Origin of the sequence: Collinsella sp. AF14-35 (assembly GCF_003464565.1) — a bacterium.
Classification (GTDB): domain Bacteria; phylum Actinomycetota; class Coriobacteriia; order Coriobacteriales; family Coriobacteriaceae; genus Collinsella.
Genome location: NZ_QRZD01000017.1, coordinates 1 through 52,082, shown reverse-complemented (window position 1 = coordinate 52,082; position 52,082 = coordinate 1). Strand labels below are relative to the sequence as shown.

General features: G+C 57.9%; 42 protein-coding genes and 5 tRNA genes. 19 read left to right on the top strand and 28 right to left on the bottom strand.

What is annotated here, in order from left to right; translation table 11 throughout:
• Positions 1 to 528: 528 nt before the first annotated feature.
• The 13 genes from DWW12_RS06775 to DWW12_RS06715 all read right to left on the bottom strand — a co-directional run bounded on the left by DWW12_RS06775 (position 529) and on the right by DWW12_RS06715 (position 13,489).
• Complete coding sequence (locus DWW12_RS06775; RefSeq protein ID WP_117803424.1) at positions 529 to 1,326, bottom strand: TraX family protein; 798 nt, start codon at positions 1,324 to 1,326, stop codon at positions 529 to 531.
• Positions 1,327 to 1,520: 194 nt separating this feature from the next.
• Positions 1,521 to 1,596: transfer RNA gene (locus DWW12_RS06770), tRNA-Lys, on the bottom strand.
• 28 nt (positions 1,597 to 1,624) lie between these two features.
• A complete protein-coding gene (locus DWW12_RS06765; protein ID WP_117855539.1) occupies positions 1,625 to 2,905 on the bottom strand; it encodes an aminopeptidase in 1,281 nt (426 codons plus the stop codon).
• A gap of 89 nt (positions 2,906 to 2,994) precedes the next feature.
• The gene (locus DWW12_RS06760) at positions 2,995 to 3,570 is read right to left on the bottom strand and encodes a hypothetical protein (protein ID WP_117855538.1); all 576 of its coding nucleotides are present in this window, start codon (positions 3,568 to 3,570) and stop codon (positions 2,995 to 2,997) included.
• On the bottom strand, positions 3,571 to 4,449 hold the full coding sequence (locus DWW12_RS06755) for a phosphoribosylaminoimidazolesuccinocarboxamide synthase (RefSeq protein ID WP_117855537.1): 879 nt from the start codon (positions 4,447 to 4,449) through the stop codon (positions 3,571 to 3,573).
• 118 nt (positions 4,450 to 4,567) lie between these two features.
• The gene (locus DWW12_RS06750) at positions 4,568 to 6,013 is read right to left on the bottom strand and encodes a sensor histidine kinase (RefSeq protein ID WP_369832428.1); all 1,446 of its coding nucleotides are present in this window, start codon (positions 6,011 to 6,013) and stop codon (positions 4,568 to 4,570) included.
• Between the two features lie 131 nt (positions 6,014 to 6,144).
• On the bottom strand, positions 6,145 to 6,867 hold the full coding sequence (locus DWW12_RS06745) for a response regulator transcription factor (protein WP_006236208.1): 723 nt from the start codon (positions 6,865 to 6,867) through the stop codon (positions 6,145 to 6,147).
• 153 nt (positions 6,868 to 7,020) lie between these two features.
• Positions 7,021 to 8,232, bottom strand: coding sequence for a twin-arginine translocation signal domain-containing protein (locus tag DWW12_RS06740; RefSeq protein WP_117855536.1), 1,212 nt, complete (start codon positions 8,230 to 8,232; stop codon positions 7,021 to 7,023).
• Entirely contained in the window at positions 8,232 to 8,495 is a 264-nt protein-coding gene (locus DWW12_RS06735; RefSeq protein ID WP_089572560.1) for a TIGR03905 family TSCPD domain-containing protein, read from the bottom strand. The genes DWW12_RS06740 and DWW12_RS06735 overlap by 1 nt, the downstream gene beginning before the upstream one ends.
• Before the next feature lie 113 nt (positions 8,496 to 8,608).
• Positions 8,609 to 10,408, bottom strand: coding sequence for a GGDEF domain-containing protein (locus DWW12_RS06730; protein WP_117855535.1), 1,800 nt, complete (start codon positions 10,406 to 10,408; stop codon positions 8,609 to 8,611).
• Positions 10,405 to 11,241, bottom strand: coding sequence for an ABC transporter substrate-binding protein (locus DWW12_RS06725; protein ID WP_158551316.1), 837 nt, complete (start codon positions 11,239 to 11,241; stop codon positions 10,405 to 10,407). The genes DWW12_RS06730 and DWW12_RS06725 overlap by 4 nt, the downstream gene beginning before the upstream one ends.
• Positions 11,242 to 11,382: 141 nt before the next feature.
• Positions 11,383 to 12,729 carry an adenylosuccinate lyase gene (gene purB / locus DWW12_RS06720; RefSeq protein WP_117640633.1) on the bottom strand — a complete coding sequence of 449 codons (1,347 nt, stop codon included), beginning with the start codon at positions 12,727 to 12,729 and terminating at the stop codon, positions 11,383 to 11,385.
• A 685-nt stretch (positions 12,730 to 13,414) separates the two neighbouring features.
• Positions 13,415 to 13,489, bottom strand: a tRNA-Gly gene (locus DWW12_RS06715).
• A 297-nt stretch (positions 13,490 to 13,786) separates the two neighbouring features.
• Between DWW12_RS06715 and DWW12_RS06710 the strand changes: the two genes are divergently transcribed.
• Positions 13,787 to 17,218 carry a SpaA isopeptide-forming pilin-related protein gene (locus DWW12_RS06710; protein WP_117855534.1) on the top strand — a complete coding sequence of 1,144 codons (3,432 nt, stop codon included), beginning with the start codon at positions 13,787 to 13,789 and terminating at the stop codon, positions 17,216 to 17,218.
• Positions 17,219 to 17,284: 66 nt separating this feature from the next.
• Here DWW12_RS06710 and DWW12_RS06705 read toward each other — a convergent pair whose 3' ends face one another.
• Together DWW12_RS06705 and DWW12_RS06700 are read right to left on the bottom strand one after the other, a co-directional pair.
• On the bottom strand, positions 17,285 to 17,503 hold the full coding sequence (locus DWW12_RS06705; protein ID WP_117776722.1) for a hypothetical protein: 219 nt from the start codon (positions 17,501 to 17,503) through the stop codon (positions 17,285 to 17,287).
• A gap of 21 nt (positions 17,504 to 17,524) precedes the next feature.
• A complete protein-coding gene (locus tag DWW12_RS06700; protein WP_117855533.1) occupies positions 17,525 to 20,722 on the bottom strand; it encodes a hypothetical protein in 3,198 nt (1,065 codons plus the stop codon).
• 198 nt (positions 20,723 to 20,920) lie between these two features.
• Here DWW12_RS06700 and DWW12_RS06695 point away from each other — a divergent pair, with 198 nt between their 5' ends.
• A complete protein-coding gene (locus DWW12_RS06695; protein ID WP_117855532.1) occupies positions 20,921 to 21,943 on the top strand; it encodes a YafY family protein in 1,023 nt (340 codons plus the stop codon).
• A complete protein-coding gene (locus DWW12_RS06690; protein WP_117855531.1) occupies positions 21,930 to 22,847 on the top strand; it encodes a YafY family protein in 918 nt (305 codons plus the stop codon). Before DWW12_RS06695 ends, DWW12_RS06690 begins: the two co-directional genes overlap by 14 nt.
• On the opposite strand, the gene DWW12_RS06685 is transcribed toward DWW12_RS06690, so the two are convergent.
• Together DWW12_RS06685 and DWW12_RS06680 are read right to left on the bottom strand one after the other, a co-directional pair.
• Positions 22,844 to 25,738 (bottom strand): helicase C-terminal domain-containing protein, encoded by a 2,895-nt coding sequence (locus DWW12_RS06685; RefSeq protein WP_117855530.1) that lies wholly within the window; start codon positions 25,736 to 25,738, stop codon positions 22,844 to 22,846. The two genes, DWW12_RS06690 and DWW12_RS06685, sit on opposite strands and share 4 nt — an antisense overlap.
• On the bottom strand, positions 25,732 to 26,697 hold the full coding sequence (locus DWW12_RS06680) for a D-alanine--D-alanine ligase (RefSeq protein WP_117637917.1): 966 nt from the start codon (positions 26,695 to 26,697) through the stop codon (positions 25,732 to 25,734). Before DWW12_RS06680 ends, DWW12_RS06685 begins: the two co-directional genes overlap by 7 nt.
• An 85-nt stretch (positions 26,698 to 26,782) precedes the next feature.
• Here DWW12_RS06680 and rlmN point away from each other — a divergent pair, with 85 nt between their 5' ends.
• Complete coding sequence (gene rlmN / locus DWW12_RS06675) at positions 26,783 to 27,835, top strand: 23S rRNA (adenine(2503)-C(2))-methyltransferase RlmN (protein ID WP_117855529.1); 1,053 nt, start codon at positions 26,783 to 26,785, stop codon at positions 27,833 to 27,835.
• Between the two features lie 198 nt (positions 27,836 to 28,033).
• Here the strand turns inward: rlmN and DWW12_RS06670 are convergent, their stop codons facing one another.
• The 9 genes from DWW12_RS06670 to rpmH form a co-directional block, all read right to left on the bottom strand.
• Positions 28,034 to 28,288 carry a hypothetical protein gene (locus tag DWW12_RS06670; RefSeq protein ID WP_117855528.1) on the bottom strand — a complete coding sequence of 85 codons (255 nt, stop codon included), beginning with the start codon at positions 28,286 to 28,288 and terminating at the stop codon, positions 28,034 to 28,036.
• The gene (locus DWW12_RS06665) at positions 28,278 to 29,183 is read right to left on the bottom strand and encodes a ParB/RepB/Spo0J family partition protein (RefSeq protein ID WP_199570729.1); all 906 of its coding nucleotides are present in this window, start codon (positions 29,181 to 29,183) and stop codon (positions 28,278 to 28,280) included. Before DWW12_RS06665 ends, DWW12_RS06670 begins: the two co-directional genes overlap by 11 nt.
• On the bottom strand, positions 29,176 to 29,976 hold the full coding sequence (locus DWW12_RS06660; protein ID WP_117584022.1) for a ParA family protein: 801 nt from the start codon (positions 29,974 to 29,976) through the stop codon (positions 29,176 to 29,178). Before DWW12_RS06660 ends, DWW12_RS06665 begins: the two co-directional genes overlap by 8 nt.
• Positions 29,977 to 30,110: 134 nt before the next feature.
• Positions 30,111 to 30,776 carry a 16S rRNA (guanine(527)-N(7))-methyltransferase RsmG gene (rsmG, locus tag DWW12_RS06655; protein WP_233544250.1) on the bottom strand — a complete coding sequence of 222 codons (666 nt, stop codon included), beginning with the start codon at positions 30,774 to 30,776 and terminating at the stop codon, positions 30,111 to 30,113.
• 167 nt (positions 30,777 to 30,943) lie between these two features.
• Positions 30,944 to 31,513 carry a R3H domain-containing nucleic acid-binding protein gene (locus DWW12_RS06650; RefSeq protein ID WP_117855527.1) on the bottom strand — a complete coding sequence of 190 codons (570 nt, stop codon included), beginning with the start codon at positions 31,511 to 31,513 and terminating at the stop codon, positions 30,944 to 30,946.
• Between the two features lie 44 nt (positions 31,514 to 31,557).
• Complete coding sequence (locus tag DWW12_RS06645; protein ID WP_117855526.1) at positions 31,558 to 32,328, bottom strand: YidC/Oxa1 family membrane protein insertase; 771 nt, start codon at positions 32,326 to 32,328, stop codon at positions 31,558 to 31,560.
• A 29-nt stretch (positions 32,329 to 32,357) separates the two neighbouring features.
• The gene (gene yidD / locus DWW12_RS06640) at positions 32,358 to 32,582 is read right to left on the bottom strand and encodes a membrane protein insertion efficiency factor YidD (RefSeq protein ID WP_022093804.1); all 225 of its coding nucleotides are present in this window, start codon (positions 32,580 to 32,582) and stop codon (positions 32,358 to 32,360) included.
• Positions 32,579 to 32,917 carry a ribonuclease P protein component gene (gene rnpA / locus DWW12_RS06635; protein ID WP_082435526.1) on the bottom strand — a complete coding sequence of 113 codons (339 nt, stop codon included), beginning with the start codon at positions 32,915 to 32,917 and terminating at the stop codon, positions 32,579 to 32,581. Before rnpA ends, yidD begins: the two co-directional genes overlap by 4 nt.
• Before the next feature lie 20 nt (positions 32,918 to 32,937).
• Positions 32,938 to 33,072 (bottom strand): 50S ribosomal protein L34, encoded by a 135-nt coding sequence (gene rpmH / locus DWW12_RS06630; protein WP_019127408.1) that lies wholly within the window; start codon positions 33,070 to 33,072, stop codon positions 32,938 to 32,940.
• A 345-nt stretch (positions 33,073 to 33,417) separates the two neighbouring features.
• Here rpmH and DWW12_RS06625 point away from each other — a divergent pair, with 345 nt between their 5' ends.
• The 14 genes from DWW12_RS06625 to typA all read left to right on the top strand — a co-directional run bounded on the left by DWW12_RS06625 (position 33,418) and on the right by typA (position 48,514).
• Positions 33,418 to 34,770 (top strand): ATP-binding protein, encoded by a 1,353-nt coding sequence (locus tag DWW12_RS06625; RefSeq protein ID WP_117774222.1) that lies wholly within the window; start codon positions 33,418 to 33,420, stop codon positions 34,768 to 34,770.
• A gap of 15 nt (positions 34,771 to 34,785) precedes the next feature.
• Entirely contained in the window at positions 34,786 to 36,510 is a 1,725-nt protein-coding gene (locus tag DWW12_RS06620) for a DnaA ATPase domain-containing protein (protein ID WP_117855525.1), read from the top strand.
• A gap of 238 nt (positions 36,511 to 36,748) precedes the next feature.
• Complete coding sequence (gene dnaN, locus DWW12_RS06615) at positions 36,749 to 37,852, top strand: DNA polymerase III subunit beta (RefSeq protein ID WP_099432409.1); 1,104 nt, start codon at positions 36,749 to 36,751, stop codon at positions 37,850 to 37,852.
• An 8-nt stretch (positions 37,853 to 37,860) separates the two neighbouring features.
• Positions 37,861 to 38,967, top strand: a complete 1,107-nt coding sequence (locus tag DWW12_RS06610) for a DNA replication/repair protein RecF (protein ID WP_117855524.1) — start codon at positions 37,861 to 37,863, stop codon at positions 38,965 to 38,967.
• Positions 38,954 to 39,517 carry a DciA family protein gene (locus DWW12_RS06605; RefSeq protein WP_117855523.1) on the top strand — a complete coding sequence of 188 codons (564 nt, stop codon included), beginning with the start codon at positions 38,954 to 38,956 and terminating at the stop codon, positions 39,515 to 39,517. The genes DWW12_RS06610 and DWW12_RS06605 overlap by 14 nt, the downstream gene beginning before the upstream one ends.
• Before the next feature lie 105 nt (positions 39,518 to 39,622).
• Positions 39,623 to 41,653 (top strand): DNA topoisomerase (ATP-hydrolyzing) subunit B, encoded by a 2,031-nt coding sequence (gene gyrB / locus DWW12_RS06600; RefSeq protein WP_117855522.1) that lies wholly within the window; start codon positions 39,623 to 39,625, stop codon positions 41,651 to 41,653.
• A 41-nt stretch (positions 41,654 to 41,694) separates the two neighbouring features.
• Positions 41,695 to 44,403 (top strand): DNA gyrase subunit A, encoded by a 2,709-nt coding sequence (gene gyrA / locus DWW12_RS06595; protein ID WP_199570731.1) that lies wholly within the window; start codon positions 41,695 to 41,697, stop codon positions 44,401 to 44,403.
• 299 nt (positions 44,404 to 44,702) lie between these two features.
• A tRNA-Ile gene (locus DWW12_RS06590) sits at positions 44,703 to 44,779 on the top strand.
• Between the two features lie 67 nt (positions 44,780 to 44,846).
• Positions 44,847 to 44,922 (top strand) — tRNA-Ala (locus tag DWW12_RS06585).
• A 4-nt stretch (positions 44,923 to 44,926) separates the two neighbouring features.
• Positions 44,927 to 45,003 (top strand) — tRNA-Ile (locus tag DWW12_RS06580).
• A 184-nt stretch (positions 45,004 to 45,187) separates the two neighbouring features.
• Positions 45,188 to 45,688, top strand: coding sequence for a bifunctional nuclease family protein (locus DWW12_RS06575; RefSeq protein WP_117855521.1), 501 nt, complete (start codon positions 45,188 to 45,190; stop codon positions 45,686 to 45,688).
• On the top strand, positions 45,689 to 46,078 hold the full coding sequence (locus DWW12_RS06570) for a hypothetical protein (RefSeq protein WP_117855520.1): 390 nt from the start codon (positions 45,689 to 45,691) through the stop codon (positions 46,076 to 46,078). It abuts the gene before it with no gap.
• A gap of 30 nt (positions 46,079 to 46,108) precedes the next feature.
• Positions 46,109 to 46,558, top strand: a complete 450-nt coding sequence (locus DWW12_RS06565; protein WP_089572580.1) for a hypothetical protein — start codon at positions 46,109 to 46,111, stop codon at positions 46,556 to 46,558.
• Between the two features lie 117 nt (positions 46,559 to 46,675).
• Positions 46,676 to 48,514 (top strand): translational GTPase TypA, encoded by a 1,839-nt coding sequence (typA, locus tag DWW12_RS06560; RefSeq protein ID WP_117584035.1) that lies wholly within the window; start codon positions 46,676 to 46,678, stop codon positions 48,512 to 48,514.
• 129 nt (positions 48,515 to 48,643) lie between these two features.
• On the opposite strand, the gene DWW12_RS06555 is transcribed toward typA, so the two are convergent.
• Positions 48,644 to 49,789 (bottom strand): polymer-forming cytoskeletal protein, encoded by a 1,146-nt coding sequence (locus DWW12_RS06555; protein ID WP_117646145.1) that lies wholly within the window; start codon positions 49,787 to 49,789, stop codon positions 48,644 to 48,646.
• Between the two features lie 106 nt (positions 49,790 to 49,895).
• Positions 49,896 to 50,585, bottom strand: coding sequence for a trimeric intracellular cation channel family protein (locus tag DWW12_RS06550; RefSeq protein WP_233502313.1), 690 nt, complete (start codon positions 50,583 to 50,585; stop codon positions 49,896 to 49,898).
• A gap of 304 nt (positions 50,586 to 50,889) precedes the next feature.
• On the opposite strand from DWW12_RS06550, the gene DWW12_RS06545 reads away from it, so the two are divergent.
• Positions 50,890 to 51,897, top strand: coding sequence for a hypothetical protein (locus DWW12_RS06545; protein ID WP_117855518.1), 1,008 nt, complete (start codon positions 50,890 to 50,892; stop codon positions 51,895 to 51,897).
• The last annotated feature ends 185 nt before the right edge of the window (positions 51,898 to 52,082 follow it).

Genomic DNA, 52,082 nt, shown 5'->3' with positions numbered 1-52,082 from the left:
GTCCGACCGGGCCGCGCGGCAAGGAGATATATTGCCAGACCGGAGGGCCCCCGTGGGCGGGAATCGCGCACTCCATATTTTGTTCACAAATGAATAGAACCCTCAGTTGCTTCACTGAGGCCGTATTCGAAGCAGCAGCTTCTGATATTGGCGATGACCAGCTGGTTTATAGGTGTTAAGGCGTCGGTTATCTCTGGTGCGCCACTTTACTCCAAAAGCATCAGCTATTTGTTTCCCGTCGGTAAAAGGCAGGTTTTGTTCGCCAAGCGTTCTTATATATAGAGAAGTTCGGGTTCGAACCCGTGCACCGTCAACTAAAAAGCGACCAGCCGGAGCCGATCGCTTTCTATTCTATGCTGGAGCATCCAGAGGGTGCTTCCGAACTCATTTTCTCGCTGCCATTCATGCTTTCGAAGCATCTTTCTGCAGCCCTCGTTGTCTATCCTCGCATCTCTCAGGTCTTCCTGAAATTCACAAGCAGTCTTAGGGTCAATTTGTTTCTGCTTTCAGAGACTTGTTTGAGAGTTTTTAAAGACAGTTCAAAACAATAAGTGAGACACCATAAAGCAGAGCAAGATGTGCCGGATAGAAAATGTAGAAGAAGTATTTCAGCCTCAGCCCTCGCTTGCCATTATAAAAATTGATAAGCAGCAACGAAACAACCGCGGCAGCAACATCAGGATTAAGTACATTAGCTGCAGCAAGCTCAAATCCGCCGCCAACTATATGGCATGACGAAAGGAGCACTGCGCATACTGCAGCAAAGAACATCTTGCCCTTGCTGTCGTGGAATAAATAGAATGCAGCCACAAGCAGAATGCCATACACACCGCCATCTAGTTTAGTGTATTCAGCTGCCAGTGCTGTCAAAACAATCAGAGCAATTTCTGCGATGCATCTCTTCCATTTTGAAAGGCTTCGTATCTTTTCCAGAATAATCAAAAAGACCAAGGAAAGCAGGAGCTCACACATAACATTTTGTTGCCGAAGGTCGAATAGTTGCCCGGTTTGAACGAAATCGTATATGGGCTCCGCAATGATTGCGAAGACAAGCATATTTCGCAGGTACTTCTTTATGTCATGAGTATGCAAAAATCCCTCAACTATCAAAAAGCAAAATAAGGGAAATGCAATTCTGCCAAGAACATGAAGCACATCCGAAGCCTCGCTTAGAATCGCCCACTGTTCGTCTGATATCTGACTGTACGATGCGTGAGTCATGATTCCATTGGTCAGGACGATCCTGCTTACATGATCGAGAACCATCGAAATGGCTGCTATTATCTTTAATGTGCTGCCGCTAATTCCGTATCTATTTGTTTTCATTTCGTATTCCTTACTTTGGGTGGGCCGTCAGGGGTTCAGCCTGCTCCGCAGGCGGCCGCTGCGGCGCTTTTGCGCCTTGCGCGCTGCGCTGGCAAACGCTCACGCGTTTACTCAGCTCCGCGCCCCGACGGGTTCGAACCCATGTCGTGGCAACAAAAAAGCGGCCGGCATCCGCCAGTCGCTTTTCTATTCTATGGTGGGCCGTCAGGGGTTCGAACCCTGGACCTTGGGATTAAAAGTCCCCTGCTCTGCCAGCTGAGCTAACGGCCCGCGGGTGGCATTGTACCACGGTCTGGGACTATTCCCAACTCCATTGGCCGTTCTGGAAAATCACAACTTCACGTCCATCAGGCGTAATGCCCGTAATATCGATATCGTCCGTGCCGATCATAAAATCGACGTGCGTGCTCGAGACGTTAACGCCATGCTCCAGGAGCTCCTCCTTGGACATGTCATACCCACCCTCGATGCATTCGGGGAAACCGACACCCAGCGCGAGATGGCAGCTGGCGTTCTCATCATAGAGCGTGTCATAGAACAGAACGCCACTTTCACGGATCGGCGTGTTCTTGGAGATGAGCGCGACCTCGCCCAGACGAGCGGCGCCTTCGTCGGTGTCAATGATGCTCGCAAGCGTCGCCTTGCCCACGCGGGCATCGTAGTCCACTACGCGGCCGGCCTCGAACTTAATCCAAAAATCATCAACCTTGTTACCGTGGTGAATGAGCGGCATGGCCGAGTACACGATACCGTCGGCGCGCATACGATCAGGCGAGGTGAAGACTTCCTCGGTGGGAATGTTGGGGAAGAATGGGTGCCCATCGGGCGTCTCGCCCTTGCCGCCGGCCCACTCGTGACCTTTCGTCATGCCAATCGTCAGATCGGTTCCATTTGCCGAGGTGTAATGCAGATAGTCGAAACGATTGTCGTTCAGGAAACGCAGATTCTTTTCGAATGCGGCGTCATGGAGTTCCCAGTCGCTCTCCGGGTCCTGGCCATCGGCACGAGCGGTGTGCAGAATCGCATTCCATAGTTTATAGATCGCAACCTCATCCGCATCGCCCGAGAACACCTCGCGAGCCCAGGCAACGACCGGCGCGCCGGCGATGCACCACGGGTTGATGTTGTAGTCCAGCCCACGGCGGAAGACCTTGCACTGCGTATTCCTTGCCTTGGAAGCCGCGGCGGGCTTGGCGGGGTCAATGCCCTTCAGAGCCGCTGGGTCCGCACCCTCGATAAAGATAAAGCAGGCACCGTCCTGGGCCAGGGAATCCAACTGCAGGCGCTTCCACTCGGGCGTCTGCTCAAAATAGCTTTTAGCGACATGCTCGTACGTAAGCCTTGTCACGGCGTCATCGGCCCAAATGACTGTCACGTGACCGGCACCGGCGGCATAAGCCTCCGCGACCACCACGCGGGCAAATGGCGCGCACTCGACCGGAGACTGAACGACAACCTCCTGGCCGGGCTTGACGTTTACGCCCTTGCGGACAACCAGACGCGCATAGTTTTTAATCTTGGGCTCCAGGGCCTTCATGCCCTCCAGAGCTTCTTCGACCGTCAGGGCAGCTCGAATCATGTGCCACTCCATCTATCTATAGAACAGTAAAAAGGCGCGCCGCAAAAACGACGCGCCTTATATCTTAGCGATAAGTATGCATGCAAACGCTACTTCTTCTTGGAGTCCTTTTTGTCCTCCTCGGCAGCTGCGCGCTCGATAAGAGCGTTGAGCTTATTCTCGGACATGCCTTCGGCCTGCGCGCGGTACATGTTGCGCAAGGGACGAATACGAGCGAAGTCATAGATAAAGTCACCCAGGATGATGACATAGGACACAACGATGCCAACCATCTGAACAGGACTGGACACCGTGCCGCCGGGAACGAAGTAGAACGAAACCCAAATTGCCACGATGAACACCATGCCGATAGCGAGCACAGCCCACCAAATACGGCGGCGCTTGGTGTAGTCCTCATCCTGCTTGAGAAGGATATTCGACACCGTGTAGATGCGATCCTCGCGGGCGCGCTGCTTGGCCTTGCGGGCGCGCTTTTCCTCCTTGGAAAGGCCTTCCAGGTTTTCGCCCTTCTCGAGCTCTTTACGGCGTGCCTTGGATGATGCCGGCACGACGTGAACAGAGCTCGCTGCCTGACGGGCGGGCTTAGCGGATGCGGCGGACTTGCGCGCAACCCCGGTAACCTCGCGGGATTGCGTGCGCTTGTTCGTGGCGCTGCGGGTACTCACTTACGCGTTCTCCTTCATGCTTGTGAACTGGGAGCCCGTGATGATTTGGAAGGCCTCGCGATAGCGCTCGGACGTGCCATCGATGACCTCGGCGGGCAGATGCGGGGTCTCCCCCGTCATATCCCAGTTGGCCTTGAGCCAATTGCGGACGAATTGTTTGTCGTAGCTGGGCTGAATCTTGCCCTCCTCGTAGCTGGCGGCAGGCCAGAAACGGCTGGAGTCGGGCGTGAGGCACTCGTCGATCAGCGTAACCTTACCATCGATGACACCAAACTCGAACTTGGTGTCGGCGATGATGATGCCTCGAGTCGCGGCATACTCGGCAGCGGCCTTGTAAATCTTGAGGGACAGGTCGCGAATCTGCGCGGCGATGTCCTCGCCCACGATCTCGCGGCAACGCTCGAACGAAATGTTCTCGTCGTGGTCGCCGATCTCGGCCTTCGTGGACGGCGTGAACAGCGGCTCGGGAAGCTTGGAGGCCTCGGTCAGACCCTCGGGCAGCTGAATGCCGCAGACGGTACCGTTCTCGTCATAGGTCTTCTTGCCCGAACCGGTCAGATAGCCGCGGACGATGCACTCGATAGGAATCGTCTGGGCCTTCTTGACCAGCATGGCGCGGCCTGCGAGGTAGTCACGATACTCGGCAAACTCCTCGGGGAAATCCGCCGGGTCGATGGAAACGAGGTGGTTGGGAACGATGTCGGCAAACTTATCGAACCAGAATGCCGAGATGCGGTTGAGCACCTCTCCCTTAAACGGAATCTCGTCGGGAAGAATGAAGTCGAACGCAGAAATGCGGTCGGTGGCGACCATCAGCAGGTTTTCACCGGCATCGTAGATATCACGAACCTTGCCACGGGAATCCGGACGACGCTCCATCGTTGTCACGTGAGTCACTCCTTACCAAAATACGACAGTAATGCGGGTTCTTTCCCGCACGTTTTCGCAAACTCGGAGCGGCAGGGACGAAACCCCTCCTTCACCGAATAGCGAAAAGCTAGTGCTCCATTGTAGTAGATGCCGCGTCCGCCGTGTGCTCGCGAGGCAGATGAATCGTAAAAGTCGTACCCTTTCCAAGCTCCGACTCCACGGAAATGTAGCCATGATGTCGCTCGACGATCTGTTTAGTCACGGCGAGGCCCACGCCCAGACCGCCCGCCTCACGGGCACGGCTGGCATCGGCGCGCCAAAAACGGCCGAAGATGCGCGACAAGTCATCCTTGGCAATACCGATGCCGGTATCAGAAACGGCGACGCTGACGTGTTTGCGGTCACTGAGCACCGACACCACGACCCAACCGCCCTCGGGGGTGTAGCGCATGGCGTTGCTCATGAGATTGATGACGCATTGTGTGATCATGTCGGGATCGGCTTCGACGACATCGTCGTGACCTTGGGTCTCGTCAGCAAAGCGCAAGCGCAGATCGCGGTCGACAAACAGGCGCTCCTGGGCATTGACGATGGAACGCACGAAGGGAACCATGTCCACCGGCTCAAGGTTGAGCGGAGCCGTGCTGTTTTCCATGCGCGACAGGTCGAGCATCTGCTGCACCAGACGAGCCAGGCGACGCGTCTCGGAAGCAACAGTCTCCAAGTGCTCATCGTCGGTAGGATATACGCCATCCTGCATGGCCTCGACCGTTGCGAGCATGGCCATAAGCGGAGTACGAAGTTCGTGAGCCACGTCCGAGGTCAAACGTTTCTCGTGTTTCATATCCTTCTCGAGCGAAGTGGCCATCTCATCGAAGGTCTCACCCAGCTGATCAATCTCGTCATCGCCGCGCAAGCCCGTACGAGCAGACAGATCGCCATCGCGAATTTGCTTGGCCGTGCTGGTAATACGGTGAATCGGCTTGGTGAGCATGCGCGACACGAGTGATCCGATAACGACCGAAATGCAAACTGCAACAACCGCAGCAAGGGCCATGGCGTTAAAGGTCTTCTCCCTAAACGCAGAATCTGCCTTGGTGAGCAAGGCATCGGAGCCGATGGCCCACAGCTTTACTTGTCCGACATGCTCGCCGGAAGACGTTATGATTTCGACGTTTGCAACGCTATCGGAGCCGGTGGGAGCCGACGAGACCGGACTATGCGATGCTTTTTTACCGCTCGAGCTGCTCGACGGCGATTCGTTCTCGCGCACATCGGCGGTCGCGCTTGCCGAAGGCCATGAGTCGTCATAAACGACAACGCCTTTCTTGTTGACGACCTGCATACCCAAATCGTCGGACACCAAACTCGATGTCGCGACCGTACGTAGCTCGCCCGCAGTCCAATTGCCGTTTTCCTCATACGACGTCGCAAGCTTTTCGGCAGCGGAATTTGCGATTTCGACGATATTAGAGCGCGTGTAATCCGAAAAGACCGTGCCCCACACAACAGAGACCACGCCCACCAGCACCAATACCGTCATGAGCGATGTCAGAGCAAAAGCAAGTGCCATGCGCGAGGGATAGCTCATCGTTGGCCGTGAATCGGAACGAGGCGTGTTCCAACTAGCCTTGGAACCCGCCTCGCTCTCCTGCTTGTGCTTTTGTCCGATTTCAAAGCGCGCAGGTGTCATATGTGATTTCCCTATTTCTCGTCCGACTTATCGGTCTTGGCCGGAGCCTCGAAGCGATAGCCGACACCGTGGACGGTGTAGAGCCACTTGGGCTTCTTGGGATCATCGCCCAGCTTGGCGCGAAGGTTCTTCACGTGGCTATCGATGGTGCGCTCATAGCCCTCAAAGTCGTAGCCGAGCACCTTCTCGACCAGCTCCATGCGGTTGTAGACGCGACCGGGGTGACGGGCAAGCGTGGTGAGCAGCTTAAACTCGGAAGCCGTCAGGTCGACTTCCTTGCCCTCGACCAAAATCTTGTGGCCCGAGATATCGATGACCAGATCGCCGAAGTCGAGTACCTCGACGGCTGGCTCGTCGGCCTGATGGGCACGGCGGAACAAAGCGCGTACGCGCGCGACAAGCTCGCGCGGCGAGAACGGCTTAATCAGATAGTCGTCGGCGCCGAGCTCAAGACCGATAATACGGTCCTCGATCTCGCCCTTGGCAGTCAGCATGATGATGGGGACATCCGAGGTATCGCGAATGGTGCGGCAAACGCGCTCGCCGGGGATCTTGGGGAGCATAAGGTCGAGCACGACCAGGTCAAACTGATGCTTCTCGAACTCCTCGATCGCGGACTGGCCGTCGCCGACACCCACAACCCAGTAGCCTTCGCGCTCGAGATAGGCAGCGACGGCGTCACGGATTGCCTTCTCATCCTCGACCAGCAGAATCTTTTTTGCATCTGAAGCCATAACACGGCCCCCCTGTCTCAATCAGCTAAGAACAAGCCCATTTTAACGCACCTGAGCCCGCCGGATGCCACTATGACGCGGCAGCTCGGCGGGCGGTACTCACAATTACAACGCGTTTATTCCCCTGTTGGCGCCTTTTTAACCCCTCTAAGCTTAAAGAGAGAATAGGCGTGCGGTGACCGTCTCGGGTATACCCTGGCTGTTGCGCACCGTGGCGTACGTAAGGAATGAGTCCGATTTTCCCGCCGTAGCTGGATAATCGCCATATTCCAGGGCTCGGTCGGGCGACAGAAGCGAGCCGTAGGTCTTAGCCGAAGTGTCAATCAAAAAATGCGACGCCTGGACTTTAACCAGGTATTTATTTTTCCTTCCCGCAACGCACGCGAGCGGCTCACGCGAAAGGAAGAGGTACGGCCCGCCCTCGTTACCGATATAGGTGCCCATATTGCCCAGGCTACCCACACCGTTATACGTCGCCTCAATGGAGAACACGAAGGTGTCGCCCATATACACGGCCTCGAAAGGCGAAACCGACGAAGGAAGCACCAGCTGAGCTCGCTTCGTATTGTTGCCGTCAGTCAGGTCGATCGCCGTCATACCGTAATAGACGCCCTCATCATTGTGCACGCGGGGCGAGATGGTCAGGATGCCGTCGCTCACACGCGGGGCGGATGCGAAGCGGCCCGTCGACTTCCAAATAGTCTCAGGCTTGGACTCGCTAGGCGACTGACGGTAGCAGTACGAATCGTTACTCGTCTTGCTGCCGCCGGACGAGGGCATCTTATACCAGATGACCGACGACCCATACGCTGTGAAGAGCGGCGGATCGTAATTTTCGCCACCGCGATCGAGCTCGACAGCGTTGCCGGTAAGGGAGGAGCCTGCAAGGTTTTGCGCATAGAGTTTCCAAGACGCATTGGCAAAGTTCATCTCGACCCACGCGAACACGCCATCACCCGCGCGAACGTCGTAAAACGCATAACCGGTTCCCTCAACGGGATCCTCGATAAGTGTGGTAAGCGAGCCATCGCCCAGGTTGAGCACACCAAGCGTATTGGCATGCAGGGCAGAAGCAGGCGCCGTCATCGCGGCAGCGTAGTCGCCATCGCAGTAGTACAGCAGCGTGCCCAGCGGCAGCGTCCACGACGCCGCCGGCTCAAGATCGATATCAACAGCTTCGTACTCATCAGTGATCGAGACAATCTTCGAATCGTCCTTGATAACTTGCGGCTCGCCGGCGGCATCGTCGCTGGTGCCCGTTTTTTTCGAGCAACCGGCAAGCACCGTGGCAGCGCCCGCGGCAGCACCGCCGAGCACAAAGCCACGGCGCGATATTCCATTCTTGATGTGGTCGGCGATACCCATTAGGCGATCTCGGCGCGAGCGGCCTCGATAGCGCGCGTAAGCTGATCGGCGCAAGAGGTCTTTTTCATACCGCAGGTATTACCGGCGAGAACCTCGATTACGCGATCGGCAGGAGCACCCTCGACTAACTTGGAGATTGCCTTGAGATTGCCGTCACAGCCGCCGGTAAACTCAACGCCCAGCACCTTGCTGCCATCGTCAGAGAGATTGAGGTGAATATTGCGAGAGCATACACCCTGCGGCTTGTAGTCAAAACTAATCATTGAGATCCCCTCTCAGAAAGAAATTTCAGACGTCTATTATCCCCGCCTGGGCCGACTTATTATCGCAAGCACCGATTCAACATCCTACGATGCATGGACTCGCGGGGGCAAGATTAGCAGTCCGCACCCTGTGCGTGGACCGTGCGCTTCTCCCGATACATATTGTGGTCGGCGACACGATATACATCGGCCAGCGTATTTCCAGCCGTCTCGACGGTCGCCACGCCAATCGATGCGCTGACCGTCAGGGCCTCATCGCTTACCGCGGCAAGACCGAGACGAAGATCCTGTTCCAGCCCGAGCGCAGACTCGTTGTCAGTATGGGGGCAAACCAGCAAAAACTCGTCGCCGCCAAGGCGCATCGGCAGATAATCCGCACCAGCCACCCGCCGCAGCACGGACGCCGTCCGTCGCAGCAGTTCATCCCCCATCTCGTGACCATAGATGTCGTTGGTCCGCTTGAGATAATTGCAGTCCAACATAATCACGCTCACGGGCAAGTCCTCGTTTACCAGGCTATCTCCGCGCGATTCAAGATAGTTGCGGTTGCGAAGCCCCGTCAGTTTGTCTTGATATGACAGCTCCTCGGCATGCTTGACCATCGATATGTTGTGCGTCGCCACGACGACCGACTCCAGCCGGCCTTGCTCATCGCGATGCTGGGGGACAACCTGTAGCGAGTACCAAGCGCCTCGACAATCTCGCACCTCGGCAGCCAAGTACGGTACGCCCTCCATACGTTCACGAAGCGAACTTACATCTACGAGGCCCACAACCGCTTCGCGGCTTTCGGGGCTCACGATATCCCGGCAGACCGTGTCCATAAAGTCATATGCCTCGCTGTGCTCGGCAAATATTTTCGCTATCGCCGGCGACATATTGATCCCCTCGATCTCGAGGGTGTCGAGATGCAAAAGGAAGGTCGAATCGTAGATGGCGCTTATGGCATTGATAATGCCGAGCTGTTTATCCTTTTCGACCAAATTGCGGTGGTCAACGATATTTCGAGCCAACAGCACCACGACCCAAAACGCAAGACACACCAAGACGCCGACGGCGACAAATGAAATCCTGTCAGACATGACCTCAGATTTGGGATATAGCGCAAACAGGCGGTAGTCCTTATATGCCGCACGCACGGCATACCATTCGTCTCCTCGATATTCGATGCGCGTCAGGCCGTCGTCTTTCCACTCAACTCCTACGCTGGTGAGGAGTCGGGCGAGCGACACGTCAGCATCGGCACTGTTGGATGAGACAATCTCCGCATCCTCCATAACAAGCACCGTGGGACCCTGGTGGAAGGTACTGTTCGAAAGCACGTCGGCTATGGCATATGAATAGTCGTCCGCCGTATCGGAAACAAGTGAGCGGTATGCCAGGGCAACGCCGTCGCCATACGGAACAGCACAGACGGCAAAAACGACACCACGGCGCTCATCGACAGTTGAGTAGGTCACTTTGGAACCTTGATACATCGATGCGACCGGCGAACAGGCCAACTCATCTCGCCACAACATGAGCGGATCGCGACCATCGATGTCGTAGTGGGCAGCCATATGGCCATCGGAGTCCATGACCATCAGCCCCGAAAGGTTCTCGGCATGGACAAATTGCTCGATAAGATCGTCGTTAACCTCAACGCGATCAGAGGACAGGAACGTCGCAAACGATTCGACCGCGGCGAGCAAATCGTGCGTCGCCTCGGTTTTTCTCCCCTGTTCGTAGCGGTCATATTTTTCGCAAGCGTTCTCCAAAAACACCATGGTTTCTTGGCCAAACCCAAGCGTTTTTTCGAGGCAGCGATGGGTTCCAACCGTATACAACAGGCCTAACAAGACGGCGCTGACAATAACGCTGGCAGCTATGACGTTCAGAGTCTTTCGACTCAAGCGGTGCTCATCAGTTGTCATGAATTTCCTCCTTGCCCGCCCGTCGTCGCTCCTGTCTTGTAATTGCCCACAATACGGTCAATCGTGCCATCTCGATCCATGTCGAACAGCGCGGTATTGAGATCCTTTACGACCGATCCTTCATAGCTGTCATCAAACGCGACGCCCAGGTCAACCGTCATAACATTGTCGGCAAACACACGGTAAACGCCGGGATACTGAGCAACGAGTCGGTCAAGCGACTGGACATCCGCCATCCAGCAGTCAACGTACCCTTTGACTAGAGCGGCTTTGCAGAGTTCGGCAGAGCCATATGATTTGATTTGAACGTCCGACGAGACCCCCAGATCCCCCGCAAGCAATCGGCGTTCACTCACCGAACCCGCAATCACCGCAATGGTCTTACTTCCATCGAGATGTGCCAAGGACTTGATGCCACTCGTTTTCTTGGCGGCAACCGAGACCGTCACGGTTAGATACGGCTCGGTCCAGTAATACTTATCCTCGCGATAACAGGGAGAATAGTCACACCACAGGCAATCGATATCACCGTTTTTGAGCAGCCGGTCGCGATCGTTCCAGTCAATATCGACAAACTGTGGCTTGAGCCCCGCACGCTTGCAGGCCTCGCGGGCGATGTCGATATCGATACCGGCGTAATCGCCCGTGGTATCGACATACACATAGGGGTCGTTATCCGTAACGCCGATTTTGAGCACCGGGAGATCTCTATCGGCTTCATTCGAGGAGGAAGAACTGCTTCGAACGGTATACGTCAGGGCGCCCGCACAGACGGCAACAAGGAGTATGAGCGTAAACGAGACGATGGTGGCCCGCTTGATGCGTCTGGGCACGTGCCCCCTTTCATCGAAACAGCAGTCGGAGTTCATTTTATTACCCGGGCGCATATGCGACAGTAAAAAAAGCGCCTCGCCCAAGACGGGCAAGGCGCCAAAGGTTGAAATGCATCCGCAAGCGGTCGAATTAGGTTAACCCTACTCGAAGCTCAGCTGCTCCAGGCGATCGAAGACCGTATCGATGCGGGTGAGGAAGTCCCACGGATCAAAAATCTCGTCGAGCTTCTCCTGGCTGACGGTGCAGCGCGGATCGGCCTCGAGACGCTCCTTAAAGGTGGGGCCAGAGACACAATCCTGCACCTCGTGCCAGGTGGCCATGGCGTTCTCCTGCACAATGGCGTACGCATCCTCGCGGGTGATACCCGTATCGACGAGGGCAAGCAGGACCTTGGAGGAGAAGATGAGGCCGCGGGTCTTGTTGAGATTGGCCATCATGCGGGCCGGATACAGCTGCAGGCCGTCGATAACGCGAATGAGGCACTGGAACATATGGTCAAGCGCGATAAAGCTATCGGCCTGGGCGACACGCTCGGCGGAAGAGTGCGAAATGTCGCGCTCGTGCCACAGGGCGACGTTGTCGAAGGCGACCTGGGCGTTGGACTTCACGACGCGCGACAGACCGCAGACCTTCTCCATGGTGATGGGGTTACGCTTGTGCGGCATGGCGGAGCTGCCCTTTTGGCCCTTGCGGAAGGGCTCCTCGGCCTCGAGTGTATCGGTCTTCTGCAGGTTGCGGACCTCGGTCGCGATGCGCTCGCAGGTAGCCGCTGTAGTGGCAAGCACGCCGGCAAGATAGGCGTGGTGATCGCGGCTGATGACCTGCGTGGACAGCGGGTCGTGAACCAGACCCAGGTGCTCACAGACGTACTCCTCGACGAACGGCTCGATGGAGCTGTAGGTGCCGACGGCACCGGAGATGGCACCGAAGGCAACGTTCTTGCGAGCATCCTCAAGACGATCAAGGTCGCGCTTGAGTTCCCATGCCCAAGAGCCAAACTTCATGCCGAAGGTCATCGGCTCAGCATGGATGCCATGGGTGCGTCCGGCGCAGAGCGTATTGCGCTCCTCGAAGGCGCGGCGCTTGCAGATCACGCCGAGCTTCTTGACGTCCTCGATAATCAGGTCACACGCCTGAGTAAGCTGATAGCACAGAGCAGTATCACCCAGGTCGGAGCTGGTCATACCGTAGTGAACCCAGCGACTAGGCTTGGGCTCGCCCTCGGGAACATCGGCGTCGATATATTCCTTCATGTTGGTCAGGAAGGCGATGACATCGTGGCGCGTGACCTCCTCGATCTCATCGACCTTCGCCTTCTCAAAGTTGGCATGGTCGCGGATCCACTGGGCTTCGTCTTTAGAAATGCCGATCTTGCCGAGCTCCGCCTGGGCCTCGCAGGCCAGAACCTCGATCTCCTGCCAAATGGCATACTTGTTCTCGAGGGAGAAGATATGTCCCATCTCCGGGCGGGTATAGCGATCGATCATAGCGGCTCCTTTTTGGTTATTGGCACGTTGGTCGTAACTCAACCATTGTACCGTGCGCGGGTGCGAGTATGGGCAGCAGGCATTAACCTAACATTTTGGAATTGGAGCGGGCATGGGGACATCCGCGTATTTGCTTCGCAAATCCGCACCGGCTGCGGTCGATCTCCTCGGATTCACGGAGACGATGGGGAAGACTTTGTTGAATTGGCCGTCCCAAGGTCTCCCGCGCTCGATGGAGCGGGCAACGGGACGTCCGCGTATTTGCTTCGCAAATCCGCACCGGCTGCGGTCGATCTCCTCGGATTCACGGAGACGATGGGGGAGACTTTGTTGAATTGGCCGTCCCAAGGTCTCCCGCGCTCGATGGAGCGGGCAACGGGACGTCCGCGTATTTGCTTCGCAAATCCGCACCGGCTGCGGTCGATCTCCTCGGATTCACGGAGACGATGGGGAAGACTTTGTTGAATTGGCCGTCCCAAGGTCTCCCGCGCTCGATGGAGCGGGCAACGGGACGTCCGCGTATTTGCTTCGCAAATCCGCACCGGCTGCGGTCGCCTATCGGCGCCCTTGCCTGCTCGCTATAAACGCTTCGCGTTTATTTAACGCTCGCACCCTGTCGGGTTCGAGTCCCGGCGCTTTGTTGAAAAAAGCACGGCACCGAAACGGTGTCGTGCTTTTACTTTTTTGGAGCGGGCAACGGGACTCGAACCCGCGAGTGTCAGCTTGGGAAGCTGATGCCTTACCACTTGGCGATGCCCGCATATGTGGGGGATAGTATAACGCGGTTGTCTTGTTCGATACAAGGGTGGCGATGCTTGTTTTAGCCGTGGAGATTCGTTTGGAAATCGCATCAATTGTGGAGATGAGGACCTTTGGCCTCCTGTTCTCCTTATCTTCTACCTGCGCTTTTGCCTGATTGTTGTATTTGAGCTCAATTTGTCAGGAATTGGGCAAGCTTTTGGTCAGGCTCCGGTACTTACCCGCATGAACCTCGGGGGTAGCCTCATCCTACGCGTCGCAACCTCCCCATGCGGCGCACGAGGGATAAGGAGCAGCCATGTCCAACGCACCCACGCACTCTGTCCACAGCGCAATCGCAACAGGTCCGCTGCTCCTGCTCCTCTTCCTGCTGTTCGGCTGCCTGGCACCGGGAGCCGCATTTGCCGTCGATGGCTACGACCAGCTCGGCTTCCGTACTATTAGCGATGATTGTGGGCCCTTCTTCATCGGCAAGTATGAAGCTCAAGACGCCTCGATTGCCTACTGCATGAACCAGGAACGCCCCGGGCCCACCAAGCCGGGCGGTCCATGGCTCAACTTTGATCAAGGCTGGGTGTGGCTCGACGACGAGTTCGCGGCAATCGTTTGTCACGGATATCCTACCGCCACGTCGTTTGGCGGTTACCATCTTTCACCCGATCGCGCCCGCGCCGCCACCCAGCTTGCCGTATGGATGCTCAACGGCACTACCCATGTCGACGGCACCTACTCCTACACGACCGCTCAGGGCAAAACCAAGAGTGGGCACTTTACCGCCGACAATGAAGTCGTGGCGGCTGCGCGGTGGCTCCACGACAGCGCAAAATCAGGAAGCCTCAAAGCCGCTCCGCACCGCGCGCGGCGCTATCTAGGAACCGTATCGGGCGGCAGCAGACGTCAAGACATGCTCTATGTACTGCCGGCGGTCTCTGTTTCCTTCCAAAAGCAGTCTGCAAACGCTGCCATTACCAGCGGAAACAATACTTATCAGCTTGACGGGGCAACATTCGATGTTTTTGAGAGCGCCAGCGGCGCGCGTGTCGGCACCGTCCAGATGGACAGCAACGGTCGAGCGCAGGCAACACTCCTACCCAACACGGCATACTACCTAGTTGAAACGAAGGCGCCGGCCGGCTATGTCCCCCGCCCCGATCGCGTTGCCTTTACCACGGGGAATGATGGCGGGCAGGTCGCCATCGATGAACAACCCGGCGCCATCACCCTGCATGTCGTAAAACTCGACGCCGCAACGAATGCAGGCCCCCAAGTTGGGGCTTCGCTCGCAGGAGCAGAATTCGTGTGCGTATCGCAATCAACCCCTGGATGGACACAAACTCTCAGGACCGATGAAAGCGGTCGAGCTACCCTCACCGATGTCCCCTTGGGAACCTTTACCATCTATGAATCGAAGGCGCCCGAGGGCTATTTGCCCTCCGGTGACAGTTGGTCTTACACCGTTGGAGCCGACCAACTCGGCGATTCAGGCGTGGTCGAGATCGAATCTCGCGTTTCCGATATCCCCATTGCGTTTGACCTTGAGATTTCAAAATTCAAGGACTACGGCAATAGCGATCAATCCGGCCTGGAGCAGCCGGCAGGAGATGTTGTCTTTGAGGTTGTCAGTAACAGCTCTCAGCAGGTTGTTGGCACACTGACCACAAACATCTATGGCTTTGCCTCCACCAAAGATCAGCCCGAAGCATGGTTTGGCGCAGGCAAGCGACCCGCCGGTGTCCACGGAGCCATCCCATACGACCGCGCCGGCTACACCGTTCGTGAGGTTCCGGAAACCGTCCCAGAGGGTTTTAAACGTGCAGGGGAATGGACCGTCGAGGCCAATCAGATTTCCGACGGCGCCGAGCTTCAATATATCGTGGACAACCACGCTCTGTCGACGCATCTCCAGATTGTAAAACGCGATGCCCAAACAGGCGCTTCTGTTCCCCTAGCCGGATTCACCTTCCAACTCCTCGACAGCAATCACAAACCTGTCTCACAAACTTGCTGGCATCCAGCACATAACGTAATGGACACCTTTACGACTGACGCGACCGGGACCGTCACACTGCCCGAATCGCTCGTGCCGGGCACCTATTATGTACGCGAAACCTCGGCCAAAGAGCCCTATCTTGTCGGCGGAGAGATCGAGGTAAACATACCCGCCGATATAAACCTAACGCCCGTTGCAATCGTCTCGTATTATAACCACGCCGCGACCGGAAACATCAGGATCGTTAAAACCGATGCCGTAGACGGCAGCAGCCTCGCGGGCGCCATCTTTGAGATCCGTGCCTCAGGTGATATCGTGCGCCCCGACGGTAGCATTGCCGCGCTCGACGGCGAGGCTGTCGCTACCGTCACGACAGATGAAACTGGAGAAGCACGCGCGGACGACCTCCCGCTGGGATCTGGCACCGCACGCTACGAGGTTGTCGAGACTCAAGCGCCGACCGGCTTCTTGCTCGACCGGACGCATCATATCGTCGACCTTACCTATGCCGACCAGAAAACACCCGTTGTGGAAGCACGGCTTAACGTATCCGACGATTACACCAAGGTTGATATCTCCAAGGTCGATGCAAGCGGAGAGCAGGAAGTGAAAGGCGCACAGCTCACCTTATATGGTCCCGATAAAACCGAAATAGACTCCTGGACCTCATCCGACAAGCCGCACCGCATCGAACATCTTGCACCCGGCACCTACTCGTTGCGCGAAACGATGTCTCCGCGGACCTATGACCTTGCCGAGGAGATAACGTTTGAAATAAAGGATACGGGAGAAGTCCAATCCGTCGCGATGAAGGATGCGCCCATCGAGATCAAAGGACAGGTCGACAAGCGTCAGGAACTTGTCCAACCTATCGGGAAGGGTCTGTTGGCTAACGGCGATGGAAAAAACCGCGCCGCGATGCAAACCAATACGGATGGGCTTTTCTCCTATACCATCGATGCTCGAAACGATTCCGCTACTTGGGTTGATGAGTTTACGATTACCGATGATCTTGAGTGCGCCAAAGACGGCACGGCGAGATTCGTCTCAATCGAAACCCCCGTCGCCATCGGCGACCTCAACGGTCTGTGCAACGTGTGGTATCGCACGACGCCGTTGGACTCGACAGACGTCGATGAGCCGGCAAACGCGACGCTTGACGATGGGCACGAAAATCCTTGGCTTGAGTCCGACGAAGTAAAAGAGAGTCTGGGTGAAGATTGCCGCCTCGTCGATTACGACGGCTGGCACCTCTGGAAGGCGGATGTCTCGACCACGGAATCCGCCACACTCGAGGCGAAAGAACTCGACCTTGCATCCAATACCGTCGTGACGGGCATTCGCATTGAATACGGTGCGGTAGCCGCCGACTTTACGACTCGAAGCGATACGGATTCTTGGACCCGTGATGATCTCAAAGATGAGCACGACGACCTTGACGATGCCAAAGCAATCCTTGGCACAGATGCTCGGGGCGCAGTCGTGCACATGCAGGCAACGTCGGCTTACACACCCCAAACTGCACTCACCAACAGCGCACGCGTCGATCTTTGCCGCAACGGCGGCGGCGATAAACTTGAGTCACATGACGAGGACCGTGTCATTCAACGCTGTACCCTACCGCAGGACCTACCGGCAACAGGATCAGCTCCCATCGCCGCTTGCATCACCGCGCTCCTGACCTCGGGTGCCGCAGCCCTATGGTTCGCTCGCCTTAGGTCAATCCCAAAGAAGCGCTAGCACGATGAAAAAGCGGACGAGCCAGTCCCCCGGCTCGCCCGCTTTCAATCATTTAAATCGCCGCATCTACTCTGCAGACGAAGATCCACCATCAACGATTGCTTGCTCGGACTCAGGAATCCCATCGGCACCCGTGCTCTGTTCTTGCTCCACCTCTTCGCTGATTGCGGAGGCGGGGGTCGAGCCCTTCGCGCCCACGATGTAGGCAGCTCCAAGCCCTAACGCAATGGCAATCAAGGTCAAAATCACGTAGACAGGCCAATGGCGCTTAATATACGAAAACACGTTGACTCCTTAGAGCTCCGTCTACGAACGGCGGATAACCTCGGTCACGACCTCGGATACCGTGGCAATGTTCGTCGGGTTGACATTGTGGGGCAGGTCGTCCTCGGTACGAGCGCAAGCCAGACGCGTGCCGTCCACGCCGGCGATGGTGAGGGCTCGGCGGCTCGCCTCGAGCGCGGCGTAGGCATCGGTCTTGGCATAGGGCATCTCGAGCGCGCCACAATCGACATGGAACGACTTGCACACCTTGCTGACCAGGTTCATGATGCGGCGATCGCCCTTGAGCAGCTGCTGTTCGCCCTCAACCGTCACCACCGAAAGCCTACCGGCGCCGACGGATTCAAGATTGATGAAGAAGACGCCGCGGAGCTTATCGCGATGCGAAGCCAAGAAGGCCTTCATACCGGAGCCATCACAATCCGAGGCGCCCGTTGCCACAAACCAGATATCGTGACCGAGCAGCTCATCGTCGCCCATAGAGGCGACAGCCGAGAGCATATCTTCGGAAGAAGCGCCGTCGGAAGACGTAGCGCCGCCCTTCCAGCCATCGTTATCGTCCTCGAAATTATCCCACGAACCGATGCCGCGGCCGGACTTCTTGGCATCGTAATCGTCTTCGACGCCCAGCCAGTCACTCATGCTGTCCTGTTCGTTTTTCTTTTTACGACCGAACAGGCCGCCCAGGCCGCGCTTGCGAGACTTAGGTGCCGCAGGGGCGGGAGCCGAAATGGTCTCGATCGGCTGTGCGCCCGACGCAACGGGCATAGGAGGCGCAACGGGTGCCGATGTGGGTTCGGGACCCTGAGCGGTAGCAAAGGGGTCGTTGACCTGTGCGGAGGGATCGGGAAGGTCGAACAGCGACGTGCGAGACGCAACGTTTGTCTGCTTCATCGACGGCAGCGACGGATCGGGAACCGAAGCCAGCGGAGACGAGGAGGGTGCAGGCGACGGTGCCGACGCCGGATCGGGAACATTCATCTGCGGACGCGGCGATGCTTGGGAGGAAATCTGGGCCATAAGGGAATCGACCGTTTCGTCCTGAGTGGGAGCGACATCGACAACCGTGGCACCGGAACCACTCGGGATCGGCATGGTGAAAATCTGCGTGGAGTAAGGCCTCGACCCATCTGTCTCGGGAGCCTCGGAAACCGCAGGCACTTCCTCCTGCTCGACCTCGGTCGAATCACCTTGATCGGCTGCCGCGTATTGCTCTTCGTCACAGTTGACCTCGACGGGCTCGTGCCCGACGACATCTTGGATTTCGGCAGCATCAATAGGCTCGTCATCGTCTGCCGCGTCGCCCTGCTCATCGGAAACAGGAAGGGGCTCGGCAATCGCGGTGCCTTGCTTTTCAAACGTTATCGTGGAATCGAACTGCGCGGCATCAAACGACATGGTGCTATCGACGTGCTGCTGAGCCTCGAAAGACGTCGTCGCCTCAGCAACATCCGCGGACGCCGGTTGCTGGGACTCAAAGGACGTCGTAGCTTCGGCAGCGTCGACGGGCACGGACTGCATAGCCTCGTTCTGCTCGAGCTCTTGCGCCGCGCGCTCACGTGCCGCCTCGGCTGCCTGCTGCTGAGCGATAGCCTCCTGCTCGGCAGCCTCGCGTGCGGCAGCGCGCTTCTCCTCGAAATCGTCGACAAATTTCTTGCCCTTTGCAAGCGCACCCTTAAAGAAGTTGGAAGCACTGGCGCCAATCGAAGAGAACGCGGATGCAATATCGGCATGGGGCGTTGCCGCGGGAATCTCGGCCGAGAAATCAGTATCGCTCTCGTAAGACACGCGCCTCGGCTGTTCAACGTAATCGTCGTCAGACTCGTCCGTAACGTCTTGCGCCGGCGCGGCGGGAGCCAAAATGTCCAGTCCTGCCGCGGGATCGATCGCGGACACCGCCTCGGGCTCGGCAACGGCAGCGGTAACCGCGGCAGACTCATCATCCACGGCGACAACGGGCGCAGGTGCAGTCACGACGGGGGCAGGCTCGGGCTCAAACGTCGGCTCCTCGCCTTCCTCGTAATCGAGCGTGCAGGACTCGGGAAGCATTCCGAGCGCACGGATGGCATCCGAACCAAAGCGGATGTTGCCGGCGGCATTGCGATAGAGCTTGGGCTCGGGCTCGGCCGCGACAGGCTCCTCCGCCGGCTCGGCAGCGGGAACCTCGTCATTGAACTCTTCGGCCTGGACAGCCTGATTCTGATCCTCGGGCACGATGGCGCCAATCAGCGTCTCGTCGGCAGACGCACCCTCAAAGCCCTCGATCTGCTCGTCGAAAGCCTCGCCCTGTTCGGGCTCGGTCTGAGCGTCGGAAGCAATCGGCTGGCCGAACTCGTCCTCGGCGTAGGTAGGCTCTTCATACTCGATGGTGTTGCCGTAGTCGTTTTGCTGTTGGGCCGCGGCATACTCCGCCGCTGCGCGCGCCATTTCCTCGGCACGACGCTTCTGCTCCCCAAAATAGGTATCGAACGGAACATCGTCGGGAAACTCGTTTTCGCCCTGGAAGGGAGCAACGTTGTCCATAACGCCGAGCATAGCGGCGACAGAAGACTTGTTGCACACTGCGCCGGACGTATAGGGAAGCACAAAACGGTTAGAAATGATGTTTGCCGCGTTGGCGAGCGCAACGAGGGAAGCGAGGATCGCGACAATCCACAGCAGAACCTTGAGCGCGCCGGGGAGCGGCAGGATACGCAAGATGGCAACGGCAGCAGGGGCAACCGTGGCAACGGGCAACAGCTTGGCGATGAGCGCACGATAAGAAGCATAGGGCTCGCGGGCGAGCAGCTCAGCACGGGGAGAGTCGTAGTGTGCGACAACGACCACCGGGCGGTTGCGCGGAGACGCGAGCGGGCCCGAGGCCTTGTGGTAGGCGATGACATTTTGGCTCACGCCCGTCTTGCCCAGGCGCGAAACCACGGGGTGGCCCGTGCGTTCGAGCACGTAAAGAACGGCGCCGGCAATGGCCAGCAAGGTGCCGACCAAGCCGATGCCGCCGCCGATGCCCATCAGTAGGGCGCCGGCAAACGCAAGAATACCGGTAACGGCAAATGCCAACCTACTGGGCGCCGGGGCATTGAACTCCTGAACCTCTGGATCAAAGCCGTGGTTGCGGAAGATCTGAGCGATATCCTCGGCAGCCAAGCGCTCTTCTTCGCTGCATGCCGGCGTAATGCCGGTGTTCTGCAGCAGGTGGTTAATATAGTTCTGGGTGTTCGCCATGTGCGCTCCACATCCATAATCCGACAAATAGGCCCAATGCATGCACATTAGAACCGTATATAGTCGAAAGTATACCCCGAGCGAGCGCAAACGACCGAATTCGGGCCATCTTAACGCCCCGAGCGGACAAGGATATAGCCTAATCTCCATATCGGACTAAAATCATGGCAGCAAACCACCTTCTCATGCGAGGACTCTATGACGGCAAGCGACGCGACCGCGACAATTAAAAAGGAAAATTCGGAGCCCAGTTTCGATAAAACGGCTCAGCGCATCCTCAATCTTTTCTTTGTGCTCAACAGCTCCCCCGAACCGCTGACGACCGAGCAGATCGTCTTGGATTCTGACCTGGGATATGGCTCGGGCAACATCGACTCTGATAAGCGCAAGTTTCGGCGCGATCGTGACAAACTGCTCGAACGCGGCATCCTAATCAAGGAGGTTCGCCCTGCCGGCGCGCAGGAGACCGAGGAAAGCTCGTGGACAATCGACCGCGAGCACACGTTTGCAGCAGGTGGCCTCATCACCGCAGACGACGCCGACATCCTACTCAACGCCATCGACCAAACGCTTGCAAGCGGCTCTTCCACCTTTGCCGCACCACTTGCCGATATTCGCTCCAAGATTGCCTACCTCACCGGCAGGACGACGGCGGACGAGGCGACGATCAGCCGCTCTCCCACCGTCGATGCGGTTTGGAGCGCCTTTGCCGAGCGATGCGCGCTGCGATTTTTATATCAGAACGGACGCGGTGAGCAAAAAGAGCGTACCGTCTGCGTCTACGGCATGTTCGAGCGCGAGGGCGTGGCGTACTTCTGCGGCCTCGACAATGCCACCGACGACATCAGAACATTCCGCTGCGACCGTATCGTTCGCGCTTGGCGTCCTTCGAAGGCCTACACCATCCCTGCGGACTTCAACCTCAACGACTACCTGTTCTTTGAATTCGATTTTGCCGACCGACCGTCCGTTGCAGCTACGTTCTCATTCGCCCCTCAGACGCAGATCGATATGATCAACGGTCTCACGCGCGGGCGAGGTAAGCTCGCACACACCGATGCGGGATGGATCTGGACCGTTGACGTGCGCGACCTTGAAGCCGCCGCCTCATTTTGCATGGCCCACGCCATGGACGGCATGAGGCCCATGGCCCCCAAATCGCTCAAACAGGCGTGGAACCACCTCATCGAAAGGACGGTGCACGAGCATGCCCGTGCGTAAACTCACCAGCGAGCAGAGGCTCTCGCGCGCCATCGACATCATGGAGGCCCTCTACGCCGCCGGCGAGAACGGCATGACTCGAAACGAGATTTGCAGTCGCTTTGACATCACGGGGGCGTCGCTCGACGAGATTCTCGAGATCGTCTCGACGCTCGCGGACCGAGAATCGGGCGCGCGCATCATCTGCGAATGCCACGGCGAGCGTGTGGTCCTCACCGGTGACGCCGGTCGTGTGCTACCGCTGCGCCTGAGTGCCGCCGAGGGCGCCGTGCTCAACCACGAGCTTGAATCGTTGGGGATCGAGCCGCAGACGGCGGCTCGGATTCGATTTGCTCTTCTACCCGAAGAGCTCGGCTATAACCAGCGCGTCTTTGACACCGTCAACCACGGGTCGCACTGGCAGCAGCTGAGCTGCGCCATTCAGGACGGCGTTCGCTGCCGTATCTCGTATCGCTCGATGGACGATGCACGGCCACGCGAGCGTCTGGTCGACCCCTTGCGCATTACGGCAAACGGCGACCAAACATACCTGATTGCCTGGGACATCGCAGTCGATGAGCAGCGCACCTATCGCATGGATAAAATCGAGGGACTCGCCTTAACGGAAGACTCCGTCGTGCCTCACGCACCGGACGTCGCATCCCTCCACGATTCCCTTGCCCGGACGCAGCGCAGCGCAAAGCTCTTGATGCCATTCGATATGGCGGAGCATCTGGACTGGGCCGGCATCACCCTAATCAAGCGCAGCGGGACAGACATGGCAACGGTAACCGTACATTACGGCTCCGAGCGTTGGCTGCTGAGCCAGATAATCGCAGCGGGCGGAGCCATCCGCATCTTGGATGACCCCGCCCTGTCAAAGCGTCTGTGCGATATGGCAAAAACCCTCGTCTGTCCGCTTTAGCGCCGCCGCTCGTGGCGTGCACGCCACAGCTGTAGATAGTGCCCAATCTGCGCCGATTCGATGCGCTGGTAGGAGCTCGTGGGCAGCGACGTTAAGAACTTCTTGCCATAGCCCTTCGTCACCAGGCGAGGATCCGCCAAGATCAGCACACCGCTATCGGTCGACGAGCGAATCAAACGCCCCGCGGCCTGCTTAACCTCGAGCACCGCCTCGGGCAGCGAATAGCGCGCCCATGCGCGGTCTTCGCGCAGGTTGCGCTCGCACGAGAGCGGGTCCGTGGGGCTTGAGAACGGCAACTTGGGAATGATGACGCAGCGCAGCGTCTCGCCGCTGGCATCAAACCCCTCCCAGAAGGCCTTGAGCGCAAAAAGCGACGAGGTCGGTTCGTTGATAAACCGGTCGCGCAGGCGACGAGGAGATGAGTTGCGCTGCTGGCAGTTGAGCTCCAGACCCGCACGGGCCATCTTGGGCTCAACGCGGGCGTATAGGTCCTCCATGTCGCGCCGATTGGTGAACAACGTGAGCACCGATCCGCCCATGGCAAGATGGGCGTCGACCAGTACGCGCTCGAGCGCCGTAAGATAGCTCTCACGATCGCGCGGATCGGGGATATCGCCCGCAACGACTACAGCCATGTTCGAATCGAAGTCGTAGCTCGAATCCAAGTGCAGCGATGACGACGTTGAAGCACCGATGCGATCAAGGCCGACCGCATGGTTAAAGTGCTCAAAGCTTTTGGACACCGTCATGGTCGCCGAGGCAAAGATAGCCGTGTGAACCTCGGGTAGCCACTCGGTTGCCAAAGCCTCGCCAATGTCGATGCGCTCTGCGGTCATCGACTCTCCGCCGGCACGAAGTCTGCGATTGACCTGCAGCGAATACACGTAGTGCTCATCGGTGCCATCAATGATGAGTTTGAGGTTCTCGGCCAGCTCGTGCAGGCGGCGCGAGATATCACCCAGGTCGACAACAACCTCGGGCTTGTCGGCGGCGACGGCTTGCACCAGCGCGTCGACGCTCTTGTCAGCTTGTTCCAATGCGTCGATGCCAGTGTAGGCCGACTGTAAGAAATCATGCCAGTCGTCTGATTCGCGCAGCTCGGGGCCAATCCATAGATTGGCATTGTCATAACCCCCACGCGCACGGCGGCCGAGCTCGCGAACGCCATCGAACACGTCGGCGATTGCCATGCTCGCGCGGGCAACCGTCGACGTCGCCTTGGCAGTAAGGCCCAGATAGAGCGTAGAGCCCTCGGAGGTTGCCAAATCACGGGAAACCTGGCTTAGCGCGCCGGTGCTCGAGCCACCCAGGCGCTCGAACAGGACGCGTGATTCGTCCGCCGACACCACGCGCGCCCACTGACGGCGCGCCTCGCGCTCGATGGAATGGGCCTCGTCGATTACCCAATGACGAATCGGCGGCAAAATCCTGCCCTCGGCCGCGACGTTGCGGAACAGCAGGGAATGGTTGGTGACCACCACATCGGCATGCGTCGCACGACGGCGAGCGCCGTGGACCAAACATTTATCAGGGAAAAACGGGCAGAGGCGACGAGCACACTCGCGCGAGGCCGTCGTAAAGTCGGGACGGTTGACGCTGCGCCACCGAATGCCGAGCGAGTCGAGGTCGCCATCGGCTGATTGGCAGACGTACGCCATAATGACCGCGACCGCCGTGAGCGTGTCCGCCGGATCGCGCTTGGTGGTAATCTCGACCTGGCCGCGGCTCATGCGCTCAAGCGTGCGCAGGCACGGATAGTGGTCATACCCCTTGAGAGCGCAAAATGACAGACCACCGTCCAGTTGCTCCGCAAGTTTTGGCAGCTCATGGTACATGAGCTGGTCGGCAAGATTGTTCGATTTGGTCGCAATACCAACCGTGATGTTGTTACGGCGTGCTGCCTCGGCAAAAGGCACCAGATAGGCCATCGATTTGCCGACGCCGGTGCCTGCCTCAATTACTCGATGAGTGCCCGTGACCAGCGCATCGCGGACCTCGAGCGCCATCGCGATCTGCTCATCACGCGGCTCGTAGGTGGGATACATGCGATTGACCAGGCCACCTGGCGCATAGTCTGCCTCGATCTCCTCACGACTCGGCATCTTGAGAACCGGCAGTTCATCGGCGTCCACCCGATCGTCGGCGCGATCGGCCTTGAGAACGTCAGCACGAGCGGCGCTGAGAGAGAAGATGGAACCAGGGTTCTGCCCTGCCAAGAATGAGAAGATAGGACGATAGGACCAAGGCACGTCCGGATGCATGTCGGCTAGGCGCGCCATGAGGCCCTGGGGCAAGTCGGTGAGCGCCACGAGCAACACGCGCCATACGCCACACAGGGCGTCGACGTCGGCATTGGCACGGTGTGATACCGAGTCGCAGCCAAACAGATCGGCCATAAAAGACAGCTTGTGCGAGGCCAGGCGCGGAAGCGCGATGCGCGACAGCGCCAGCGAATCGATCCAAATATCGCTCACGTTGACGCCGCCTTTGACCGACTCGATAAACGAGCGGTCGAACGTGGCGTTGTGTGCGATCACCGGGCAGCCACCGACAAAATCGGCGAGAGCGGCGACGGCCTCAACCGCCGACGGGGCATCTGCAACATCGGCATTTGTAATGCTCGTGAGCTCGGTAATCTCGGCGGGAATCAGCTGCCTGGGATGCACGAAGGTATCGAAGCGGTCGATGACCTCGCGGCCCGAAAGACGGGCCGCCGAGATCTCGATCAGCTCGTTGTCCTGCACCGAAAGACCCGTGGTCTCGGTATCGAGGATAATCACATCTTCCTCGATAAGGCCGAAGGACTGCGTTTTGGCGCGGTCGGCAAGCGTGGCATAGGAGTCGATGACAAACTGCGGCGTTCCCGACGAAACCGCGTCCTCGATTAGCATGCAATGCCCGCTCGACGAAGGCCCATACGGATCAGGCTGTCACAGACCTGCGGGAACGTCATGTCGTCGGTGTGGCGGATCTCATCCGGATACAGCGACGTATCGGTCATGCCGGGAATGGTATTGGTCTCGAGGATAACGGGGCCGTCCTCGCTCACAATAAAGTCGCTGCGCGAGATACCCAGGCAACCGAGGGCCTTGTGAGCGGCACAGGCAAGTTCCTGAGCGCGAGCGTAATTCTCGGGTGAAATCTGCGCCGGAATGCGATGGATATCCGTAGGGTCGACATACTTCACGTCCAGATCGTAGAACTCGCAGTCCTCGGGCTTACGAATCTCGACAATCGGCAGGGCGCGTACGTCATCTTCGCCGTATACGCCGACGGTGATCTCGGTACCCTCGATGCACTTCTCGACCAGCACTTTGTCGCCGTACTCAAACGCCTTGGCGATTGCCGCGGGCAGCTCGGAGGGCTCATGGACCAGGGAAATGCCATAGCTGGAACCGTTGACGGCCGGCTTCACAAAGCAGCGCTCGCCACAAACCTCGACGATGTGATCGATATCGACTTCGTCGCCCACCTCGAGCGCAAGGCCGGGGGCAATGGGAATGCCCGCCTTGGCATATAGGAGCTTAGAGACCTCCTTGTCGGCACCGCAGGCGCTGGCAAGTACGCCCGAGGCCGTGTAGGGGATACCCAGGGTCTCCATGGCACCCTGCATGGCGCCATCCTCACCGCCGGCGCCGTGCATGGCGATAAATGCCACATCGAATCCGCCGGTCGCCATGGTTACCATAAAGTCATCAGCGGCCGTGTCAAGCAGCTCCACCGAGGTGTAGCCGGCTTCCTTCAGTGCCACCACAACGTTCTTTCCCGAATCGAGCGAGATCTCGCGCTCGGCGGAATGACCGCCCGCCAAGACCGCTACGTGCATGTTCTCTAGGCTTTTACCCGGCATGGGCAGACTCCTCCTCTATAATTTCTGCAGCTGATACCATATTGTAACGATACCCTCTACGTTTCCCCAAAATCGAAAGGCTTCCATGAATCCCAAGACTAAATCTCAGGACATTCGCGACTTGAGCCAAAACGATATTCGCGAGCTCGTGGCCGAACTTGGCCAGCCCGCCTTCCGCGCGAAGCAGCTCATCGAATGGGTCTTTGAGAAGAACGTTTGTTCGTTTGACGATATGACCAACCTTCCCAAGGCTTTCCGTGAGCAGCTTAAAGAGGCTTTTGCCTTTGATACGCCGACTGAACTCACCAAGCAGGTTTCCAAAGATGGCTCGCGCAAGTATCTGCTCGAGTTCCACGATGGCATTTCCGTCGAGACTGTCGGCATGCCCCGTCGTAACAAACTTTCCGTCTGCGTTTCCACCCAGGCAGGCTGCGGCATGGGCTGCGCCTTTTGCGCTACCGGTCTCAACGGCCTCAAGCGCTCTCTGACCGCTCAAGAGATCGTCGACCAGGTGCTTCATGTATCCAACGACTTTGGCGAGCGTGCCACAAGCGTTGTCTTCATGGGCCAGGGCGAGCCGTTTGCCAACTACGACGAGGTTCTCAAGGCATTGCGTATCCTCAACGACCCCGATGGTATCGGTATCGGCGCTCGTCACCTCACCGTCTCTACCAGCGGCGTTATTCCCGGTATTCGCAAATTTGCCGACATCCCCGAGCAGTTCACGCTTGCCGTTTCCCTGCATTCCGCCATCCAGTCGACGCGCAATAAGCTCATGCCCGGTGTTAAGAAGTACACGCTGCTTCGCCTTCACGAAGCGCTTCAGCTCTACACCGAGAAGACTGGCCGCCGCCCGACCTATGAGTATGCCATGATCGAAGGCGTCAACGATACGAATCCCGAGATGCAGGCACTCTGCGACTTCTGCGAGGGAACGCTGTGCCACGTTAACCTGATTCAACTAAACGACATCGAGGGCAGCCCGCTCAAGCCGTCGCCGATTCATAAGGTTGAGGATCTTCAGCGTCGTCTTGAGTCCCGTGGCATCGAGACCACGATTCGTAACTCCCGTGGTAACGATATTGACGCCGCTTGCGGACAGCTGAAACAGCGCTTCAAAGTTCAGAAGAACGCATAGGGGAGTCTTACTCCAAAACGTTTCATGTGAAACATCGAACGGCCCCGGTTGCAGGATATGCAACCGGGGTCGTTTCATTATTGACATCAATTTTGGACCAGCTGCTACCTTTCCCATTATTTACGGACAAAATAAGGGGCCCTTGTCTCATGAATCAGACAAGGGCCCCTTAAAATATGCAGGGTAATTGTTAGGTACCTAATAGCCTACATTTTCCCATTGGTTGCTAACCCAACCTTGATTAATCTTAGGATTATTCGTTACCTGAGCAGTGCGCATGGCAACATCTTCTGTCATAACATCCATTTTCTTCTTTGACGTATCAACGATATCTTGCGCGCCACGAAGCAAACGACCTCGAAGTTCATCGTCTGTCGCGATCTTATAGCCAGCAAAGGCACCAGCCGCGACAGTCGTCGCCAATGCAATCGCAGTAAAAATCTTATTCCTCATCTTGGTCACCTTGATCAAACTGAATCATTTCACCAAGAATACGAGAGAGCTCTTCCTCGTCTTTAAACTCAATCTCAATCTTATTCTTTCCACGCGAGCTCTTCACACGAACGTTGGTATTAAATACCTGACGAAGTACACGCGCAGCCTTTTTAAAAGACTGAGGCGTTGCAGGCCGTGGCGTCTTAGTTGTCTCTCCGGCAGAAAACAATGGAGCAAGATTTTCTGTCGCTCTTACGGAAAGGCCCTCCGCAACAACCTTCTCTGCAAGTCGAATTCGCGCGTCCTCATAGGGAACTGCAAGAATCGCACGTGCATGTCCAGCAGTTAGTTTACTCTCAAAAATCATCTGCTGAACTACTTCGGGGAGATCGAGAAGGCGCAGCGAGTTTGTAATTGCAGAGCGTGACTTGCTTACTGCTTTCGACAATGCCTCCTGGGTCATACCGCTGGCATCGATAAGCTGGCGATAGCCCTTAGCCTCTTCGACGGGATTCAGATCAGAACGCTGAAGGTTTTCGATAAGAGCAAGAGCCAGCATCTCTTCATCATTAACATCTTTAATGATGACAGGCAGTTCCTCAAGACCAGCAAGCTTTGATGCCTGATACCGACGCTCACCAGCGATGATCTCATAGCCGTTTCCATGCTTGCGAACCAAGAGCGGCTGCAAAACGCCATGCTCTTGGATTGACTCGCTCAACTCGCGAAGTTCAGTTTCATTAAAATGAATTCGCGGTTGATTAGGGTTGGGAACGATATCCTCAATAGGTAGTTTTGTTACAGATGCGGCATTTGAAGCAGATACAGCAGAACCACCGGTCTCATACTCGGCCTCTGAGACCAAAGCATTGAGTCCACGTCCCAATCCGCCACGTTTCTTTACACTAGGCACGCTTGATCACCTCTTTTGCAAGGTTCATATACGCTTTTGCACCCTTATTTTGAGGTGCATAGGTAATTACCGGTTCTCCAAAAGACGGAGCTTCGGAGATTTTAACCGTACGGGGGATTAGCGTCTTAAATGCCTTATCACCAAAGTACGATTGAACCTCCTCAACAACCTGATTCGATAGAGAAGTACGCGAGTCATACATGGTCATAAGCACACCATAGGTGTCTAAGCCCTTGTTCAGACGTGATTTGACCATCTTCATTGACTCTAGCAGCTTCGTAACGCCCTCGAGTGCGTAGTACTCGCACTGGATCGGAATCAAAACGCTGTCTGCTGCGGTCAAGGCATTGATAGTAAGCAGGCCGAGCGAAGGAGGACAGTCAATGAAAATAAAATCGAACTCGTCCTGAATCGGCTCAAGCAAATCTTTGAGGCGGGTTTCACGAGCAATTGCGCTTACGAGCTCAATTTCGGCACCTGCAAGCTGAATCGTAGCTGGAATTACGAATACCTTTTTGCAATTTGTATCAAGAACAAGCGATTCTGCCGGCACATCATTCAACAATGCATCATAGATGCAGCGATCAAGGTCTTCTTTTTCAATTCCAAATCCACTGGTGCTGTTTCCCTGCGGATCAAAATCGACAATCAGTGTCTTACGACCCTGCTCACCCAGTGCTGCTGCAAGGTTCACAGCCGTCGTTGACTTACCGACGCCGCCTTTTTGATTGATGATTGCAATGATACGCGTGTCTTTTGCGCTCTTAGAACGCTTAACGTCGCGAAATCCCACGGTCCCTCCTGGTGTGTATTAAAGCTGTCAAACGGAGGATGTTTCACGTGAAACATTCCGATTCGATATCAACCGCCATGTTTCACGTGAAACACTGCAAGTTGTTAGTATCCATTATGTTTCACGTGAAACATCTAGGCAAGCGGATTCTTCTTTGCCATGCCATTTGCACGAGGCAATGAAACGGATGTCGGATGACTCTTTTTAAGAACAATGAACTCCCTGTGGCCCAAGCCCTCAGGCAAATCGATTGCGTCATTCAGAAGCAAAGTGAAGCCGCAAATCTTAGCTGCTGACATGCCGGAAGCAAGCTCCTCATCCGAAGGATTACCCTTGGTGATAACAAATAACCCTCCGTCTTTGAGGAACGGAGCAGCATACTCAACAAGAATCGGTAGAGGGGCAAGTGCGCGGGCGGTTACGACAGAAAACTGCTTCTTATGGCTTCGAGCATATTCTTCAAGGCGATCATGAACCGCATGAGCATGTTTCAATCCAAGAACATCAACAAAAGAATTGACAGCATCAACCTTCTTACCAACAGAGTCAATATAAGTAGCTTTACGATGCGTGGTTATGGTTAACGGAATACCAGGGAAGCCCGCACCTGTTCCCATATCGAGCAAAGCTCCCTCAGGAGCCTTATTGATATAGGGGAGCAAAACAAGTGAGTCGAGGATATGAAGTACCGCAGCATCTTCTATGTTAAGAATACGGGTGAGATTGGTTGTCTTATTTGTTTCCAGAACCAAATCCAAATGTTGAATACATTTCCTCAGCTCAGTATCAGTTACGCTCAAGGAATACTCTTTGCAATAGGAAGTTAGACGACTCAACATCTCGTCAGCCTGCTGATCAGTAAGTACTAACAACGAAAGCTCCTTTCTGACAAAAATCAGTGTATCGAGAACTTTTGACAAAAAAGGGGACGTGGAAACCACGTCCCCTTAGCATAAGCTCGAGTAGATTATCGAGCAACAATCACCACATGGCGATCGGGGTCAGAACCCTCAGAATGAGTATCGACGGCGTCATTGCCACGAAGTGCAATGTGAACCAGTCGGCGCTCGTAGGCATTCATGGGCGGAAGCGAAACACTCTTATGAGTGCGGATGGCACGCTCGGCAGCAGACTGAGCCATGGAGGCAACCTTGTCCTGACGGCGGCTCTTGTATCCCTCGACGTCCACTACAACCGGATACCTAAAGCCGAGCTTGCGGCTCACCAGCAATGAGAACATAACCTGAAGGGCATCAAGGGTGCGACCATGACGGCCAATGAGAACAGCAAGGTCGGGAGCCGTTACATCCAGAATCAGCTCACCCTCGTCGCCCTCATACTCATCGATAGGAGAGTTGGCGGCATCGAAGTGCGAAAGGACGGAACGCAGGATGGAAATCGCGACATCGGCAATGGTGTCGAGCTCCTCGTCGGTCAGCTCTTCACCAGCCTTGTAGCGCTGTGCAATCTCGGGATAATCGCCCGCGACCTGCGGGGCAACCTCCTCAAGCATATCCTCGATGATCTCTTCAGACATAACGTACTCCAAAAGTTAGGTACCTAAATAAGATTGATATCCCACTACTTCTTCTTGTGCGGGCGCGGCTTCTTCTCGCGACGAGTGACCTCAACCTGCAGCGGCGCGTTCTTAAGGCGCTCCTCCTCATCGGCCTTCGCCTTGTCGATGACCTTCTGCGTCACAAAAATCTGCTGGATAACCTGCCAAGCAGACGAGACGTCGTAGTACAGCAGAACACCAACGGGAAGGCTCCAGCCCACCCAAAGCATCATGACCGTCATGACAACGGCCATCATACGCATGCTCTGAGCCTGCTGGCCGGTCTGGTTGCGCGACATATAGAGCTGCGGAATCAGGGTCAGGACAGCGAACAGGATCAGGCAGACCAGCGCAGGCAGCGCGACCATAAAGCCATCGGCAAAGGAGGCACTCGGCGTGGTGGTCAGGTCGGGCAGAATATTAAAGAACGAGAACGTGCCGTCGTTAAAGTAGTCCGGCAGGTTACGCAGCAGCGTAAATAGGGCGAACAGGACAGGCATCTGAATCAACAGCGGCAGACAACCAGCCATCGGGTTGAACTTGTTCTCGCTGTAGAACTTCTGCATTTCCTCAGCCTGACGCTGGGGATCGTCGGCATAGCGCTCCTGGATCTCGAGCATCTTGGGCTGCAGCACCTGCATGCGTGCCGTCGACTTAGTCGACTTGAGCATAAGCGGCGTCAGCAGCAGACGGATGATGACCACCAGGATGATAATGGACAGGCCCCAGTCGACCGCAAAGGTCTGGATGAGCTTGAGCAGCTCGAAAAGGATGTTAACGATCCAATCCCACATGTAAGTTTTCCTCCGATAGCGAGTGCCCGCTAGGGCACAGGGTCATAACCGCCGACGTGCAGGGGATTGCAGCGAGCGATGCGCCTCACGGCAAGCCAGCAGCCTCTCAAAACACCGTACTTCTCAATCGCCTGGACGGCGTATTGCGAGCACGTTGGGTAATAAATGCAGGCGTCAGGCAATAAGGGCGAAATAACCTGTTGATATATGCGAATAGGAGCGATGGCAACACGTCGCAAAACGTGATTGCTCATCGCTCCTCCCCGGCAACGCCGGCGCGTTTCATAAGCGAACGCAATGCATTGTCCATCTCCTGCGGCGAGGAAACCCTCGTCTTGGGAGTTGCGAACAAGATGATGTCATAACCCGCAACGGGAAATCCACAGCTGCGGGCGGCCTCGCGCATCACACGCTTAGAACGGTTGCGCACGACAGCACAACCGAGCCGTTTAGCACCAACGAAGGCGACCCTTCCGGAGTCGCCTTCGCCAACCGATTCACATATGGTCATTCGAATCAGAGGGTGATTGAAACGACGCCCCTGACTGAACACATGCTCGAAATCTTGCCGAGACTTAATAGTCTTCATGCGAGATGTGTGTATCGCTGCTAGACAGTGAGACGCTTGCGGCCCTTGGCGCGACGACGGGCGAGCACGGCACGACCACCCTTAGTGGCCATACGGGCACGGAAGCCATGGGTCTTGGCACGCTTACGCTTATTAGGCTGATACGTACGCTTCATCTTAAGTTCCTCCTGCTGCATTTCGAGTGTCCGCGGGGGCGCGGACGCAGATATAGACACGTGAGCTTGAAGATTGTAGGGAAATCAATGTTCAAATGTCAAGAAATCAAAGGTAAAAGGTTGCGCAGTTCACACGGTTCCCCCATAAGCCGAGCTCGATTTAACGGTGCATGGCAACTTTTCACGATATTTCATCGAGTTTTCAACAGGTCATGTTGGCAATGTTGAGAACTTTTCGTCCGTTTTCCAAAGTTTTCAACAGGTTTTGAAAAGTTGTCGAAAGATGAGAAACATTGCACGGTGAGCTACTATTTGTTCGAAACCTTTTGAAAGATTGCGAGCGGCATGTCTGACGACTTTTACACCATGGTCGATTCCGGAGACCCGGCACCCGACAACGAGCACATCACCGGCGTGCGCGAAGAGCGTGAGGAAGGCGAGCAGACGACCACGCAGGCGCCAAAAGCCATGTACGCCGCGCGCATCGCCGTCTATGACGATATGCTGTCGACACCGCGTGTGATCGTCATTGATCCGCAAGATGTCCGCACGTATTTGGAAGAGACGACCAACACCGTCTACCAGTGCATGAAAGAACAAGGTGGCCATATCTCGCTCATGGTCATCCGCGAGATTGTCGAAAACTTTATCCACGCGCACTTTGCCGAGCCCATCATCTCGATTCTGGACGGCGGAGACACCATCCGCTTCGCTGATCAAGGACCCGGCATCGACGACAAGGAGCGTGCTTTCGACTTTGGCGTTACCAGCGCAAACAGCAAGATGAAGCGCTACATCCGTGGAACCGGAGCAGGGTTTCCCATGGTGCAGGAGTATTTGGAAAACGCCGGCGGGGCCGTGTCCATCGAGGACAACATGGGCAACGGCACCGTGGTTACGGTAAGCCTGGACCCTAAACGCGTGCAGGAAATAGAGCGTGCCGGCGGACGCGGTGCTGCCGTGCGGCCCGAGACGGAGCAGCCCACATATCCCCTGCCGGGAGCTTTTGCGCAGCAGCCCATGGCAACGCAACAGATGCAGCCCCCCGTGGGACAGATGCAGCAGCCCGGAATGCTTCCTACACAAGAGCCCCAGGCGGCATCGATGTCGATGCCGCCAAACGCGCCAGAGGCCATGCCGCTGGCGGATCAGGATGCAGCAGCAATGCAGCAGGCGACGGGGGCACCGGGTGGCCAGCAAATGGGCTATCAGCCGTACCAACAGGGATATCCATATCAGCAGATGCCGCCACTGGGGTATGGCCAGCAGTTCCCGCAGCAGTACCAGCAGGGATATCAGCAGCCGTACCAGCAGATGCCGCAGCAGCAGTACAACCCCTGGGCCCAGCAGATGACTCCGCAGCCTTACCAACAGTGGCCTCAAAGTTTTCAACAGCAAATGCCGCCGATGCAGAGTTCTCAACAACCAGCAGCTCAAATGATGTATCCTAATGCAGCAAATCAGTATGCGCAGCCACAACCGGACGTGTTCGTAAGCGATCGCGGCAACGCCGCGCTGGGCTATCTGGCGCAAAATCAAGCGTGCGGTGCTACCGATCTGGCGAGGGCGTTTGGAAACTCGGCCCCCACTTGGTCACGCACGCTCAATGACTTGGCGCAGGCCGGCTTGGTCATCAAGCATGGCCAGAAATACCATCTGACCGAACTCGGCGCCGCTCGCGTGCGAGCTCAGAGCTAAAGAACGGGAGAGACAGTGGACGAGGAAGCAAGCATCATCCTGGGGGATGCCATCGCCTTTTGCCAGCGCGACGGCCAAGATGCACGCCTCATCAACATGCTGGGGCAATCGCGCGCCATAAGCCTGACCGAAGATACGCTCACGATCGAGGCCCCCTCGCGCTTTGCCATCGCGCAGCTCAAAAAGCATCAGCCGACTATTGAGGCCTATCTGGAAGAAATCGCCTTTGCACCGATTGCGCTCGACATCGTGGCACCGCAAGGAGCCGTGGCGGAATCCGCTGCTGCGACGGCGCCCACCGCGGCTCCCGCTGCCTCCCCGGCGGTGCCGGCCTCCGCAGGCGACGTGCCGACAATCGAGCACCAGCACGGCGATGTTTCCCGTGAAACCATGGCACCGTTGCCGACCGCGGCGGCGACGTCAACGAACGCACCCGTCACGCACATGCCTATCGCTCACGACGCAGCGGCGGGCGCGGATTCGGGCATTGCAATCAAGAACACGCTCTCGGCCGATGATTTTCGTCGCATGATGAACCAGATGAAGGGCGGAGCGCCGACTAAGTCCACGCAAGCTGCGACCCCCGCTTCACCCATGCCGGCACCGACCGTACCGGCCGAGCAGAATGCGGATGGAGCCCCGCTCGCCGCGAACTCAAAATTTACCTTTGAGAACTTTGTCTACGGCCCCGAGAACAGCCATGCCTATCGCTCGGCACTCAAGTTTGCCGCCCTCGCGGACGAGCGTGGCACGTGCACATCACTGTTCATCTACGGCAAATCGGGCCTGGGCAAGACGCACCTGCTGCTTGCCATCAAAAACGAGCTCGCCGAGAAGTCGCCCGAAATCAAGGTCAAGTATGCCAACTCCCAGGCATATCTGGACGACCTGATGACCGAGTTCGACCGCCAAAAGAAGAGCAACGCCCCTATCATGCAGGCATACCACGGCGTGGACGTGCTCATCATCGATGACATCCAAAACATCATCGGCAAGCGCGCGAGCGTGGACTACTTTTTCCAGCTCATGGACGAGTTCATCCGCAACAACAAGAAGGTCGTCATCGCGGCAGACCGCGCCCCCAAGGACCTGAGCATGGACGAGCGTCTGACCAGCCGCTTCAACGCCGGCATGCTCTGCTTGGTCGCAGAGCCCAGCTACGAGATGAAATACAAGATCTTGCAGCGCTATTACGAGAACACCATCGTCGCCGCTCCCGAGGCAGGCGACGACTCGCTGCTGGCGGCCTATGGGGGCGACGGCGGGCACCTGACCGACGAGCACTTTAAACACATGGCCGAGGTCTCGGGCACCAACATCCGCGAACTCGAGAGCTTCTGCGAGCGCTGCGCCGGCGAGGCGGGCGACCGCGAGCGCGAGGGCGGGGAGCTCACCTTTGACGATATCGACGCCATCGCCAGCCAGTACTTTGACACATCGGCCAAAAAGATCAACGTCCAGACGGTTCAGTCCGTCATCGAAGAGCAGTACGGCGTGACGCACGAGGAGCTCATCGGCCCGCGTCGCAACGCCAATATCGCCAAAGCACGCCATATCGCTATCTACCTGGCCATCGAGATGTGCGAGATGACGACCACGGCGGTGGGCGCCGAATTTGGCAACCGCAACCACTCGACCGTCAGCACGAGTTACAAAAAGGTCCAGAAGATGATCCAGGAAGACCGGACTGTTACCGAAGACCTCAAGTCGCTGCGCGATAAAATTACACTGCGCTCGTAGGTAAATGGACACAGCTGTTGAAAACTTGTCGAAACCACGGGCATAAGGTGTCTAAAACCCAACCCGCGGTGATGAAAAGTTTTGCGCAGGTTTTGAACGTGGAAAACCACCCCTGTTGCACACAGGTTGCTGTCGATTCTCTTTCTGGGTCCGACCTGCGTCTTTGGGAGTAATCAACAGTTTCGTCAGTGCTATTACTATTATTAAGATATTTATATCTATAGAAAGGTATTAAAAGATGAAGTTCACCGTCAGCCAGAGCTCGCTTACACAAGCCATCGGCGTCGTTATGAAGGGTGTCGCTTCGGCATCCACCCTCCCCATCCTGTCGGGCGTGCTCGTTAAGGCCCAAGACGGCATCTTGGAATTCCAGACCTCTAACTACACCATCTCGATCCGTCATCGCATCGCGGCGCATGTCGAAGAAGAGGGCGAGATGGTTATCCCCTGTAAGATGCTCTCCAATATCACCAAGACCCTCCCCGATGCCCCGGTCACCTTTGAGCTGTCCGAGCGCCAGGTGCTGATTGGTTGCGAGAAGAGCTCTTTTAGGCTGAACACGCTCGATGCCAATGACTTCCCCGAGTTTCCGGCCTATGCCATCGAGAGTGCCGTGGAGCTGCCGACCGATGTCTTGTCCGAAATGGTCGGCCGCGTGTGGCGCGTCACCTCGACCGACAAGGCTCGCCCCATCCTGGGCGGCGTGCACATGAAGGTCGAGAACAACACCGTACGCCTGGTGGCGACCGATTCCTTCCGCTTGGCCGTGTGCGATACGCAGGTCGAGACCTCGACCCTCGAGGGCTCCTTTGAGCTCAACGTTCCGGCTGACGCCTTTAACGACGCGCTGAACATCATGGCCAGCCAGGCGACCATCATGATCGGGGCTACCGACACCCAGGTCGTCTTCGAGGCCGGCAACACCACCTACGTGTCGCGTCGCATCGAGGGCGTGTACCCCAACTACAAGCAGCTCATCCCCGATTCGTGCGTGACGAGCGTCAAGATCGACGTAGCCGCCTTTAACGCCGCCCTTAAACGTGTGGCCGTTATCGCGAGCGCCAACCCCGCTGTCAAGTTTGAGATTGACGTCGAGAACGGCCAGATGGGCCTGTCCTCCATTTCCAACGACCAGGATCTGGCGCAGGAGACGATCGATGTCGAAGCCGAGGGCGAGTCGGGCACCATCGCCTTCAACTACCACTACATCTTTGGCTGCCTCAATGCCCTATCCAAGGAGAAGGAGATCACGCTGGAGCTCAAGAGCTATTCGCAGGCTGGCATCTTCAAGTCCTACGACAAGATCAACTACCTGTACCTGGTCATGCCGGTACGCATCTAGCACTGACCATGACCATGTTCGCACGCGATCTTTCCGTTGCGCGCTATCGCAGCTTCGACAGCTATCGCCTTGCCCTGAGCGACGGTGTGACAGTGCTCGCGGGTCCCAACGCGGCGGGAAAGACCAACCTCATAGAGGCGCTGCAGCTGCTGACGAGCGGCGCCTCGTTTAGGCATCCGACCGCAGCAGAGCTCGTGCACGACGGCACGGGCTCATGCAAGGTCGAGCTGAGGCTCGAAGGTGATGGGCGTGTGCTGGACATGGGACTGAGCGTGGAAGACGGCAAGCGTTCGTTTAGCCGCAACGGCAAGCGCTGCGCTGCGTCCGGCGTGCGCGGGGTGCTGCCGAGCGTGCTGTTTTGCCCGGACCACCTGGATATGGTCAAGCGGGGCGCCAGCGTGCGCCGCACCGCACTTGATGACTTTGGCGTTCAGCTGAGTGCGCGCTATGCCGATCTGGCCAGTGCCTACGGGCGCTGCGTGACCCAGCGCAATGCCCTGCTCAAGGAGACCTGGTGCTGCCGCGAGATGCTCGGCGCCTGGAACGAATCTATCGCCCGCGCCGGTTCGGCCCTGCTCGTGCATCGTCTGTCCCTGCTCGACCGGCTGTCGGGTCATGTGCGCGATGCCTATGGCCGCGTGGCATCCGGCGAGCCCGCCGGCGTGTCCTATGTGTCCACGCTTGGCGACCTGCCTGGCACCGAGGATCGCGACGAGCTCAGGGGCTGGGCGTATGAGCGCATGCTCTCGGCGCTCGATGAGCGCGCCGACGAGGAGATTCGCCGCGGCGTGACGCTCGTGGGTCCGCATCGCGACGAGATCGAGTTTTCCGTCGCGGGCCGGTCGGCCCGTTCATTTGCCAGCCAGGGCCAGCAGCGAACGCTGGTGCTTGCCTGGAAGGTGGCAGAAGTGGCCGTGGCGCGCGATATCCTGGGCACCGCGCCGCTGCTGCTTTTGGACGACGTGATGAGCGAGCTCGACGCCGGGCGCCGAGGCGCTTTTCTGCAGCTGATCGGTGATGATATCCAGACGGTCATAACCACCACCAATCTGGGGTATTTTACCGATGACCTGCTTGATCGAGCCAAGGTGGTGAGCATGGGTGGGACGTGCTAATTACGAGCGCGAGAACGGAACGGTGGCCTTTGGCGGCTTTTTGGATGCCGAGCGTCAGCGCATCCTGGCGTCCGCGACACCTGAGCGCCGCGCGCAGATGGAGGCTGCAGAGGAGTCTCGTGCGGTCTATCGCGCCTGGAATGCGGTGTGCTCGGGCACGCGCGAGGGACGCCACGTGACGGGCCTGCGCTACCTGCCCGAGTCCAACGAACTGCTGGTGTACCTCGATTCGCCCTCATGGACGCAGGAGATGACACTTTTGCGCGAGATTATCCGCGCGCGCATGGAGCGCGCCGGCGCGCACGTCGACGGGCTGGTGTTCAAGACGACCGCCCCCGGCCACACACCGCCCGCCGCCAAAGAGCGCCTGCGCCCTGCCATGGCCGAGCGTCCGCCGGCTCCGCATGCCGACCTAAGCGGTGCCGAGCGTGCCGAGATCGAGCGCCAGGTGGCACCCATCGAGGACCAAAAACTGCGCGAGGCCCTCGAGAACGCCATGAGAGCCAGTGCCGAGTGGGCCAAGGGCGTGCAGGGCAAAAAAGAGCCTTAAATCGCATCTGGTGGCCTTGTAGAGCCAAATACCCTCGTCCCCGAGGGTATTTTTTTACGATAAACTAGTAAGGCTGTACACATTTTCTTAACTGAAGGAGGACGTGTGGCAAACGAAAACGATTACGATGGCGGCGAGATTAAGATTCTCGAAGGTCTCGAGGCCGTTCGTAAGCGCCCGGGCATGTACATTGGCTCGACGAGCGCCAGCGGTCTTCATCACCTGGTGTGGGAGATCGTTGACAACTCCGTCGACGAGGCCATGGCCGGTTTCTGCACCGAGATTCAGGTGACGGTCCACGCCGACAACTCCATCACGGTCGTCGACAACGGTCGCGGCATCCCCGTCGACGAGCATCCTATCAAAAAGATCCCGACGCTCGAGGTCGTCATGACGATCCTGCACGCCGGCGGTAAGTTCGATAACTCGGCCTACAAGGTCTCGGGCGGACTGCACGGCGTGGGCATCTCCGTCGTCAACGCCCTGTCCAAGCGCGTGGTCGTACAGGTATGCCGCGATGGCAACATCTACGAGATGGAGTTTTCGCGCGGCAAGACCGTCAAGAAGATGGAGGTCGTGGGCACTTCGGAGACGACGGGTACCACTGTCAGCTTCTGGCCCGACGACGAGATCTTCGAGACCTGCATCTACGATTTCGACACGCTGCACAACCGTCTGCAGGAGACGGCATTCCTCAACAAGAACCTCAAGATTGTGCTGACCGACGAGCGCGAGGCGACTCCCCATGTGGAGGAGTTTTGCTATGCCGGCGGCATCATCGACTTCGTCAAGTTCCTCAATGAGGGCAAGGATGTCCCCGAGGCCTTTAAGGAGCCCATCTACATCGAGGGTAAATCGGATCCGGACGCGCCTGTGACCAAGATGGGCGAGGTCGAGGTTTCCCTGCAGTGGAATAGCGGCTACGGCGAGAACGTCATGTCGTTCGCCAACGACATCTACACTCCCGAGGGCGGCATGCACCTTGAGGGCTTCCGCACCGCGCTCACCCGCGTAATCAACGATTACGCGCGCAAGCAGAACCTGCTCAAGGAAAAAGACGCCAACCTGACCGGCGACGATGTGCGCGAGGGCCTTTCGGCCGTTATCTCGGTCAAGCTGCCCGATCCTCAGTTTGAGGGCCAGACCAAGGCAAAGCTCGGTAGCTCCTATATGCGCGCGCTCACGCTCAAGATCGTGACCGACGGCCTCGCCGATTACTTGGAGGAGCATCCCAAGCCCGCCCGCGAGATTGTCAAGAAGGCGCAACAGGCCTGCAAGGCGCGCAACGCCGCCCGCAAGGCGCGCGAGGCGACCCGCCGCAAGAGCCTGCTCGAGACGGCGTCCCTGCCCGGTAAGCTCGCTGACTGCTCGGTGCGCGATGCCGAGCTGACCGAGCTCTTCATCGTAGAGGGTGACTCGGCAGGCGGTTCGGCCAAGGACGGCCGTCGCCGAGACATCCAGGCGATTCTGCCCCTGCGCGGCAAGATTCTGAACGTCGAACGCGTTGGTGACCATCGCGCGTTCTCGAGCGACACCATCCAGTCGCTGATTACCGCGATCGGCTGCGGTGTCACGACGAGTGCCGGCGACGGCGGCGACTTCGATATCACTAAGGCTCGCTACCACAAGATCATCATCATGACCGATGCAGACGTCGACGGTGCGCATATCCGCATCCTGCTGCTGACGTTCTTCTACAAGTACATGCGTCCGCTGATCGATGCCGGCTACGTCTATGTTGCCTGTCCGCCCATCTTTGGCATCAAAGTGCGCAACAAGATCCACTACGTGTATCCCAACGGCCGCCAGCCCGAAGACGAGATCCTGCGCGACACCATCCAGGGTCTGGGACTGAACCCCGACGATAACGACGAGGACGGCAAGGCCAAGGACGGCAAGATCACCAAAAAGCGCAAGGGCTATACCGTCCAGCGCTACAAGGGCCTGGGCGAGATGGACCCCAAGCAGCTTGCCTCGACGACGATGGACCCCAAGACCCGCATTCTGCAGCGTGTGTCGATCGAGGACGCCGTGGTGGCAGACCGCGCCGTGCGCGAGCTGATGGGTTCCGAGGTCGGCTATCGCCGCGAGTACATTGAAAAACATGCGCATGACGCGCGTTTCCTTGATGCTTAAGAGGAGGTAACGTGGCAGACGATATCAACAATAACGAGGGCATGGGCGAGGCCGGCGACGCCGGCATGCCCGACGATCTGAGGCGCCTGCTTGCCCGTGCTGAGCAGGGCGAGGACGGCGATCCGGACGCCTATAACCCCGATGCCGATGATGACGAGGAAGAGGACGACGGTGAGCTCGAGGAGAGCTTTGGCGAAGTCGACCGTGGCGCCTCGGCCGGCGAGGATATCAATGGCGGCCAGCTCCAGATTTCGGAGTTCGGTCGCGAGATGAAGCAGTCGTTTATCGAGTATTCGATGTCGGTCATCACGGCGCGCGCCCTGCCGGACGTGCGCGACGGCCTAAAGCCGGTGCACCGCCGCATCCTGTACGCGATGAACGAGAGCGGCATCTACCCCAACCGTCCGCACAAGAAGTCGGCCTGGACGGTCGGCGAAGTTATCGGTAAGTACCACCCGCATGGCGACTTCGCGGTCTACGAGGCCATGGTCCGCCTGGCGCAGTGGTTCTCCATGCGCACGCCGCTCATCGACGGTCACGGCAACTTCGGTAACATCGACGGCGACGGCGCGGCGGCCATGCGTTACACCGAGAGCCGCCTGGCAAAGCCCGCCATGGAATTGCTGCGTGACTTGCAGAAGGATACCGTCGACTGGCAGCCCAACTACGACGAATCGCTCGCCGAGCCTCAGGCGCTGCCTGCGCGCTTCCCCAACCTGCTGGTCAACGGCAGCCAGGGCATCGCCGTCGGCATGGCCACCAATATCGCCCCGCATAACCTCACCGAGGCGATCGAGGCAACCTGCTACCTGATCGATAATCCCGACGCCACTGTCGACGAGCTCATGCAGATCATGCCCGGTCCGGACTTCCCCACCGGCGCTATCATCATGGGCAGTGCCGGTATTAAGCAGAGCTACGAGACCGGCCGTGGCTCCATTACCGTGCGCGCCAAGGCTCACGTGGAGTCCACCAAGACCGGCCGCAGCCGCCTGGTCTTTACCGAGATTCCCTACATGGTCAACAAGGGCACCCTGCAGGAGAAGATCGCCCAGCTCGTCAACGACAAGCGCATCGAGGGTATCTCGGATATGCGCGATGAGTCCAACCAGAAGGGTATCCGTCTGGTCATCGAACTCAAGAAGGGCGTCATCCCGCAGGTCGTGCTCAACAACCTGTACAAGTACACCTCGCTGCAGACGACCTTTGGCGCCAACAACCTGGCGCTTGTCAACGGCGTTCCCAAATGCCTGAGTCTGCGCGAGATGCTGCAGCACTACATCGACCACCAGGTCGACGTCGTCACCCGCCGCACCCGCTTCGACCTTAAGAAGGCCCAGGCCCGCGCGCATATCCTTGAGGGCTACCTGATGGCCCTTGACCATATCGACGAGGTCATCAGCATCATCCGCTCCTCGCAGACCGACTCCGAGGCCAGCAGCCGCCTGATCGAGCGCTTTGGCTTTACGCCCGAGCAGACCACGGCCATCCTCGAGATGAAGCTGCGCCGCCTGACCGGCCTGGAGCGCGACAAGATCCAGGAAGAGCTGGACGGCCTGCGCCGCGCCATCGCCTACTACGAGGACCTGCTGGCGCACGAGGAGAAGATCCTGGGCGTCATTAAGGAAGAGATGCGCGAGATCTCCAAGAAGTTCGGCGATAAGCGCCGCACCGAGATCAGCCATGTCGAGAAGGACCTGGACGTCGAGGACCTCATTGCCGATGAGGACATGGTCGTGACCATCACCCACACCGGCTATGTCAAGCGCATCCCGGTGGCCGCCTACCGCGCCCAGAAGCGCGGCGGCAAGGGCGTGTCGGGCGTCAACCTCAAAGAGGACGACGTCATCGACGAGATGTTCATCGCGTCCACGCACGAGTACGTGCTGTTCTTCTCGAGCAAGGGTAAGGTCTATCGCCTGAAGGTGCACGAGCTGCCGGTGGGTACGCGCCAGGCGCGCGGTACCGCAATCGTCAACCTGCTGCCCTTCGAGGAGGGCGAGAAGATCGCGAGCGTCATCAGCTGCCGCGAGTTCCCTGCCGACGAGTACCTGATGTTTGCCACCAAGAGCGGCATGGTCAAGAAGACCGTAATGAGCGCATATGACCGCAGCCGCCGCGACGGCCTGATCGCTATCAACCTGCGTGACGACGACGCGCTGCTGAACGTGCGCCGCGTGCGCGAGGGCGACAAGATTATCCTGGCCACCACCGCGGGCAAGGCGATCATGTTCTCCGAGGAGCAGGTGCGCGCCACCGGCCGCGATACTAGCGGCGTTCGCGGTATCGGTATGAAGGACGGCGTGAGCGTTCTGGGCATGGAAGTCACTAACGGCAACGGCGATCTATTCGTCATCACCGAGCGCGGCTACGGCAAGCGCACGCCGGTCGCGGAATACCCGGAGCAGAATCGCGGCGGCCAGGGCGTCTACACCATCCAAATGACCGAGCGTAAGGGCAACCTCGCGGCCATGAAGACGGTGGGCCCGCAGCACGAGTTGTTCATCGTGACGGAGGGCGCGACGGTCATTCGCGTCAAGACCGATGAGATTAGCCAGACTGGCCGCGCTACCCAGGGCGTCAAGATGATGACCGTTGACGACAACGACCGCATCTGCGCCGTAGCCCGCATGACGGCCGCCAAGGAGAAGCCCGAAGGCGAAGCCACAGAAGACGGCTCTGCCCCCGAAGAAACCCCTGTCGAGCTCGCCGACGGCAACGACATGCCAGAGGATCTCCTAGACGAGTAAGAGGCCCTAGCTGGTAGAAAATATCAGACCCCATATATCGGCGGTCGGCGCACTGCGCGCCGACCGCTTTTTTGACAATCTTGAACCTCGCGTCGGCCCCGGCTGCCCGGCGGCATGCGAAGTCGATCGCGAGTTCCGCACGAGCCGGAGAGCACTTAATGTGCTCTCCATGCGAGCAGGACTGTCCGAGCAGGCGACTTCGCATGCCGCCGGGAAGCCGGGGCCGACACCCCTCAAAGATTTTCAAAAAAGTTGTTGACGCGCGCGTAACGACTCGTCTAATATATCCCTTGCGCGATGGACCTGTAGCTCAGTTGGTTAGAGCGTCCGGCTGATAACCGGGAGGTCACAAGTTCGAATCTTGTCAGGTCCACCACTTTCTTTCGCAATAAACACCCCAGCGAGAGCCGAGTCGCCGCTGGGGTGTTTATTACTGTCTCCGTGGGGGTTTAGCTCAGCTGGGAGAGCGCGGGCTTTGCAAGCCTGAGGTCAGGGGTTCGATCCCCCTAACCTCCACCATGATGGACCTGTAGCTCAGTTGGTTAGAGCGTCCGGCTGATAACCGGGAGGTCACAAGTTCGAATCTTGTCAGGTCCACCATCAAAACTGTGAAGAGCCCTGGGGCGTTGCCTCGGGGCTTTTTTCTTACCTACTGAAAGTAGTCAAAAAAGCCCCGCCCCAAATTAACTACTTTGATTTTGTGTGCTGTGCGAAAGTTTGGGTAGTATAGCTATTCAATGCGGCGGGCTGCCGCGTGTTAACCGCTACGTACCGGAGGTGTTCCATGGTTCGTGTCGACATAGAGACCATCGTCATGGCCGCCGGTCCCGTGCCATCGCTTATCGTACTTCGTGAGCGCAGCAGCAAATCGGACTCGCCCGCGCCGCTGCGTTCCCTTTCCATTCAGACTGGTTCGTTTGAAGCTGCTGCCATCAGCCGCGGCATCGATAGCGGCCGCGCTGCGCGCCCGATTACCCATGACCTGCTGCTCGACACCGTCGACGCCCTGGGCGCCAAGCTCGAGCGCATCGAGATCGTTCGCGCCGAGCCGCCGGTGTTCTACGCGACGATCGTCGTACTGGTCGATGGCGAGGAGCGCAAGATCGACGCCCGCCCCAGTGATGCCATTGCCCTTGCCGTGCGCAGCAATGCTCCCATGTTTGTGGAGGACGACATCATGAATCGCCTGGGCACTGTTTCTACCCACGCCGAGGAAGCCGACGACGAGCAGGAGTTCGAGAAGTTCGACGAGTTCGTCCATACGCTCTCCCCCGATGACTTCTAAATGCGGGGCGTCCAGGTTGCGGAGCGTTCGCTGATGGCCGGCGGCATGTCGGCTGAGGCGGCCGCCATCGCGCGTGAAGCCCAGATGCGCTCGGAGGCATCCGAGGCGGCTCGCATTGCCTATGTGACGCAGGCCCGCACGCTTCGCGAGCGCCGCGGCTCGTTTATCAAGATGGTTGTCATCTCCGCCCTTGTCGCGGCAATCTGCTCGCGCCTTCGTGGTACAGTTGGTGCGCTTGGGTTTTCGATCTCTACGGGCCTGGTGATCTGGGGCGTGGTCGACGCGGTAATGCTGACCAGTCAGATCAAGGTGCTCGACAAGCGTGCGGTGGATATGATGCACGCCCGCGACGCTGCCGCCAAGATCGCTGCTGAGGCACAAGAACTGTAACGACGCCGGACTCGATGGGAAGGTCTAAAGATGGCACAGGATATGCAGGACGCCGGTAACGTCTCCGCCGAGCTCGACGCCATGGTGTGCGATCTGATTGGCGCCTTCTTGGACGACCTGGCCGCGGGCGAGAACCCGGGCGTGGTTGTGGCAATTGAGGACGCCGCTTCCAACCGTTATCTGGCCGCACTCGACGAAGATGGCGAGGAGGCATGCTTGGAGGCTGCCACCAACTTTATCTCCGAGCACAAGATGGGTCTTAAGGACGAGGGCCTGGGCCGTATCGCCCGCTATGCCATCGGCTACACCGGCTGCGTCGAGATTGACGGCGGCTATCACGATGCTCTGCTCGTGAGCTTCTTCGAAACCACGCTCGAGAGCGGTTTTTCGGCATACGTGCTGTATGAGGGCATGGGTGCCGGCGATGGTTTTATGTGGAGCGACCCTGAACCTGCAGGTGAGGAAACCCCTCTTATCTAAAATCGCTAAAATAAACGAGTTTTCGGTAAAAGGCTCAATATTCCCGCTGAGCGTTGTATCGCTGGGCGGGTCGCATACGCGTGCCGTTTGTATATGGATAGAAGATAGGGGAACTACATGCGCGTAGACAATCTGAGGAACATCGCCATCATCGCCCACGTCGACCACGGCAAGACGACGATGGTCGACAAGCTCCTGCGTGCCACGGACGCCTTCCGTGCCAACCAGCAGGTCGAGGACCGCGTCCTGGACTCTAACGACCAGGAGCGCGAGCGCGGCATTACGATTCTCGCCAAGAACATCTCTATCGAGTACAAGGACGTTAAGATCAACGTCATCGACACCCCGGGCCACGCCGACTTCGGCGGCGAGGTCGAGCGCGTGCTGCGTATGGCCGACGGCGCCCTGTTGCTGGTCGACGCTTTTGAGGGTCCCATGCCCCAGACCCGCTTCGTGCTGCGTCACGCTATCGACACCGGCCTTAAGATCATGATCGTCATCAACAAGATCGACCGTCCGGGTGCCAACCCCGAGAAGGCCTACAACGACTGCCTGGACCTTATGGCCGACCTGGGCGCTACCGACGACCAGCTTGAGTTTGCCATGGAGCATGTCATCTACGCCAGCGGCGTCAACGGCTTTGCCCGTCATGATCCCGAGGACGGCAACATGGACATGTACCCGCTGCTCGACATGATCATCGACGACATGCCCGCACCCGAGGTTGACGAGACCGCTCCGCTGGCCATGCAGTGCGTGACCATCGATCACTCCAACTTCGTCGGCCGTATCGGCATCGGCCGCGTGTACTCCGGCACCATCCACCAGGGCGACCAGATCTTGGTCGTCAAGAACGACGGCTCCAGCGCCACCGCTACCGTCAAGCAACTCTTTACCTTCGACTACCTGGGCCGTACCGAGTGCCAGGAAGTCGGCGCCGGCGACATTGCCGCCGTTGTGGGCATCGACCGCACCGATATCGGCGATGTCTACACCGACCCCGAGAATCCCGTCGAGCTCGAGCCCATCGAGATCGACCCGCCGACCCTGTCCATCGTCTTTGAGGCTTCGACCTCCCCGCTCGTCGGCCGCGACGGCGATATCGTTGGCGCCCGTCAGCTCAAGGAGCGCCTGTTCAACGAGGCCGAGAACAACGTGACCATGAAGATCGAGGAGCTCGAGGACAAGAGCGGCGTCGAGGTCTCGGGCCGCGGCATTCTGCACCTGTCCGTTCTGATGGAGTCCATGCGCCGCGAGGGCTTTGAGTTCCAGGTCGGTCGTCCGCGCGTTCTGTTTAAGAAGGACGAGAACGGCAACAAGATGGAGCCTGTCGAGCAGGCCGTCGTCGAGTGCCCGGACGAGTACTCGGGCAAGGTCGTTGAGGTCTTCGGCACCTCCGGTGGCATCATGACGAGCATGGATACCTCGGGCATCGTGACGCACCTTGAGTTTAAGATCCCGACGCGTGGCATCATGGGCCTTAAGAACCGCATCATGAACGTCACCCACGGCGAGGGCGTGTTCTACCACACCTTCTTGGAGTATGGCCCCTACGCCGGCGAGATCGGCAACCGTCAGAACGGCGCCATGATCTCCATGACCACCGAGAAGGCCGTTGCCTACGCCCTGGGTACGCTGCAGGAGCGCGGCCAGCTGTTTGTTGAGCCGGGCACCGAGTGCTACGAGGGCATGATCGTGGGCGAGCGCAGCAAGGCCGGCGACATGGTCGTCAACATCGCCCGTACCAAGAACCTGGGCAACCAGCGTTCCTCGACCTCCGATATTTCCGTGCAGCTGGTGCCGCCCCGCACCTTCTCGCTGGAGGAGGCGCTGGAGTACATCGCCGATGACGAGCTGGTGGAGATCACTCCCAAGAATATTCGCCTGCGCAAGCGTCTGCTCAATGCCACCGACCGCAAGAAGGCCGCCGTCCGTGCCGGTCAGGTCAACAAATAAGCGCTGGGGCTTATAACTGCCAATAAGAAAGGGCGTCGACCGCAATGGTCGGCGCCCTTTTTGGTGCAATGGGATCAGGTTGCTTTGCGCCACCACAAAGGTGCCTGGCCCTTTTGTGGTGGTTGGCGGCTAGGCGGTGGGGAGTCCTGGCGTGTTAGCCGGCTGCTGCGGCTTGAGGTGGGCGTTGCGCCAGATGATCTGGATGGCGTAGCCGAGCGTGAAGACGAAGGCTACACCGCTGACAAAGTTGCCCATAAGAGGAAGTGCCGTGAGTGCGCCCGCGACGATACCGCCCACGGCGGCCATGGCGTAGCGGTTTTGGTTGTGTCCGACCATGCGCGCGACCGCGGTGCCCGTAAATGCCGCCGAGACCAAAGCGATGCCGATGACGCCGCACATGAGGGCGGCGGCGAGCGACAGGCCTGCAATCGAGATGATGAGCAGCAGCACGGCGGGAGCGACGGCGACCGTGCCCAGAAGACCACTTACCCACAGCGGCATGGGACGCTGATGGAGCATGCCGGCAGCGCTGGCGGTTGCGCGTGGAAAGACAAGCTCAAGCAGGATGGCGACAAAGCAGGTGGAAAGCGCCGCGGCAACGATGCCGCCGATAATGTCGTTGGCCGTAGAGGTGTTCTCGTTCTCGGTCCGGTCGATCTTGAGAGCTCCGACCTGGGCGCCCTCGGCCCGCTCGGGGTCCTGTGAGACGTGGGCGTTCACCGTGCCGGTGATGCGGGCGTTTTTACCCAGGATGAGCTTGTCGGCCCAGACCTCAACATCGCCATCGACGGTGCCGTCGATGGTTACGGTGCCGCCGGCAAGCGCCGCCGATTTGGCGGAGCCGCGCAGGGCGACCGTTTCGCCTGCCGCGTAAAAACAGTTGGCGGTGCTGCCGGTGTTGAGCACGACGTGCTGGCCGGCCACCGTGACGCTGCCATCGATTGCGGTTTTGGCGATATCGATGGTGCGTGCCGCCAGACGAACGGCGCCGCCTACGGTGCAATCGCGAATCGACAGGCTCTCACCCGCCGCGATAATATCGCGGCCGATGGAGGCGTCGTCTAGGTTGAGGCTTTGGCCGGCCCAGTACAGGTCTCCCTCGACGCCAGACGGAGTTGAGTCAACTTCGGTTGCGAGCACGTTGCCCGCGGTGTCAGTGCCGGCGAACGACACCGTGGGAAGTGCGGTGAGCGCGAGCGCAATCAGCGCGAATAGGATGGTGATGCGGGCCTGCGCTTTGTGGCGCCGGATCGACGGTACTTGGTTGCAAGGCATAGTGAATCCTTCGTTAGATGCTCGATATGCATCTAACAGGGTACCCAACGCGTGGGCACTCTAAAAGAACCTCTCGGTTGCATTTCGAAGGATGAGGCCGCGCAATCTACTTTTTGCGGTGCAAGAAGCGTGCGATGTCTTCCTCGGTGGGGCTTTTGATGTCAAAGCGTAGCGACAGCCAGCGCAGGCCCATGGTCACTACGACGCAAACGACCAGCGCGACGACATTGCTGACCAAGCCGCTCATGACGAGGCAGACATAGCTTGCCGATCCGGCGATAGCCGCGATGGCATAGAAGTTGGTGCGCTGGAAAATACCCGGAACCACGCCCATAAAGCCGTCGCGCAACATGCCGCCGCCCACGGCGGTGAAAAAGCCCATCATGATGCACACCGCCGGCGCAAAGCCGTAGACCAGCGCCTTGTCCGCGCCGGTTGCTGCATAGATGCCGACCGAGATGATGTCGAGCAGGGGAATGAGTTTTTCGGGCTTATCGACGATTGCCGGGAAGATATAGATGATGGCGGCTGTGGCGATGGAGAGCGGTAGTGCCATGGGCTGGTTGAGGATGTAGACGTTGCCGACCTGGAGCGTCATATCGCGCAAAAGACCGCCGCCCAGACCGCAGACCACCGCGAGCGCGACCGCGCCCACCAGGTCGAGCTTGTGCTCGCGAGCGACCAGCACGCCCGAGATCGATGCCGCGACAACGGCGAACATCTCGAGCCAAAATGGGATAGCGACCATGGCATCCGAGGCGTGTGAAGTAACAGTCATAGCGGCGACGACGGGCAAGATGAGGTCCTTTGATTCTCGGGTTTGAACAATGCCCGTACATAGTACATGGTTGGCGGCGATTGAGACCCTATTGCTCGGCAAACGGTAGGGACTGGGCGCGGGCGTGGCATTGCTGGAATGCCAGGGGTCCAAAACATGTACGTCAGCCTCCAAAAACGACATTTTTCGACATCTTTGGAGGCTGACGTACATGTTTGGATTGAGCTCACAGCATGAATGAGTTGATTTACTCACATCCGGTATATTTCCCCACTTCAACGGACATAAGAGTTGGATACCGGCTCAGAGCGAGAGGCCCTCAATGGACACCCCTGTTCTCATTTCGCATAAAACCGCATGGCTTGTCCATCATGCACCCCAGAATTTAGTTCAGTCTCTTGCGCGGCACGACTACCAGATAGGTGCACAAGGCATCTCCACCCAGCAACGTGTTGCGCGCATACGACAGGCCCTTACCGACTGCGGCATTCCGTCCGATATGCTTAAGACTATCGATATCGCGGTTGTATTCGAATTCGAGCGAATTCGTACCAAAGGCGTCGTTTGCCACATTCTTGGACAAAATCTTCCCTACGAGCATATTAACGAGTTGACGCCCGGAGTCTTCATCACCGACGAAGCCTTCACCTTCGTGCTCGCGGCCGAGTGGATGGATAGGATCGAATATCTCGAATATGGCTATGAAGTTTGCGGCGATTATCGCATGAGGCTCAATCCCGCCGACCCTTATACCGAGCAACCAGCCACCGCCTCCAAGGATGAAATAATCGAACTGCTCGATCGGCATCCCGGCAAACCCGGTGCCACACGTGCACGGCTCGCGCTCAGGCACATCTACGATCGCTCGGCCTCGCCTATGGAGACCGCTTCGGCAATCGCCCTCTCACTCCCAACAAGCGAAGGCGGCGTTGGCATCCGAGGTATCGAACTCAACAAACCGCTCGAGATCCCTCAACGTCTCTGGCATTGCGCCAAAGCTCGAACACTCAAAATCGATGCGCTCGTTACCTACAAGCGCAGGGAACTCGGTATCGAATATAAGGGCGGCTTTCACGATGAGTTCGAACGCAAAGGAGCAGATGCAGAGCGAGAGGCCGTTCTCTCCCAAATGGGATATCGAATCGTTACGCTCACTTCGGCTCAGTTCGGCAGCCAGCTCGCCTTTCACCGCGCCATGAACAACATTCGCGAAGCACTCGGCATGCCTCGCTGTACCGACACCGGGTACCAGCGAGAGCAAAACGAACTACGCAAGGCACTTATCCGCAACTGGAAAGGCATGCGAGACGAAGAGGTACCTTCCGAATAGTGCCACTCCCGTGAGCTCAATCCAAACATGTACGCCAGCCTTCAAAGATGTCGAAAAATGTCGTTTTTGGAGAGTGATGTACATGTTTTTGAGGGAAGGGCGGGTTCGAATCCCTCCTCCTGCGCGTTATTGAAATGTGGGCTTATAGGACAAAATGTGTGTCCCGATAGAACATCCGTTTCCAT

Excerpts from the sequence above, each read along its gene's own strand:
- DWW12_RS06625 (WP_117774222.1), top strand. The coding sequence starts at position 33,418 with ATGTCTGACGACTTTTACACCATGGTCGATTCCGGAGACCCGGCACCC.
- DWW12_RS06680 (WP_117637917.1), bottom strand. The coding sequence starts at position 26,697 with ATGCCGGGTAAAAGCCTAGAGAACATGCACGTAGCGGTCTTGGCGGGC.
- typA (WP_117584035.1), top strand. The coding sequence starts at position 46,676 with ATGCGCGTAGACAATCTGAGGAACATCGCCATCATCGCCCACGTCGAC.
- DWW12_RS06765 (WP_117855539.1), bottom strand. The coding sequence starts at position 2,905 with ATGATTCGAGCTGCCCTGACGGTCGAAGAAGCTCTGGAGGGCATGAAG.
- DWW12_RS06670 (WP_117855528.1), bottom strand. The coding sequence starts at position 28,288 with ATGAGGAATAAGATTTTTACTGCGATTGCATTGGCGACGACTGTCGCG.
- yidD (WP_022093804.1), bottom strand. The coding sequence starts at position 32,582 with ATGAGCAATCACGTTTTGCGACGTGTTGCCATCGCTCCTATTCGCATA.
- DWW12_RS06650 (WP_117855527.1), bottom strand. The coding sequence starts at position 31,513 with ATGTCTGAAGAGATCATCGAGGATATGCTTGAGGAGGTTGCCCCGCAG.
- rpmH (WP_019127408.1), bottom strand. The coding sequence starts at position 33,072 with ATGAAGCGTACGTATCAGCCTAATAAGCGTAAGCGTGCCAAGACCCAT.
- DWW12_RS06755 (WP_117855537.1), bottom strand. The coding sequence starts at position 4,449 with ATGGAGCGTCGTCCGGATTCCCGTGGCAAGGTTCGTGATATCTACGAT.
- DWW12_RS06610 (WP_117855524.1), top strand. The coding sequence starts at position 37,861 with ATGACCATGTTCGCACGCGATCTTTCCGTTGCGCGCTATCGCAGCTTC.
- DWW12_RS06700 (WP_117855533.1), bottom strand. The coding sequence starts at position 20,722 with ATGGCGAACACCCAGAACTATATTAACCACCTGCTGCAGAACACCGGC.
- DWW12_RS06750 (WP_369832428.1), bottom strand. The coding sequence starts at position 6,013 with ATGGCACTTGCTTTTGCTCTGACATCGCTCATGACGGTATTGGTGCTG.
- DWW12_RS06565 (WP_089572580.1), top strand. The coding sequence starts at position 46,109 with ATGGCACAGGATATGCAGGACGCCGGTAACGTCTCCGCCGAGCTCGAC.
- gyrA (WP_199570731.1), top strand. The coding sequence starts at position 41,695 with ATGGGCGAGGCCGGCGACGCCGGCATGCCCGACGATCTGAGGCGCCTG.
- DWW12_RS06710 (WP_117855534.1), top strand. The coding sequence starts at position 13,787 with ATGTCCAACGCACCCACGCACTCTGTCCACAGCGCAATCGCAACAGGT.
- rnpA (WP_082435526.1), bottom strand. The coding sequence starts at position 32,917 with ATGAAGACTATTAAGTCTCGGCAAGATTTCGAGCATGTGTTCAGTCAG.
- DWW12_RS06745 (WP_006236208.1), bottom strand. The coding sequence starts at position 6,867 with ATGGCTTCAGATGCAAAAAAGATTCTGCTGGTCGAGGATGAGAAGGCA.
- DWW12_RS06690 (WP_117855531.1), top strand. The coding sequence starts at position 21,930 with ATGCCCGTGCGTAAACTCACCAGCGAGCAGAGGCTCTCGCGCGCCATC.
- rlmN (WP_117855529.1), top strand. The coding sequence starts at position 26,783 with ATGAATCCCAAGACTAAATCTCAGGACATTCGCGACTTGAGCCAAAAC.
- purB (WP_117640633.1), bottom strand. The coding sequence starts at position 12,729 with ATGATCGATCGCTATACCCGCCCGGAGATGGGACATATCTTCTCCCTC.
- DWW12_RS06645 (WP_117855526.1), bottom strand. The coding sequence starts at position 32,328 with ATGTGGGATTGGATCGTTAACATCCTTTTCGAGCTGCTCAAGCTCATC.
- DWW12_RS06730 (WP_117855535.1), bottom strand. The coding sequence starts at position 10,408 with ATGACAACTGATGAGCACCGCTTGAGTCGAAAGACTCTGAACGTCATA.
- dnaN (WP_099432409.1), top strand. The coding sequence starts at position 36,749 with ATGAAGTTCACCGTCAGCCAGAGCTCGCTTACACAAGCCATCGGCGTC.
- DWW12_RS06555 (WP_117646145.1), bottom strand. The coding sequence starts at position 49,789 with ATGCCTTGCAACCAAGTACCGTCGATCCGGCGCCACAAAGCGCAGGCC.
- DWW12_RS06735 (WP_089572560.1), bottom strand. The coding sequence starts at position 8,495 with ATGATTAGTTTTGACTACAAGCCGCAGGGTGTATGCTCTCGCAATATT.
- DWW12_RS06740 (WP_117855536.1), bottom strand. The coding sequence starts at position 8,232 with ATGGGTATCGCCGACCACATCAAGAATGGAATATCGCGCCGTGGCTTT.
- DWW12_RS06685 (WP_117855530.1), bottom strand. The coding sequence starts at position 25,738 with ATGCTAATCGAGGACGCGGTTTCGTCGGGAACGCCGCAGTTTGTCATC.
- DWW12_RS06575 (WP_117855521.1), top strand. The coding sequence starts at position 45,188 with ATGGTTCGTGTCGACATAGAGACCATCGTCATGGCCGCCGGTCCCGTG.
- DWW12_RS06570 (WP_117855520.1), top strand. The coding sequence starts at position 45,689 with ATGCGGGGCGTCCAGGTTGCGGAGCGTTCGCTGATGGCCGGCGGCATG.
- DWW12_RS06545 (WP_117855518.1), top strand. The coding sequence starts at position 50,890 with ATGGACACCCCTGTTCTCATTTCGCATAAAACCGCATGGCTTGTCCAT.
- DWW12_RS06695 (WP_117855532.1), top strand. The coding sequence starts at position 20,921 with ATGACGGCAAGCGACGCGACCGCGACAATTAAAAAGGAAAATTCGGAG.
- DWW12_RS06775 (WP_117803424.1), bottom strand. The coding sequence starts at position 1,326 with ATGAAAACAAATAGATACGGAATTAGCGGCAGCACATTAAAGATAATA.